This window comes from Hydrogenophaga sp., assembly GCF_030373245.1.
In the GTDB taxonomy this organism is placed as follows: Bacteria; Pseudomonadota; Gammaproteobacteria; order Burkholderiales; family Burkholderiaceae_C; genus Hydrogenophaga.
The window spans coordinates 224,685-282,355 of sequence record NZ_JAUCZF010000001.1 but is presented as its reverse complement, the minus strand read 5'-3'; the positions used below and the strand labels follow the sequence as shown (position 1 = coordinate 282,355).

Below are 57,671 nucleotides of genomic sequence, written 5' to 3'. Positions count from 1 at the left end.
TCGCTGCGCGCGGTGTTCGACCTCAAGGCCTTGGGTGAACGCACGATTTCGCTGGACTGCGACGTGCTGCAAGCCGATGGCGGCACCCGTACCGCCGCCATCACCGGTGCCTTCGTCGCCGCTCACGACGCAGTGACCCATTTGCTCCAGGAAGGCAAGATCGCTGCCTCGCCGATCAAGGGCCATGTGGCTGCCATTTCGGTCGGCATGTTGCGCGGCCTGCCGTTGTTGGACCTGGAATACATTGAAGACTCGACCTGCGACACCGACATGAATGTGGTGATGACGGGAGCGGGTCACTTCGTTGAAGTGCAGGGCACGGCGGAAGGAGAGGCGTTTTCCCGTTCGCAGATGGATGCGTTGTTGGCCCTGGCCGAAAAAGGCATTGGCGAGCTGGTCGAGCTGCAGAAGCAGACGCTGGGCCTGAAGTGAGACTTTCGCGATGAAGCTGGTCCTGGCCTCCAACAATGCCGGCAAGCTGGCCGAGCTTCAAGCCTTGTTTGCGCCACTGGGTGTGGAGTTGGTGCGCCAGTCAGAGCTCGGCATAGCGGAGGCGCCGGAGCCGCACCGGACGTTCGTTGAAAATGCACTCGCCAAGGCTCGCCATGCGGCGCGAGAGAGCGGCTTGCCGGCGCTGGCAGACGACGCGGGTCTCTGCGTCGAGGCCTTTGGCGGCCTGCCTGGCGTGGACACCGCCTACTATGCGACCCAGTTTGGCTACGAAAAGGGCGACGCGAACAATGTGCGCGCGCTGCTGGAGCAGCTGCAAGGCCAGACCGACCGCCGCGCCGCCCTGGTGAGCACGTTGGTGGCACTGCGAAGTGCTGACGACCCCGAGCCGCTGGTGGCCACAGGTCGCGCGCCGGGTCTGATCACCGAGCGGCCCGTCGGCGACGGGGGTTTTGGCTTTGACCCGGTGATGTACTTGCCGCAGTTTGGCAAGACCTTTGCCGAGTTGCCCACCGAGGTGAAGAACGCGAACAGCCACCGCGGCCGCGCAGCGCGGCAGATGCTGGCGCTCATGCGCGAGCGCTGGTTCGGACTGACCGAGAAGATATGAGCGTGCGCGAAGTCCGCGTGGCCTGGCCAGGTCCGCGATCAGGGCCCTCGCCCGAAGCGCCGCACTGGAGTGATGTGGCGCACTGGATGCGGCCTGGCACCCTGCAGTTGCAAGGGCTGCCACCGCTGTCGCTCTACATCCACCTGCCCTGGTGCCTGAAGAAGTGCCCCTATTGCGATTTCAACTCCCACGAGTGGCGCGACCCGGCCGGCACGACCCTGCCCGAGCAGGACTACCTGGATGCGCTGCGCGCCGACCTGGAAGCCTCGCTGCCGCTGATCTGGGGGCGTTCGGTGCACAGCGTATTCATCGGTGGCGGCACACCGAGCCTGTTTTCACCCGAGGCGATCGATCGCCTGCTGGGTGATGTGCGCGCGCGCTTGCGGCTGGATGCCGACGCCGAGATCACGCTCGAAGCCAACCCCGGCACCTTTGAGAAGGACCGTTTCCGCGCCTTTCGCCAGGCCGGGATAACGCGCCTGTCCATCGGCGTACAGAGTTTCAACGACGCGCACTTGGTGGCGCTGGGCCGGGTGCACGACCGAGCGCAGGCCATCGCCGCGGTCGAGGAGGCGGCGATGGCCTTTGATACCTTCAACCTCGACCTGATGTACGCGCTGCCCGGGCAGTCGCTGGCGGACTGCGAGGTCGACGTCCGCACTGCGTTGGCGCTGGCGCCGCCGCACATCTCGATCTATCACCTCACGCTGGAACCAAACACCTACTTCGCCAAGTACCCGCCGGAATTGCCGCCTGAAGACGACGCCTACGCCATGCTCGACCGCATCACCGAGCTCACGGGTGAGGCCGGCCTGGCGCGCTACGAGGTATCGGCCTACGCCCGGACGGGGCATCAGAGTCGTCACAACACGAACTACTGGCGATTTGGCGACTACCTGGGCATTGGCGCCGGTGCCCACAGCAAGCTCACGTTTGCTCACCGCGTGGTGCGCCAGGTGCGCCTGCGCGACCCGCGCCTGTACCTGGAGCGCGCGGCCATCGACCCAGTGGCCAGCGTGAGCGAAGTGACTCGGGCTGACCTGCCGTTCGAGTTCATGCTCAACAGCTTGCGACTGCTCGACGGCTTCCCCCTGCAGGACTTCATGGACCGCACCGGGTTACCGCTGTCGGCGGTGCAGGCCGGCATCGAACAAGGCGTGGCCAAGGGACTGCTGCAGCGCGATGCCGCACGGGTCTGGCCCACCACCCGCGGCATTGATTTTCTGAGCGACCTGCAGTCGATGTTCCTGTTCGACGGATCGGCAAGCGCCTGACCGGCTGATCGGTGCGTTGGACAGCGCGGTCCGAGGGCGCCGCTGCAGGAGACTCTGCCGACTCCGTGCGCCCATTGGGTCAGGGTGTGCGCATGGGGTTCGTTGAGCGCACCTGTTGTGAGGAAGAACTTACGCGCCCTGTGCCTCGGGCACGGTCTCGGTCGGCTGCGCGATCGCGCCAGTGACAGCCAGGCGAAGCGACAGGGTGGCCACGGTGCCCACACCGGGCTGGCTGCTCAGTGCCACCGAGCCACCGTGAATCTCCGCGATCTCCTTGACCAGGTTGAGCCCCAGACCGGTGCCCGGGATATTGCCCGACCCATCGGCGCGGTAAAAGCGCTCGAAGGCGCGCGCCAGTTGCTCAGGCTTCATGCCCATGCCTTGATCGCTCACGCGGATATGGACCATGGGCGGTTGCTGCTGCATGTCCGTCTCCACCGCCAGCCCCACCTGGGCCTGGCCCGGCGAATACTTGAACGCGTTGCTCAGCAGGTTGGTTAGGGCCTGCTGGATCTTGGCCGCATCGGCCATCACGGTCAGCGCGGGCAGTTCACCATAGGCCACGATGCGGCCCAGGTCCTGGTCGGTGATGCCGCTCACTGCGTGGCTCACGATGTCTTGCAACGGGCTGGGCACGATGTGGAAGTCCTTGCCTTGCCGCGCCTCGATGCGCGAGAGGTCGAGCAGCTCCTGGATCAGGTTGGACAGCAGCGTGCCCTGGCGGTGCACGGTCTGCAGCAGGTCCTTCTGCCGCTCTTCGCTGTAGCGGCGGTGGATCATGAGTTCGGTGAAGCCCAGGATGCTGGCCAGCGGCGTGCGCAACTCGTGCGCGGCAGTGGCCAGAAACTCGCTCTTCATGCGATCGACCTCGAACTGGTGCGTGATGTCGCGGAAGTAGAGGAAGGTCTCGCCGCTGCCGCCGAGGTTGCGCCGGATTTCCCGTTCCAGCACCTTGTGGCCGGGCCGGGCCAGCTCCAGCGTGTGTTTGCCGCCGGCATTGAGTGAGGTGCTCACCAGCGGATAGCTCTCGTAGTCATCACACAGGTTGCGGAACCAGATGTCGAAGCGCTGCAGGGTGCACCAGGACGGCACCTCGCCGATCATGGCGCGCAGCGCGGGGTTGGTCGTGACCAGCACGCCCTGGGCGTCGAACACCGCAAATCCCCCCGGGCTGAGGTTGAACGAAGCATTGAGGCGTGCGGTGCGCTCGATCAGCTTGCGTTTGACCTCGATCTGGGTGCTTACGTCCTCGATCACGCTGATGTAGTGCGTGATGGCGCCGGCATCGTCCAGCACGGGCGATACCGACAGCTTGTTGTAAAAGACCGATCCATCCTTGCGGGCGTGGGCCAGCGTGAGCGTGGTCTCCTGACCCTGCTGCATCGCCTGCTCCAGCTGCTCTTGCCCTTGCGCATCGGTTGCCGACCCCACCAGCAGGCTCAGATTGCGACCCAGCACCTCCGATGCCTCGTACCCGGTGATGCGGGTGAAAGCGGGGTTGACGTGCACGATGGGCTGTGGGAACTGCCGCGCGCTGCTGATCGCGATGCCGTTCATGGTGCAGTCGAGCACTCGGCCGTACAGCGTTAGGTAGGCCTCAGCCTGTTTCATGTCGCTGAGGTCGCGCACGATGCAGGTGAAGCTGATCTCGGGATCGTCGCGGGTTTCGCCGATCAGCAGCTCGATCGGAAACAGCGTACCGTCCTGGCGCAGGGCGGTCAGTTCGAGCTGCCCGATGCGCGACTGGGTGCTGTAAATCAAGGTACCCTCCGCCAGCGCGCTTTGCAACCGCTGCGGATTCATGTCGGGCACGAAATTCTCCAGGGGTCGCCCCTGCATGACAGCGGCGTCCAGTCCGAGCATGCGCTCGGCCGCCGGGTTGAGGGTCACGATGCGCCCGTCTGCCGAAACGCCCACGATGGCATCGGCGGCGGTGTCCAGGATGGCGTGCAGGCGCGCGAGCTTTTGCTGGGTGTCCTGCATGCGGCTGGCGAGCTCGCGCGAGGCCCAGTTGATGGCCTGTCCCAGCTCGCGCACTTCGCGGCTGCGCCAGCGGATCTTCAGCGTGTCACCCGGCTGCGTGGCCATGCGATTGGCGAAGCGCGCGAGTTCGCCCACCGGCCGGATCGCCCGCTGCAAAAACAGGTAGAACACCAGCAGGCCCAGCCCCGCCGCAAGCAGCGCGCCCCCCACCCCGATCAGCCAGTTGCGGTTCGACTGCGCCAGGCGCTGTTGGTGGCTGAACGCCACCTCGACCCAGCCTTCGCTGCGGAGGGTCTGCGCGTCCGCTGCTGCGCCACTATGGCCTGCGGCCGAGCTGATCAGGCTGGCGTGCGCAAACACGTCGTCCTGCTGGTTTGCCGGCGCTCCGGTCGGACCAGCGCGCAACGTACCCACCGGGTACTCGACGCCCAGCTTGCCGCTGGCCTGGCGGCGGATGTTCAGCAGCACCAAACCTCCGGGAGCGGCGATCTCGACCGATTGCACGCCGGGCAAGGCGGTTAATTCCTGCAGTGTGAGTTCCAGCGTGCCGTAGTCGCGTTCGATGATTGGGCCGGCGCTGCTCTTGGCCGCTAGCCGTGCCAGCGCCAGGGCCCAGGCCTGGCTTTCGTCGCGCGTCTCTTGCTGCGATCGCAGGTAGGACAGGCCACCGGTGATGGCGACCCCGAAAACGCACACCGAAGTGACCAGGATCAGCAGCTGGGTGTTCAGGGTGCGCCGCCCTATCCAGCGGACAAGCGACATCGGTGGTCGGGTCAATGTGGGCTCCATGGCTCAGGGCTTGGTGTCCATCACCACGTACTGCTCAAGCGCCAGACGCTCCAGCGGCTGGTAGTCGCGCGCGTAGGTGGCCACCACCGGGTGGGACATGTGCACCGCGTCCAGCAGCGTCTGCATCCCGGGCAAGGCCTCGGGGTGCGTGAGGATTCGGGTGATGCAGGCCTGCACGGCCGGCGCTACACGGGGGTGGGCCACGATCGGGTGTGGCGCTGCTGGCGGCGTTTCGTACAGCACGCGCAACTGGCTGGCCAGGGCCGGCGGTTCGCTGGCGAGGGTGGCCTTCACGCCGCCGGCCGCCTCGGCCTGGCCTGCGATCACGTGCCGGTAGGCGTTGCTGTGGGTGCGCACGTAGTCAGCCTGCGTTTTCACCCGGTGCTCGCGTTCGAGCAGGGCGCGCAGGTACAGCGATGCACCGAAGGCGTTGGGCGCCGGGTAGGCGATGCGCTGGCCGGCCAGGTCGCTGACCGAGCGGACCGTGCTGTTGGCCCGCACCACCAGGATGCCCTTGAGTTCGCGCCGGCCTTCGCGCACCAGAGGCAGGTAGCCCTGCGCCTTGTTGGCCATCACCGCGTGGTAAGGGTTCAGGTAGGCCAGGTCGAATTCACCGGCGAGAAACTGGGTCTCGAACTGGGGGATGGAGAGCGACACCTGCAAGATCACTGGCTGTCCACAGGCCTCGGTCAGGGCGCTGGCGATGGGCCCCCACTGGCGCTGCAGTTCCAGTGTGGGGAACTGGGGCACCACACCCAGGCGAAGCGGCTGGGCGTTGCCTGCCTGGGCCAGCGCCCAGGGGCTGGCCAACAGCCAGCAGGCGGTGACCAGCCAGCGGCTCAGCTTGCTCGCCGTCATGCCGTTCGCCCCAGCATGTTGTCCACCAGGTCGAGCAGCTTGAGCGGACTGAATGCTTTCGTGAGGTAGGCGTCGCTGCCGACCTTGCTGCCCTGGGCCAGGTCTTCCTGCTGGGCACGCGCCGTCAGCATGATGACCTTGGTATGGGAGCCCAGCACCGGGTCTTTCTTGACCTTCTCGCAGACCTGGTAGCCATCGAGCTCGCCCGGCATCATCACGTCGAGCAGCATCAGGTCGGGGCGCAGATTCTGCGCCAGCCGCCATCCCTCGCTGCCGTCGCTGGCCTCGTGGACGTCGGCATCCTCCAGATGCTGCAGCGTGAGCTTGATGAGCTTTCGGATGTCCGGTTGGTCATCGACGATCAGGATCCTGGCGGTCATGTTGTGCTCCGGGCGCGGGTGCGCGCCATGAGGGTGGAGAGGTCTTCGGCGTATATCTGTGCCTGCAGCAGATCAAGCTGGCGGGTATTGCGCAACGGGGCGCCGGTGGGCAGCTCCAGCATCACGGCCAGCCCCTCGCCGCGGTCATCCTCGATCCGCAGGGCGCCACCATGCAATTGCAAGATGCGGTGGGCCAGGGGAAGGCCGATCTGCAGCACGGGCGCCTCGCCCGCCTTGCGCGAGCCCGTTGCTGGCTCGACGCGGAACAAGGTGGCTGCGTGGCGCTGCAGCGCAGCGGTCGACAGCGCGCCCATGTTGCTGATGCCGATCAGCAAGTGGTGGCCGGCCGCGCGGAACGCGACTTCCACGCCCACATGCTGGTTGGCCTGGATCTGGGCGCGCGAGTGCGCCACTGCGTTGTGCAGGCATTCGTGCAGCGCGCGCCGCAGCAGGCGCTCGCTGCCATAGACAGGGGGAAGATCGGCCTTTTCGCCCTTGAAAACCACCGAGACACCGCTCGCCTGCATCAGGGGAGCCAGGGCCTGGCAGGTCGCGCGCACCAGGTCGGGAACAACCATGCGCTCATCGCTGATCAAGACGTCGTCGCCGAACACGTCCACCAGGTCTACCAGGCGGTCCAGACGTTCGCGCAGGTGCTCGACCGCAGCGCCGTGGGCGGGCAGGGTGGTGTCGCGCTGGGCCAATACCTCCTGCATCGGTGGCAGCAGATCGCCACGCAGCACCTCGACAACTTGCTGCAGGCTCAAGCGTTCGTCGCTGGCCACCGGGCGTTCGCCGGCCGGGCTGGCCGCCGCAGTGGTGGACCTGGCGGTGGCGGCGATCAGTCCGGCGACCGGCTTGGGTGCAAAGCGGACCGTCAGTCCCACCGCCCCGGCGTCGGACAGGGCGTCGAGCCGCAGGTCGGTCACCGGTATGCTCGTGCCAGCGGCGATGCCCTGGACGATGGCGCGAACCTGAGGGTCGCTGCCCAGTACCAGCGACGGCCTGCTGGGGTCGGCGCGCGCAGCCTGGTTGGAAAACACCACCCGACCGTCGGGCTGGAACAGCAGCAACGGTGTCTCGACCAGGTCGAGAAGCGTCAACAAAGGGTTGCTGCCAGGGGCAGCAGGTGTGATCTGCATGTTGAACAACCCGTCAACCGATCCTGGACCATCCAGGAAGCAGGGGTTTCGGGTTGTATCGGCAGATCGGCTGCCAGCTTGAGGCTGGCGGAGACTGTGTCCGCTTTCCTAGAGCTTTCTAAGATTTCCAGTCATCTCCTATCGCTCAAGCAAGTCATTGATATAGAACGAAAAAAATCAGAAATATCTCTTCAGATGTGTTCAGGTATCTACACTCTAGCGTAAAATTTTGGGCGGGTGTTTGGGCGGGTAAGCTCTTGCTCCTATGCAATCAATTGCAGTCGGCTCAAAGGACACAGGAGGGGTAGATATGCCCAAGGTAGCAAAGGAGCTGAGCGCTCTGGAGGTCAAGCATCTTCCTCCTGGTGCTCATGCCGTAGGTGGGGTGGCAGGTTTGATCCTGGACGTGTCCGCTAAGGGTGGTAAGACTTGGCTGCTTAGGGTCAGGATGGGCAGCAAGCGCCGGGAAATCGGACTGGGGGGGTACCCCTCGACGTCTCTTGCTGACGCTCGCAACAAAGCCAGAGAGGCACGAGGGGCGATCGAGAAGGGGGGCGATCCAGTGGCGGCAAGGCAGGCGTCCAAGGCCGCGTTGCTAGCTGAACAAGCCAGCTTGAGGACCTTTGAATGGTGCGCAAGAACCTTCATTTCCGAACGCAAAGAGGAGTGGAAGAACGCCAAACATCAAGCGCAATGGCTGGCTACCCTAGAAACCTACGCCTTTCCAATCGTCGGGAAGCTGCCAGTGCAATCAATTGCACTTGCCCACATCATGACTGTGCTGACCCAGCAGCAGGCCGACAAGAACAACGCTCCGCTGTGGGAGGCAAAAACTGAAACTGCAAGCCGCTTACGCGGGCGGATTGAGTCGGTGCTGAACTGGGCAACGGTTCATGGCTACCGCGATGGGCTCAACCCGGCGCGTTGGAAAGGCTACTTGGACGCGGCTCTGCCGGCCCCGAACAAGATTCAGAAGCCCGCACACCACAAGGCGATTCACTACGTTGCGATGTATTCCTTCATGCAGGCGCTGCGCCAGCAAGAGGGGACGGGAGCACGTGCTCTTGAATTCGCTGTCCTCTGCGCCGCAAGGAGTGGCGAAGTTCGAGGAGCAACGTGGAAGGAACTCGATCTGAAAAAAGGGCTATGGACAGTCCCTGGTCAACGGATGAAGGCGGGTAAGCCGCATACCGTTCCCTTGTCAAAGCAGGCCCTGCAGCTCATTGACACGATTGAACCGATGGCAGGCACCGACCTCGTTTTCCCCTCCCCACGGGGTAAGGTGCTTTCTGACATGACACTCACCGCGGTGATGCGTCGAATGCAGGTTCAGGCGGTTCCCCACGGATTTCGGTCAACCTTCCGAACATGGGGCGGGGAACACACCTCTCACCCTCGGGACATGCTGGAGGCGGCGCTTGCTCACACTCTGGAAAGTAAGGTTGAAGCTGCCTATATGCATGGCACTCAAATTGAAAAACGCCGAAAACTTATGCAGGATTGGGCAGATTTCGTCGATTTACCGCAACCGCAAGAGAATAATTTAATTCAACTGAACTCAAAGAATAAGTGACTGTTGACGATAGTGGATTGCTTGATACAATAAGGCAACCTCATAAGTCAATGGAGTGCAGAGGAAAGCCGCGGGGCTTCTAATGCACTCCATATTTGTGCCAAAGGCCCTGCTTTGTTTTGCATTTGCATAGGGCAGAAAAATGGCACTCACTTATGTCTCGAAAGGCGAAGCACACGCTTCCCAACTCCCCACTGCCTCAGCAGTGGAGGCACCAGCAGCAGCTGGGCAACCCAAAAAACCGCAAGCAAAGCGACTTCCACTTGACGGAGTGCGCATGGATCTGCCAATGCGTCTGCGCACAGGTCATATGCTTGCACTGTTTGCCGTATCAGCGGCCCAATTTTATAAGCTGCGAAAGGCCGGAAGGATTCCTGAACCGGCAGGTCACATCGGTACGGGCAAACGGCCCGCTCCCTACTGGATCACCACGCAGATTTCTCCCTTTATTTGAGGGACTCACAAAGCATGCGCGATCCTTACTCGATCTACGATGCAAGCGATGACGAGTGTCTTCCGGTTGCAATGTCTTCGAGGCGGTCTTCCGATTGGTCGTTGAACACATATGAACCCGTTACTAGTAAGCGGGTTTGATGAACTGCAAAGGAGTGCATGTAGTGTCTGTGTCTCTACCTTTGGTAATAGATCGGATCCACGTCACAGTGGCTGTTCCTAGCAAAACACTTTTTGGCCTCCTCATTTCTCAGTTGTATGAAATACTAAGTCTTCAAGAGGACATATTTCCTACAGGAAAGATCAAACTAATTAAGAAGGATTACTATACGCAGTTGGATTTTTCGCAGTCGCCGGATAGAAAAACTGCAGAAATAATTGCAGGAAGCACGAAATCCAAGCACTTGTATTTCAAGTTAGTCCTGTATCTCACCAAATTCAAGCAAGAAGAGTTCGAAAACTTTAAACATATATTGAATGTTTTACTCTCGGAATGGGCCTATGAGAAGCTCCTTTTTCAATCTCGAGTGAGCTATTTGGAGATTGCCAAGGATTTCGTTAACAAAGCCTACCCTGAATTCTTTCCGTACCATCCCAATGTAAAACTTTCTAAAATTTATTTTGGTAAAAAGGATGGCGAAAAAGGATCAACCAACCTTGGTTCTGTCGCAAGTGTGAGAAGGTTTTGTGTGTACGACAAGGCTAAGCAGTTGGTCGAAGAGCAAAGTGGATCAAACTTTGAGAAGCTAATAAGAGTAGAGGTCAGACTCCGAAAAACCGGCATGAGCCCCTATGAGCTCTTAGAGGGATTGGAAAATCCCTTCCATGGTTTGAGGATACTCTCGGTTCAAAAGCTACTGAGTACCTCACAAGAGGAGGCTTGGCTTGCTTTTGTCGAGCAGTGCCGCTGTGTCGGTACCGCACAGGCTCTAGGTGCGTGTAGCAAACAGAACAGAAAGCTCTACAAGACTCGGCTTGACGATGCCAGCGTGGATTGGTGGGACTCCTCAAAGACCTGGGCTGGGTGGCCTGCTGCGTTTGCAGCTATCGTTCCGTGATCCAATCTGCAATCAGTTGCAGACGGGCGGGGGTCTCCTTATCCTAGGTCCTAGTGACAAACTTGTGCTGAACTCTAGTGCAATCGATTGCATCTTTCAGTGCCAGAGCTTGAGCTGCTTTTGCCCAAATACATATCCTGGATCAAAGATCTAGTGAGAGGCGAAATATTCGAGTTTTATTGATAAAACGCCTGCTATTAGGTATAATAGTCAATGAAAACGACCACGCCGCAAACCACAAAAACAAGCGATGATTCGTTGGCTTTTGACGAGCACAGATTAAAGTCTTTCAAGAAGTCGCCGAATGCAGGTTTCATAGATCGAGTTGCAAAGACTCGTCTGTCTAAAAACTTCATTTTGCGTGATTTTCTGTTTTGTGCCTCATCAGCGGCGCAGGGTTTAAGTAATTTTCCTGATGATCTTGCGGAAGCCATCAAGGCAGGTCAAGTGTTATGTGATCGCTTGTTAGAGCCTATTCTGGCTGAGTTCGGACGGTTCGCTGTCACCTACGGCTACCAATCGCGTGAATCCATGGACTTGGATTTAGCGAAAGTCTCCAAATCTTTCCGTTGCAATTCCAGCAGTCCTCACCATTGGGACCGAGGAACGTTTGGCAATGAGGTATATGCCCGGGTGGACATCCTGCCCTTCTGCGTGGAAGACGGCTACGTTGGCAAACGGGCGTTTGGTCATTGGGTCATGCACCATTTGGATGTAGATCTGTGCATGACCTGGAAGCGCAGCAACGTGTTTTGCCTGACCATCGGTCCGAAGCCAAGACGGTGTTGGATAGAGTGGGGTCGCCCTGCAATGGGCGAGAGAAAGCAGGAGGTCGTGATGGGGGCCGACTACTGGCAAAACGTGTACCCAACTCTGCCGATGGCATCACGTCCTAAATTCGGTCCCTCGGCCACTAACGGCTCGCTGCGATGGGGGTCGCATCATGGATAGACCTTTGCCCAAGGTAAGTAGCGGTAATACCCAGTTATCGGTAGTTGAGCCTTCCCTGAACGCACTGCCGTCTGGCATGTGTGGGACGCAATCGATTGCAGTGGCCGCAGTGCAATCAATTGCAGCCGGAGCGTCGCCCACCCCTCCGTCGGTGAGTCAGTACCTGACCGCCGCCATTGCGGACAACACGAGGCGTGCCTACCAGCAGGACTTGCGGGATTTTCTGGCTTGGGGTGGTGTCATTCCGTGCGGTCCGGAAACCTTGGCCGCGTACATCGCAGACCGAGCCGACACGGCATCGGCTCACACCATCACTCGGCGCGTGGTGGGCATCGGCCGTGCCCATGTCAGCCAAGGCCATGCCGACCCAGCCAAGACAGATTTGGTCAGAACGGTGATGCGGGGCGTGCGTCGCGTCAAAGGCACCAGCCAGCGTCAGGTGAGCCCATTGCTCAAAGCGGACATTTTGGCCATGACCGAAAAGACGGAAGGCTTAAGGGGTGTGCGGGATCGCGCGTTGATCCTGGTGGGCTTTGCCGCGGCACTCCGGAGGTCTGAGCTTGCCACATTGGATTTCGGGGATGTTGAGTTTGTTCGAGAGGGCTTGGTGATCCATTTGCGCACAAGCAAGACCGACCAAGAGGGAGCCGGCCGAAAGATCGGCGTGCCGTGGGGCAGGACAAGCGCCTGCCCGGTGAAAGCGCTAGAAAACTGGCTGAGTTTGGCCTGCATTGTTGAGGGGCCAGTTTTCCGCTCGGTGACGCGGCACCGGAGAATCAGAAGCAGTGCGTTAAGTGCGCAATCAATTGCACTGATCTTGAAGTCCCGTGCGAGCGCGGTGGGCTTGAGCGCTAACAACATCTCGGGGCACAGCCTGCGATCTGGGCTGGTGACGAGCGCGATCCAGGCAGGTGTGGCGGTACACAAGATTCAACAGCAGACAGGACACAAGTCGCTGGCCATGTTGAACCGATACATCAGAGACGCGAGTCTGTTTGACAGCAATGCTGCAGGGGGTGTGCTTTGATAAGCACGCATGCAGGTCAGGTGCACAAGGCGGCGACTATGCACGGCTAGATCCTCTCGCATGGCGAGGCTAGGGCCAAAGCAACTTGCAGCGGTTCAATCGGCGCGCATCTTTCAGACGATCAAACAATGGGAAAGTGTCCCAAAGCGCGGAAAAACAAGTGGCAACGAACGCCGGGCGTGTACTGATATCCGTCATTCATAATCGCGCTCAAAGCGCGCGAGAAGGCCGCCACGTTCGCAAAATAGCACCCACTCAATGACCGCCAACGCTCTACAAAACATCGCGAAAATAGAAACCAGTCTTTGGGAAGCCGCTGACCAGCTCCGTGCCAATTCCAACCTCACCGCTACTGAGTATTCGATGCCGGTGCTGGGTGTCATCTTCCTGCGTCACGCCACCAACCGCTACCAGTCCGCCCTGCAAGCTATTGAAGCGGATCAGGCCGCAGGCACCATGCCCAAGCGCCCTTTGAGCAAGGCCGATTTCATCAAGCGCCGCGCGCTGTTGTTGCCTGAGGCAGCGCGATACGACACGCTGCTCAACCTTCCCTCTGGCGCCAGCTTGGGCGGCGCGCTGGTCGCAGCCATGAACGCCATCGAAGCCGACTTTCCGCCGCTGCAGGGAAGCCTGCCCAAGGACTACGACCGATTCGACAACAAGCTTCTCGAAAACCTGCTGCGCTGCTTTGACTCCCAGGCCCTGCGCACCGCTACCGGCGATGTTTTTGGCCGCATCTACGAGTACTTCCTGATGAAGTTCGCCATGCAGGGCGCCCAGGACAATGGCGAGTTCTTTACGCCGCCCTCGCTGGTGCAAACGCTGGTCAATGTGATCGAGCCTGACCATGGTGTGGTGGCCGATCTGGCTTGCGGTTCGGGCGGCATGTTCGTGCAGAGCAGCCACTTCATTGAGCACGAAGGCTTCGAGACCATGAAGCGGGCCACCTTCTATGGCCAGGAAAAGACCCCTACCACCATCCGCCTGGCCAAGATGAACCTGGCCGTGCATGGCCTGGAAGGCGACATTCAGGAAGCCAACACCTTCTACGAAGACAAGCACCGTCTTCAAGACGGCCGCCCGCTGTGGGGCAACGTCGATTTCATGATGGCCAACCCGCCGTTCAACGTGGACAAGGTTGACGCCGAATCCATCAAGACCGATCGCCGCCTGCCGTTTGGCCTGCCCGGCGTCAACAAAGACAAACAGGTCTCCAACGGCAACTACCTCTGGATCTCCTACTTTCACAGCTACCTGTCCCCCAAGGGCCGCGCCGGCTTTGTGATGTCTTCCCAGGCCAGCAGCGCCGGCCATGGCGAAAAAGAGGTGCGCCGCAAGCTGGTGGAAACCGGCGATGTGGACGTGATGGTCGCCATCCGCTCCAACTTTTTCTACACCCGTACCGTGCCCTGTGAGCTGTGGCACTTTGACCGCTCAAAGCCTGACTCACGGAAAGACCAGGTGCTGATGCTGGACGCCCGCAACGTTTACCGCAAAGTCACCCGCAAGATCTACGACTTTTCGCCAGAGCACCAAGCGAACCTGGCCGCCATCGTGTGGCTGTACCGAGGCGAACAAGACCGCTTCCTGGGGTTGGTGCAAAGCTATATCGAGCGGCTGAGCGCAGATGCCTCCACCGTTGCCTCGGCTCTTACTGCCTTTGAGACCACGCTGACCGCTAGTCAATTGCCCTTTCCGCCCTTCCTGGACAGCGTGAAGGGTCTCGATGCCCTGCCACAGGACAAGCGCCAGGGGCTGGCCGATGCCTTGGCCGAATGGACCAGCGCTGCCACCGCCTATGTGGCCGACCGCGCCGCCTTGGTGATAGGGCTGGCGACTTTCTGCAAGAGCAACGCTAAGCCACCCCAAACCAACAAAGCCCAACACGCCACCCGCCAAACCTTCGACCCCTTGGCCGAATCGGCACGCGGCTTGATCAAGCAGGTGGACCTGCTCTACAAGCTCGCTGCCCGCGCTGCGCAACTGGCGCAAGAGCTGGCGGGCCATGAAAAGGCCGCTGAGTATTACGACCGCCGCGCCATCAGCAAGCTCATCAAGCAGCTTGACGAAGAACGCAAGGCCGCCGTCGAACAGCTCAAGGCCTGCGGCTATGTGCACCGCCAGATCGCCTGGCTACAAGATCGCTTCCCTAAAGCTGAAATGCAAGACGTGCTGGGCCTGTGCAAAGTGGTTAGCCGCGCAGAGATTGAAGCTGCCGACTGGAGTCTGACTCCCGGCCGTTTTGTTGGCGTTGCCCCGGCTGAAGTAGATGACGACTTCGACTTTGAGCAAACCCTGCTCGACATTCACTCGGAGCTTACCGACCTGAACCGCGAGTCGATCGATTTGGCCCAAAAAATTCAGACTAGCTTTGAGGCGCTGGGGGTATGACCCGGTGGGCCAAGTCGCGCCTAGGCGATGTTGCCGACCTATGCCTCGGCAAGATGCTGGATGAGCAGAAGAACAAGGGCGATCTGCTTCCATACCTAGCGAATGTCAATGTGCGTTGGGGTGAGTTTGATTTGGAGAACTTGCGGGAAATGCGATTCGCCCACAACGAAATGGATCGCTATGGGTTGAAGTTCGGCGATATTGTGATGTGTGAAGGAGGCGAGCCTGGTCGATGTGCAATATGGAAAGAATCTGTACCAGGAACAATGATTCAGAAGGCACTGCATCGAATTCGGCCGCACAAGTGCCTTGATTACCGCTATCTCTTTTATTTCTTTCTCCACACTGGTCGCACTGGCGGCTTCGCGCCCCTTTTCACTGGTGCAACAATTAAGCATCTCCCAAAGCAAAGCCTTTCCAAGTTGGAGATTGAGTACCCGCCACTGGGCATGCAAGAGCGGATCGCAGAGCTCCTTTCCACATACGACGACCTGATCGAAAACAACCGCCGCCGCATGTCCCTGCTCGAAGAGTCGGCCCGGCTGCTCTACCGCGAATGGTTCGTCCGCTTGCGCTTCCCCGGCTATGAACACACTCCAATAGTGGATAGCGTGCCGCAAGGGTGGGAGCGCCGAACTGCGTTCGATTCGATGCATGTGCTGAGCGGTGGAACACCAAAGACGAGCATGCCTGACTACTGGGACGGTGAGACTCCATTTTTCACCCCAAAAGACGCAACAGACGGAATTTGGGTGTCCACCTGTGAACGCTCAGTGACCGAACTTGGAATCCAGAACTGCAATAGCAAACTGTATCCACGAGATACTGTTTTTATTACGGCTCGAGGCACCGTAGGCAAGCTAAATATGGCGCAAGTCCCCATGGCCATGAGCCAGTCTTGCTATGCACTTGTTGGTAAGGATCACCTGTCGCAGCGCTTTGTTTATTCAGCGATGGAGGCCGGTGTAGACGCACTGCGCCAACAAGCTGTGGGTGCAGTGTTTGACGCCATCGTTGTAGACACGTTCAAACGTATCAATTTGATGGTTCCACCAGTGCCGCTTCTTCATCTGTTCGATGAAGCGACTGCACCGATATTTGATCAGGTCGAGAGCCTGACACAACAGAATGAAAAGCTCCGCGCAGCCCGCGACCTCCTGTTGCCACGCTTGATGAGTGGCGAACTTGCCGTCTAGATCAACTCAGGGAAAACAATGAACGACACGACACAAACCGCGCCTGCCGCAGCCCAAGAAAAACCGGTGCTGCTGCAGCCAGACAACCACAACAAGAAATATGAAGCTCTCTTTGTTGAAATCGACAGCGGGCAGATCAAGCTGCCCATGTTTCAGCGCGAGTTCGTTTGGGAAAAAGAACAGTCGGCCAAGCTGATCGACTCCATCCTCAAAGGCTTTCCCATCGGGACCTTTATATTCTGGAAAACCAAGGAGGAGCTGCGCAGCTACAAAGAGGTGGGTAACCACAAGTTGCCCGACACTCCGAAAGGCGACTACGCGCAGTACATCCTGGACGGGCAGCAGCGCATCACATCCTTGTACGCCATCCGCAAGGGCATCCGCATCACCAAAGACGGGAAAGAAGTTGACTACCGCGATATCTTCATCAACATGGACTACGACCCAGACACAGACGAGCAGATCGTGGTCACAGAAAAGGTGGACGGCAAAGGTTACGTCTCGGTGCACGACGTCCTGAGCAAGTCGATGGGCACGTTTTACAAGACGCTCAGCTCTTCCCAGGCCGATCAAGTCGACGCATACAAGAACAAGCTCACGACTTACGATTTCTCCACCATCACGATCAAGGACTATCCGATTGAGGTGGCGTGCGAGGTGTTTTCCCGCATCAATACCGGCGGCAAAGCACTCACGGTGTTCGAGATCATGGTCGCCAAGACCTATGACGAGACAAGGCAGTTTGATCTGGCCGAGAAATTCGAGCTGCTGCGCGACGGATCGGATGAAGACAAGGAGTGCCTCACTGCGGCCAAGTTCGAAACGGTCCCCGAGTCGATCATCATGCAATGCGTGGCGGCCATCATCCTGAAGGCTGTACGAAGCCGGGATATTCTCAAAATCCGTCGAGACTTGTTCATCGATAACTGGGAGCCCATGAAGGCATCCCTGTTCACCGCCATCGATTTCATCCGATCAGAGCTGTGCGTACCGGTTTCGCAGTTGGTCCCCTATCCAGCCTTGCTCGTCCCGCTGACCTACTTCTTCAACAAGACGGGCAACAAGAAGCCGACCAACGAGCAGGTGCGCCTTCTGGAGCAGTTCTTTTACTGGGTTGGTCTCAACCTGCGATACAGCTCGTCCACCGAGTCCAAGCTCGCGGAAGACTTCAACAAGATGGACAGCATCGTCAAGGGCGACATGCCAAGCTACTCCCGGGCGGAGCTCAAGGTTGCCTCGGGAACGATTGCGGAAACATGGTTCTCCGCCGGCAACGCTTACTGCAAAGCGATCCTCTGCCTGCTGGCGTACCAGCAGCCCAAGTCGTTCGATACCAGCGGCCTGGTCATCCTGGACAACAGCAACTTGAAGATTGCCTCCAGCCGCAACTACCATCACTTTTTCCCGAAGGCCTACCTGGCGGGGAAGGATACAGATCACGAACCGAATCTGATCGCGAACATCACCTTGATCGACGGCTATTCGAACAAGCACCGCATCGGCAAGAAAGCCCCGAGCAAGTACATCAAGGCCTTCGCGAAAGACAACAAGTCCATCTCCAAAGCCTTGAAGACGCACCTGATTGATGACATCGAGGAATTTGGCGTCTCCACGGATGACTACAGCACCTTCATCGATCAACGAGCGCGGGCCATCGCCATAGCGCTCAATGTAAAGCTGAGGTCCATAACGCCCGAGCAAGCTGCGGAGCAAACAACCACCGAATAGGTTCAGCGACGCCAATCAGGGAGAACAAGAAACAATGGCCTACACCGACATCAACAGCGAAGACCGCCTGGTGCAGGCCACCTTTGCCGAGCACCTCGAAGCGGTTCTGGGCTGGGACAGCGTCTACGCGTGGAACCAAGAGAAGTTTGGTCCCGGCGGCACGCTTGGGCGCACCGATGAACGCGATGCTGTCTTGGTGAGGGATCTGCGCGCCGCGCTGGTCAGGCTCAACCCTGATCTACCTGCGCCGGCCATTGAAGAGGCGATCACCAAGCTAACGCACCACGAGTTCTCCCGTTCGCTGCTGCAGCACAACCAGGCGTTTCACAAACTGATGCGTGACGGCGTGCCGGTGAGCTACAGAAATGCACGGGGCGTGCTGAGCCACGCGCAGGCCGCAGTGATTGATTTTCGAGACCCCGCCAACAACCGCTTTCTGGTGGTGCGTGAACTCAAGCTGACTGGCCTGCGAACTCCTAACTACAACCGCCGTGCGGATCTGGTGTGTTTCGTGAATGGCCTGCCACTGGTCTTCATTGAGCTAAAGGCGGTGTACAAAAATATCCGGGCTGGCTTCGACGGAAACCTGAAGGACTACATGGACGAAGACGTGATGGCCCATGCCTTCCACCACAACGCTTTCCTGATCGTAAGCAATGGGCACAACGCCAAGTTTGGTTCCATCACCAGCACCTGGGAACACTTTGGCGAATGGAAGCGCCTGGATGAAAGTGATACAGGTAACCTGGCAGCTGAAGTTCTGCTCAACGGTATGTTGGCCAAGGACCGGTTCTTGGACATCCTGGAAAACTTCATTCTGTTTGACGCCAGCAAGGCGGGCGACGTGCGTAAGGTGGTAGCGCGCAACCACCAGTTGCTGGGCGTGAACCAGGCTGTGGCGTCCGTGGTGCGCCAAGAGGCTTTGAAGCTGGAATTCCCATCCGACAAGCGCCTGACCCATCGCACCATTGAAATCCCGTACGTCGCAAACGAAGCCGCAGGCAGCGATCTGAAGCTCGAATATCCCCTGGCGGCGGAGCCAACACCGAAGTACCTGGAAATCGTTGAGCGTGTCCACCCGGACCTGGGACGCTTGGGCGTCGTGTGGCACACGCAAGGAAGCGGCAAGTCCTATTCCATGGCCTTCTTTGCCGAAAAGGTGCGGCGCACGGTGCCGGGTAACTTCACTTTCGTATTGATGACAGACCGAGATGATTTGGACAGCCAGATCTACAAGACCTTTATTGGCTGTGGTGTGGCTGACGAGCAGACGCCTCGGGCCACGTCGGGAGCTGCTTTGAAGCAGTTGCTATCTGAAAATCACCGCTATGTGTTCAGCCTGATTCATAAGTTCAACCAGGAAGTAAATGCCACCGAGCCCTACAGTGATCGAGACGACATCATCGTGGTGTCCGACGAGGCGCACCGCACGCAGTCGGGCAAGCTGGCCCGCAACATGCGCATGGCACTGCCCAATGCGGCCTTCATCGGATTTACCGGCACGCCGCTGTTCAAGCACGACCACCTGACCAAGCGGATCTTTGGCGACTATGTGTCGCGCTACGACTTCAAGCGAAGCGAAGAGGACGGAGCAACCGTAAAGCTGGTTTACGAAAACCGAGGTGAAAAGCTTGGCCTGGCCAAGCTGGATCTGAACGAACGCATTGCAGCCGCTGTGGATGCCGCCGACCTGGACCCTGACCAGACCGCCTTGCTGGAAAAGCTGCTGGGCAAGGACTACGAGGTGATCACCGCCGATGAGCGTCTGGAACGCATCGCGACCGATTTTGTAGAGCACTGCAGCACCCGCTGGGAAGCCGGCAAGGCCATGATGGTGTGCATCGACAAGATCACTTGCGCAAGGATGCTCAAGCTGATCGGGCCGAAGTGGAAGAGCAAGGCAGCAGCTATGCACGCGGAGGCGCAAGCCAAGCTGGCCGCAGTTGCCGCTGCAAGTGATGAAGAGGCCCGCCAGGTACTTCATGCGCAGCGAGACCGTCTGCTCGCCAAGGCGGAGTGGATGGATGGGACCATCATCGAGCTGATCATCAGCGAGGCACAAAACGAAGTCGCTGATTTCAAGGCGTGGGGCTTTGACATCATTCCTCACCGCTCAGTGATGAAGCTCGGGTTTGAAACAGCCGACGGTCAGCGTGTGGACGCCGAAACGGCTTTCAAGAATCCCAGGCACCCGTTCCGCGTTGCGGTGGTATGCGCCATGTGGCTCACTGGCTTTGATGTGGAATGCCTGTCCACCCTCTACATCGACAAACCCATGCGGGCGCACACGCTGATGCAGGCCATTGCCCGTGCCAACCGGGTGTACCCCGGTAAGGACTTCGGGTTGATCGTGGACTACAACGGCATGCTCAAGAGCCTGCGTGAGGCTTTGGCCCAATACGCTTTGGGTGATGGTGGAGGTGAGGCTGAGATCGTGGCACCGATCGAAGAACGTGTAGCCGCCCTCGCGGATGCCATTGGGGTCACTGAGGCGTATCTGCTCAGTTTGGGATTTGATGCAAGCAGCCTGGCAGGGGCAAGAGGCTTCACTCGCATTGAGTTGTTGGCCGACGGGGTAGAAGCGGTCTACACCAGCGATGAGACCAAACGCCGCTATGAGATCTTGTCACGTGTAGTGTTCAATCGTTTCAAGGCGCTCTTGATGGAACCCTCCGCACTGGCTTATGCCGAGCGCCACGACAACATCGAGGCGATCTACAAGAAACTGACCGAGCGACGTGACACCGCCGATGTAAGCGAGCTGCTCAAGGTGCTCCACCGCATCGTCAATCAGGCCATCGCATCGCATAGCGCAGGTGGTGATCAGGCCAGTGGTTTGACCGTGGATCTGTCGAAAATCAACATGGAGCGGCTGCGCGACGAATTCGCTCGCAAGGTCAAGCGCAAGGCCACGGTAATTGAAGACATCCGGCAGATCGTGGAAGAGAAACTGGCGCAGATGCTGGCCCGTAATCCGCTGCGGATGAACTATGAGAAGAAGTACCAGGAAATCATTGCAGCCTACAACCAAGACAAGGACCGTGCGACGGTGGAGGACACATTCGCTAGGTTGATCGACCTCGTGAGTGGTCTAGACGCTGAACAAATGCGGGCATTGGAAGAGGGGCTCAGCGAAGAGCAACTGGCCCTGTTCGATCTCGTGCAGCGCGGCGACTTGTCAAAGACAGATCGTGAGCGCATAAAGCAGGCAAGCTGCGATTTGCTGGCCGGCGTGATGGCCGTGATTGCACCACTCGACCACTGGACCGAGAAGGAACAGACACAGGCAGAGGTGGAGACCTTCATTCTCGACCAAGTTTATCTCTCGCTCCCTGAGCCACCGTACACGGCAGACGAGAAGTCTCGCGTGGCCCAACTGGTGTATCGACACATCTGGCAGCAGAGCTTGAAAGCGCCAATCGCTATGCAGGCGGCTTAGCCGTTCACATTGAGAACTACCTCCAACTGGATAGTCTGCCTTGCTTCGTTAACTCTTGAGCTTTCTCATGACGCCGAACATAAAAACGATCGCGAATCCTGTCCTTATGGCCCTTACTGAGCCAGTTCGGAAAGGCGTTCTTCGGAGAATCGAAGCGATGGAGCGCGAACTGGCGTTCCTCGCTGCCAAAGAAGATAGGCGTGTTTTTGCTCTCCGTCGTAATGGTTGGAGCGAAGAGCGGCTTCAGCTGCTATTTGTGTTGAACAGCATCTACCAGCAGGTACTCGGGCCACTGCAGGGCGCAAGTCGTGGCGGCCCCGAAGGTCTCGGCAAGTCTGTTGCCATTCGTCACGGTAGTGCGTCATTCAGTAGCAAGACCTCGGGTGCCACACTAAACGCTTTGAAGGACTTCAATGAGATGATGTCAAGCCTCGGTTTCGAGCGCGAACATCTGAATCTCAACACATGTGAAGACATCGTCTTCCGGCTGTACGGCGCCACCAACGAGCCGAGCGAGCGCGGCGAATGACCATATTTGCGAAAAGAAAGGCGGCACCGAAACGTGCTGCGACTCCTCCCGTCGACCCAGCGTGGCTGACCACTGCGAAAGACTTGATGGCGAAGTTCGCAAAGGATCACACGCTTGTCCTAAGCGCGACCGAGCGGCAACTATCGGCCGCGTTTGAGATAGCTTGCTTCCAAGCGCTCCTGTACTTTTATAAGAAGCAAGGCTACACGCCGACGCTTGAACACCTCCACGAGGGGGAGTATCGATACCTGACCAGTCCATCTGGAAATCCTGCAAACTTTTCGTTCGTGCGCTTGACTGGATCTGATGGCGAGTTCGAGGTCAGGCAGCAAGTGCGGATCGAGTCTCACGTTGACCCAGACATCCGCTTCACGCCTGATCTAGTTGTCCTAGTCAAAGATGCGACGATCAATGCGGAGATTCTGAAGGATTTCGCCCAAGGCAAAAGGAAGTTGTTCTCGGTCAAGAGCAGCCAAGTCGTTGCCGCGCACGAGTGCAAGTCCATGAATCCGTTTCCAGAGCTCATGGTCAACTTCATCGGTATGTTGGTGACTGCTCACGCTTGGTACCCTAACGGGCCTCAGGTGGCTGATGCAGCCATGGGGCACCTTGCGCCAACTCTGTTCGTGGGCGGAACGGCCAGAGCGCTTCACTTGAAAATGATCAAGGCATTGGAGACAGCCTACCGGCTGAACATCGTGGTGGGCATGCACTCAGGGACATGGGAGTTGAAGAGCGCACAGCGCAGGCTTTCCTGGAGGGCAGCGGCACTAGGCCCTGCGTTGCCGACGGCACAAGCGGTCGCCGCGCCAGTTCCTCAATGACAACACGCAAGCACCTACTCATTTCACTGGAAAAGGCACTAACGGCTGAGGACATTCGGCGGTTCTACCGGCTCTCTAAAGTTGCAGGTAACGTCACCAACATCGTGACGGCTCAGCAGCGTTGCGGTCCTTGGCCCGAACGGGCACAACTCACGCTATCCGCCAGCAATCAGTCGCTCGACCTAGTGCGCCGCGAGCGGCACGAAAATCAACTGCAGGGGTGCAGTTTCACCATGCCTTGCAGGTGGTCTAACTAAGTCGGTACATGCTACTCTGCAGCTTGCGCAACAGAGTCGCTACCTCATCACCCTCATCACTCGGATCTCGATCAAGCAAGAAATCATTCATACGATCGTGAAGGCTGGCCATCTCGGCGTTCATGCTGTCAATTAGAGTGACCCTTTCGATCTCCGAAAACCTGAGACGCGTCCAGGTTTCCTTGCCGAGGGGGTGCTGTGGCATGTATTTAACGAGGCTCAGAGACTCGGTGGCAATGTGGACGTACTTCAAGAACTGACCATAGCGAAAGTTCTCTTTCGTTGGGTCGATGATGCCAAGTTGCCCTTCCACGGATGTCTTATCTACCGAGGTGGCCTTCCACTTATTGCAGTCGACGCAACCGATCGTCAAATTCGACAGCATGAACGTCTTGGAAGGAAAGCGCGACTTTGCGTACACGTGTTCTAGGTGCCACCCAAAGCCATAGCGTCCGACCGGTCGCTTGCAATATGCGCATGCGCCTTTTCCCCTTTTAACCAAGAGCGCCACGAGCCGCTTTTTGATCGCCTTCAAAGACTTCTGTTCGTCGGAGGAAAAGACAACTGGGGGGACGATGGGCTCGCCGAACTGATGCGATGCTAGGGGTTTGGAGAAGCACGTCCATGCATTTGTTCCGGACAGGGTGCCATCCTCGATGAGGTCAGTGAGCCGTTTAAGAACCCCGGTCTCGGCGGGAGATTCGCACAGCTCGTTCATTCGACTCGCACCGAGTTTGCACTGGTCAACGACTGATTCTGAATAAGTCGAATCGCTTCCCTGATGTGCGTTAAATCGTCTCTGGTCAGACCTTCTTTGCCTTCAAGCGCTTCAAGGCGCTTCAGGACTTGCTCTAGCAGTTGAGGATGATCGACCGCTTCCAAGATGGCGTCGGTGATCTCGAAATCCACGGCTGGGGTCCTGTAGGTCGCTGTGTCGAACAGGTCAAGCACCAGTCGCTCATGGCTGGAAATTTCACTGAAGGGGTGCTCACGTATATCCACGTCGGAGGAGGCACCCAGGTCATCATTCGCCTCTAGCACTACGACCGCAGCTTTCGATGCGTCGGGGCCCTTGGCTCCCTCAGAAATGATGATAGGCGAGTGCGTTGCAACGACGACGTGAAACCTTTTGAAGTTACGCAGCAGGTCGACGATTGCAGAGTGGAACCCCATCTGCCAGTGTAGGTGCAGACTGATCTCGGGTTCGTCGATGAGGATCAGACTGCTCTCGCCAGCAACAGACAGGACCTTTGCGTACGTCAGAACACGGTTCTGCTCTCCCGTGCTTAGTTGATTGAAGTCAATCCGCTGTTCGCTGGCGTTCTTCACGACGGATAGTTGCACGTCGGGATTAAGGTCGAGGAATTCAGCCAAAACGGCGATTTTTTGCCTGGTCAATTTTGTGAAGGACAGCGGCTGACCCATAAGTGTGGCGAGGGTCTTTCTCGATTCAACCGGCAAGACCGACGAAATCTTCGCGTTCTTCAGCTTGCGCCGGTCTATGAGCTTGGCTAAATCGCCGCCGACCTTCCCGAAGGAAAATTCGAATCGAAGCTCCAGCGCCTCTTCTAGACGATCAACTGACTTCTTGTCTCTCGCCATACCCTTCAGAATGATCTTGGCCAGTTGTCGACTGATCGCGCTGTGGAACACCGCGTTGCCCGACGTCCGGGCCCCAAGATATTGGATCCGGGCGTGCAAACGCAGCTTAAAACGATCGTAGACAGCGTTCGAGATGCACCCTACGACCTTTGGTGCATGACTCGCCTCGCTCTCCCCAAAATGCTCGGCAAGTCGTGCAAGTTGTCGGCTCTTTCCCGTTCCGTTGTTTCCGATCAAGTACGTGAAGGAGGGGCCGCGCTTTCCGGCCAGCGATCGATCGATGCTTGCGCACAGACGATTGAATAGCACTCCCTGAGCTGACATCCCGCCTCGATCCGAACCATCATCTGCTTCCTTTTTAGCCATCGCACTGTGCCTCCCTGATGTTGAATTGTGTCCATTTCGAGTACATCGCAGGCCACGCGCTCGGTGGACGCGGTGCTAACCCAGTTCTTCCATTCAAGTGGGAAATGATTTAGTCAAAGACCGGCCGGCGGAATCCCGCCCTACATCCGGACTGGCGTAAGCCCGCGGCGACTAGCGAGAAGACTGACGTCCTTCGGGTTAGCCCCTCGGCTCAGGCGCTGCAGAACGGCTTGCTGAGTCTCAGGCGTCCAAAAGATCCGTAGACGCTCACGCGCTCGCGTTATTGCTGTGTAGAAGATGCTGTGCGAGATGTTGTCTTCGTTAGCATCGGTGATCACGACCTTGACGGAGTCGTACTCAAGGCCTTGTGCCTTGTGAATCGAAACCGCATACGCAACCTGGAACGGTACGCTTGTGTTCAATTGGTCGTCGTCATCGTCACTACTTCCCGAGTCATACACGGAAAATCGAACAGTCGATCCCCCCATCCACTCGAGTTCTTCGTTGTTGACGTCAAATTCGCTGAGCGGGCGATCCAGCTCGACATCAAACTGGATTCGCTCTTTCGTACGCTCGATACCGACAATCCAACCCTTGAGGTTGTTGTAGATCACTGGTCGAAACCGCTCGGTTTCGTTGAAAAGAACAGGATCGCCGATCTTGTAAGTGGAGACGCGCCAAGTCGTCGCCTTGCCAGGGTTGCTGCTCTGCAGGAATCGATTGATATTGTTGATCCCATAGAGGCCGTCGTAGTTCAGGCACAGAATGATCTCGTCCTGGCCTAGGGCTTCGAACAGCGTTTTGTCCAGCACCGTCGAGTACCCGTTGTGAGCCATGAGTTCCGCGATGTCGTTGTCGATAGATCGCACTCCGTCCCACAAGGCCAAGAGTGCGTTGTTCTTGGTTCGGAATGGCGTCGTCAACTCAAATACCGACGTTCTTGGGATGAAAGAGCGGATGATCTCGAACCAGTTGCCGAACTGGATGGACTCAATCTGGTAGACGTCGCCTACTATTACTAGCAACTTGAAGGAGGTTCTGTTCAGCACCTCGAGAAAGTCGGAGTTGCTGACGGTGCTGCACTCATCGATGAGGAGGATGTCGTATTCCTGGTTGGACGACTTCTTTCTGATCTGACTGTTGATTGTTCGGAACTCGGAGTTCTGAGCTGTAACTTTGCGCTTGAGATTGTCGATTGCTGGGTTGGTGTGCGCAAGGAAGAGCTTTTGCTTGTCGTTGAAGTAGTGAGCGATGTGGTCGACCATCGTTGACTTCCCGGTGCCTGCAGCTCCGTAGAGGAGGGCCACGCGCGACTGACTGAATAGCAGCTTGAGTGCGGCGACTTTCGCTGGGTCGTCGATGCTACGAGGGGCTTCTGCGAACCAACGCTCGACGGCTTGGGTGTATCCGTCTATGCGAGCCGAAGCGTGCTTCTGGAGTGCCTCAACAATGGCTACCGTTTCGTCTTCATACCCTTTGATGAACACATGCTTCTTGTCGAGAACTAGGTGTCGTGACACATGTTTGTAGTACAGCAGCTGGTTGTAGGTGGCGATCAGTTTCTCGACTTCCCCGAACTCCTCTAGGTCCGCCGCCGTCGTATATAGAGTTCCATGCTGCTCCACGTTGTGTCTCACACGTCGAGCAAGCAGTTCGTGCTTGCGCTCGGTCACGTCGAGGCACTCCACCAGATCCAGGTACCGAGGGTTATGTCCGAGAAGAGAGGTACAGAAGGGCATCGTGTCGAACGGTATGCAGCCGTAGTGAAGGTTCAGTCCGGAGAGGAGCTTGCATTCGTCCCTCGAGTGCTGAGATTTGAGAACCAGGTTGTGCATCCTCAGCATGAGATATCGAAGAATATTTGACCCGGGGGCTCCCGATCTGGCGACCTGTCTTGCCTTGTCTAAGCAAGGAAATATTTGCAGTTTGAAGCCTTCACCAGAACCTGCTGCTCTCATTGCCGCATAGTTGGCTTCGCTCATGTCGATCAACTCGACCAGACTTCTCGACCCAACGGTCAGCCAGCGCATCAAATACAGGTACTCCTGAGAGTTCGTTCGAATTGAAGTTTTGATGCCCAGCAGTCGTGCGAAGTTGTCGAATTCACACGGCCGAATCGAGACCTCCCACTCACGGATGATCATGATTGGCATCGTTTGGCCAAGCACTTCAATCGAGTCCCTCTGCAGTGTCAACATTGCTGAGTACTCGACCGACATGTCTATAGGTGTGAAGGCGATGATGCGATCGAACTTACTGACCTTATTGGCGGCCCGGAAAAATGTCACTTCGTAATAGATGCGACCACCGACGAAGAATGGGCGCGTCTTATGGATGTAATACCGATCGCGCACCTCAGTGTCGCTTCGAGAGAAACGCGGTGACTTGATTTTGGCCGCGATCTTCTCGTGGTACTCGCGCAGTGAAGGGTCGAGATCTACCGGGAAGTCTTCCAGGTTTGCCAAAACTCGAATCCCGCATTCGTTCTCTAGCACGTCACGTATGCGATGGAGGTACTCGTAGTACTTCAGCATCAGGCGCTCGGAGGTGTCGCCGTCGAGCGTGTAGTGCGACGAGCTCTTCTGGATCAGCTTGTGAAATTTTCCAAGGAAGCTCAGCTGTGCCCTGCTCTTGACAAAAGCTAGCGCCGGCTCGATTGCAGCGAAGCGAAGTTCGGCATCGGGGTTACCGAGGTGGAGTCGGACGGCAACCCCCTCAACCAAGTTTCTGAGCTGCGAGAGTACGTTTTGCGAGAGCAGTTTGCGCTCTTCAGCAAGTAACTTGATGTTCTGGCAGATCGCATGGTCCGCGCTAGAGATCTGTTGGCCAACAGTAGTCATTCTTGTTGTTCGGTCCGAGCTGCAAGGTATTCCTGCGACTAGCAATTGAGCGGCTGTTGTTTACCGTCTCCCTTGAGGCGAATGCCGTATCTGCCGCGCCCTATGTACGGACTGATGATAAATCTTGAGCTAGCGCTGAATCTGACCTGCCTCCTGTTGGGGCAGCTCGGCTGTGATGTGTTCTCCAGGCGTTTAAGCAGCGGTTCAACGTTCGCTCCGAGCCTTCAGCTGTCCTCGGTCGCAGTGAAGTAAATGACAGGTCGCGACCAAAATCTGAAATCTAGCCTTGGAGCCTGCAAGCTGCTAAGCCATCATGATGGGATCGCCAGCCGCTTCCCGACAGTGCAATCAATTGCAAGTCATATCGGCTCAGATTTGGGCGGGTCTTTGGGCGGGTTTGTACTTATGACAATAAAAAACCCTAAGTATATCAATAGCTTAGGGTTTTTTTTGGCGGAGACTGTGAGATTCGAACTCACGGACCCTTGCGGGTCGGCAGTTTTCAAGACTGCTGGTTTAAACCACTCACCCAAGTCTCCGGGTATGCATTGCAGACCGGATTTTAGCGGTTGGCCCGGCCCAGGGTCTGGATGGGTCTGGATCAGGCCGCGGCCGTGCCGGTGCCGAGCACGCTGAAGCCCACCCGGGTGCGGCCTTCGGCCGACTCTGCCAGCGCAAACCCGTCGTGCATGCGCGCGATGGCCGCCACGATGGACAGGCCCAGTCCGTGGTGGGGCTTGGCCATTTCACAGCGGGAGGCATCGGCGCGGAAAAAGCGGTCGAACAGGCGGGGCAGGTGTTCGGCTTCGATCGACGGACCCACGTTTTCAACCAACAGCCGCGCGCTGCCATCGGGTTGCTGGCCAATGCGCACATGGAGCTGGCTGCCAGGCTCGGCATAGCGGATGGCATTGCCCAGCAGGTTGGACAAGGCGCGCTTGATCAGGGCTTCGTCCACCGGCAGGTGGATATCGCCGTCGATGGCGATCGACAGACGGGCGTCTTCCATCGGCGCCTCGTGGAATTCCACCACCTGGCGCACCAGTTCTGCCAGGCTCACCGGTTCGCCCCGACGGGCCTTGACGCCGCGATCGGCCTGAGCAAGGAACAGCATGTCGTTGATGATGCCGGCCATGCGCTGCAGTTCTTCCAGGTTTGAGGTCAAGGTGTCTTCCAGATCAGCGTTGCTGCGCTCGCGGCTGAGCGCCAGCTCGGTCTGGCCGATCAGGTTGGCCAGTGGCGTGCGCAGTTCGTGCGCCACGTCGGCATTGAAGCCTTCGAGCTGGGCGTAGGTGCGGTCCACGCGCCCCATCAGGCTGTTGAACTGCTCGATCAACGGCTGCAATTCCTCGGCCGGCTCTTCGAGCGTGAGGCGTTGCTTCGCTCGCCCGACGTCGATGCTGCGGGTCTGGTCGGCCAGGTCGAGCAGCGGTCGCAGGCTGCAGCGCACGCGCCAGAACGTGGCCCAGGCCACAAAAATCCCACCCGCAAGCGTGGCCACCACCAGCAAGATGGCCATGCGCTGGCCGGTCTTCGCGTCTTGCGAGCAGTCCAGCACCAGTCTGCCGGTGTAGACATCGCCCGTGGACTTGTCGGTCACCAGAAAGGTGCTGGCCTGGGCGGTCTTGGCCTCGGTGTCGAAGCTCGCTGGCGGGTCGCGGTAAAACTCGCTGCCGTCTGGCCGGCTCACCACCAGGAAGGTGCCGGGCCTGCGCTCGGCTGACCACGCCAGCTTGTCGAGCATTTCAAAAGTGCCCGCGCGTTCGCTGGCGCTTTGCATCATGTCTTTGAGCACGCGTGTGTGGCCCAGCAATTGCTCGTCGTGCTTGGCCTGAAACAGCATGGCGGTGATGCCGTAGATGGTGGCCAGCAGCAGGCCCAGCCCAATCACTGTCTGGGTAGCAAGCAGCAGCGAGAGGCGCCGCCCAATGGAATAGGTGCACGGCGTTTTGGTGGCAGTTGCAGCAGTCATGCGCGCTCCTCCAGCACATAACCCATGCCGCGCACGTTGTGCAGCAGCTTGGGTTTGAAGGGATCATCCATCTTGGCGCGCAGGCGTCGGATCGCCACCTCGACCACGTTGGTGTCGGAATCGAAGTTCATGTCCCAGACCTGTTCGGCCAGCGTGGTGCGCGACAGGATCTGGCCCTTGCGCCGTGCCAGCAACGCCAGCAGCGAAAACTCTTTGGCGGTCAGCTCCAGCCGCTGGCCCTCGCGCCAGGCTTTGCGGCTGAGCAGGTCCATTTCGAGGTTGCTGACGGTCATGCGCCCGTTATGGCTGGTATCCGCGGGCGCAGGCCCGCGACGCAGCAGCGCGGCAACCCGCGCGAGCAGTTCCGAGAAGGCAAACGGCTTCACCAGGTAGTCGTCCGCTCCAGCCTCCAGCCCTTGCACCCGGTCTTCCACCCGGTCTCGTGCAGTGAGCATGAGCACGGGCGTATTGAGCTTCTCGCGCAGGGCGGACAACACGCCAAAACCATCTACACCTGGCAGCATGATGTCGAGAACCACCAGCTGGTAGTCGCCTCCGGTGGCCAGGTAGCGGCCTTCGATACCGTCGCGCGCCACGTCCACGGTGTACCCGGACTCGGTCAGACCACGTTTGACGTAGTCGGCAAGCTTGGCTTCGTCTTCAATGACCAGGATGCGCATGGGAGTGGGTGAGCAACACGATTTGGGGATCGACAAATTGTCGCGGATCGGTACTGGGCGTTGGATTACGAATCTGTCATTCAGATGTTCGTTGAACGACAAGTGCGACTTCTACAGTTCATCCCATGCCGAAACGAAACGGCATCAAGCAAGTCGCTTCTTCAACCTGTCTTATTTAGGAACCGTCATGAAACTCTCTACCCGCATCGTCCTTCCCGTGGTCCTGTCGTTTGCTGCCGCTGGTGCCATCGCCTCCGAATTCACGCCCGAGGCACCCTTTGTCTCTACTCTGAGCCGCGCCGCGGTGCAGGCCGATGCCATTGCCGCGAGCGATGCAGGTCTGATCGCCAGCGGTGAGTTCACCCCCGTGATCGTGGCTGATGGCATGAGCACCGTGACCCGCAACCAGGTTCGCGCCGAAGCTATTGCAGCCGAGCGCCTGGGCGTGATCGCCCGCGGCGAGGTGACCGTGTTGCCCACCGCCCAGCAGTTGGAGCAAGTCCGCCTGGCCGGCCAGCGCGCCAACCAGGGCGACAACCTGGCGCAGGGTCAGGCTATGCCCGTGCGCAACTGATCGAACGCCTCGCTGGCAAGAAAGAACGGCCCTTCGGGGCCGTTTTTTTGTGGTCTAGGTCCACCTGACGCACCTCGATGGACAAAAGGCAAGCCCCAGCTGCCGCGTCAGTTGCTCGCCGTGATGCGTTGGCAGTAGTCCAGTATCTTCTGACGCAGAGGTCCCATGTGTTCGTCCGACCAGTAGCCAAAGCGGCCTCTGGCGTCTGAAATGCGTTCTCCTGGCCTGAGCTTGAGCAGTTCGTCGGGTTTGTAACGTGTTCCGTTGAATGTGATGGCCACCACATTGCTGCGGTGTTTCTGGCGAAACGGTGAATGTTTGCGAAACCAGAGGATGACCGAGGACCTGGCGAGAAACTCCCGCCGGAACATGACCGCCATCGATCGCGGCACCCCACGAGCCACGGGTTGCCCCGCCCAGGATATGAACTCGTCGTCGATGTTCATGTAAGGCCCCTTGTCACCACCAATGAATCGCTGCTCGAACAGATCAGCCATGCTCGGTTCAGCAGCCGAGTGGTAGGCCATGACGGATGAGTTGCCAGTCGCAAAGCGCTTGCCTTTGGTCAAGCCGAACAGCTTGCGGCGGATGGGCCCGAATCCAATCAAGTTGCCTGGTGGCAGCATGAACAGGTCGCAAGGGCGCTCGACCAGATCGGCGATCTTGCCTAGGTCACCCGTCACCATGGTGTCCAGGTCAAGGTACACGCAAGGCGTTTTGGGCGGCAGTGAGGCACGGGAGAACACGGCCAGCTTGACCCGGTAGCCCAGGCCGAAAAATTCTGGGCGATCGAAGAAAGGTGGAAACGGCACCTGCTTCACGTCCGTGGCGATCTGGGGCCGCTGTCGATCGGTGAACAAGACGACGTGCTTGAGCCTGGGCGACGACTTTTTCGCCGCATCCACCAGCACATTGACGCTCGCGTCGGGGTAGGCGGAACCCCAAATGGCAAGTACGAGGCAGAAGTCAGTGCTCACCGTGACAATCCCGGTATCGGTTCGCTCGTTCCCATGTCGGGCCAACTTGCGACTATCGACGCTGGTTCCCCTTTGCAGGGCCACGCGCGGGTTCGGCTGAACAAAATCCACATTTGAAAGGTCTTCGACTCATGCCCAACGATCGAGACATCCTCCAGGGCATGCTGCCAATGTACTTGGCCGCGACAGCTTATCGCGTTTCCAGTGTCGCAGAAGGTGCAAGCATGCCCCGCGCCTCGATGAAGCGCACCACCTCATCGACACCCGCCAGTGTCTTGAGGTTGGTCATGACCCAGGGCCGGCGCTGCGCGTCGGGCCTCATGCGGACGGTGTCGGCTTTCATGACTTCCAGGTCGGCCCCCACGTGCGGTGCCAGGTCGGTCTTGTTGATGACGAACAGGTCGCTCTTGGTGATGCCGGGGCCGCCCTTGCGCGGGATTTTCTCGCCTGCAGCCACGTCGATCACGTAAATGGTGAGGTCGCTGAGCTCCGGGCTGAATGTGGCGGCGAGGTTGTCGCCACCGCTTTCGATGAATACCACGTCGGCGTCCGGAAACTTCTCCAGCATGCGGTCGATCGCCTCCAGGTTGATGGAGGCATCTTCACGGATCGCCGTGTGTGGGCAGCCACCGGTCTCAACGCCCATGATGCGCTCAGCTGGGAGCGCGCCACTCACGGTGAGGATGCGCTGGTCTTCCTTGGTGTAGATGTCGTTGGTGATCGCGATCAGATCGTGGCGCTCGCGCATGGCTTTGCACAGCATCTCCAACAAGGTGGTTTTGCCGGAGCCGACTGGCCCACCAATGCCCACGCGAAGTGGAGGCAGGGTCTTGGTGCGCAGTGGAATGTGGTGGAGTGCGGTCATGGCAAAGACGGAGTTGGACGGGTTGAAGGGCAGCTTCAGCACACACCTTGGAGCCGGCTTGGCCGGACCGTCGGTGTGGATCCTCTTGGGGTTGGAAGTCGCGAAACGGCGCGGGGGTTGATCTAGGAACGGAACAGACGGGAATACTGGGTTTCGTGCTGGGCCGAAAGAATGGCGAGCAGTGGCGTGAAGGCTTGCCGGGAGTCGTCGGTGAGCGACTGGGCCTGGGCCACCGCCTCGGGAATGGCCTGGGCGAGCCTGGCCAGCATGCGCTGACCGGCGCTCTGGCCCAGCGGCACCGACTTGATGGCGGCCTGCACCATGTTTTCGGACCAGCCGAAGGCAAAGCCGGTCAGGCTGTCGTGGGCTTGTGCGCCGCTGAGTGCAGCGGCGCAGGCCATGGCCACCGGGTAGCTCGGCGGATCCAGGCGGGCAGACGCCAGCGCCTCGGCCACACCCCGCCCGAGTTCTCCCAGTGATTGCGCCCAGGTGAGCAGTGAGCGGCCCATTTGCTCGGTCTGCTGCCGCAGTTCGGCGGATTCGCGGGTCTGCAGCACCCAGTCGTTGAGTGCGGTGATGCGAGCCAGGTCGTGGCTGCGCCAGGCGGGAATCGCTTGCGCGACCACCGCCAGATCGCTGCGCGCCAGGCTCAGGTGCAGTTGGTCCAGCAGCCAGCTGGCGGCGCTGGCCTCGTCGTGCACCAGGCCGGCCTCCACGGCAGACTCCAGGCCTTCGGAGTACGAGAAGCCACCCACCGGCAGGGCGGGCGAGGCCAGCCAGAGCAGTTGCAGCAGGCCAGAGGTTCGTGCCGCGCTGTTGCCTGCGGGTTCAGCCATGCTCATGCGAGCCAGCGGCGTGATGATCGTGGTGTGCGTGGGCACTGGGAGCGTGGGCGTGCCCCGCGTGCTGGCTGTAGGCTCCGGCCTCGGGCTCGAACGCTTCGTTGACCTCGCTCACGCTCAGGTGCATGGCGCGCAGCAGATCGGCCAGCACATGGTCGGGCTCGATCTTGAGGTGGTCGGGCTTGAGTTCGATCGGAACGTGGCGGTTGCCCAGGTGGTAGGCCGCGCGCATGAGTTCAAAAGCCCCGTCGTGGTGGTGACCGTGCTCGTTGCACGCGGTGATGCGCAGCACCGGCTGAGGTGCCGCCACCACGCGCACCAGCGTGCCGGACTCGGTCACCAGCACGTCTCCGCCGCGCACCACGCTGCCGCGCGGCAGGAACACGCCGATATGCTGGCCATCGGACGTGGTGGCATCGAAGCGGCTTTTTTGGCGCAAGTCCCAGTCCAGCTCAACCTGTGGCGCACGTTTGAGCAGGGTCGGCGCGAGACCGCGACCCTGGGGAATGAGTTTGGAGGCTTGTTGCATGCGCGCGGAGTCGACAGTTGTCAGAAGAGAAAGTACCGCTGCGCCATCGGCAGCTCGGTGGCAGGTTCGCAAGTGAGCAGTTTGCCATCGGCCCGAACCGTGTAGCGCTGCGGGTCGATCTCCATCGTGGGCAGGTAACTGTTGTGCACCATGTGCGCTTTGGTCACGCTGCGGCAGGCTTGCACCGCAATGGTCTGCTTCTGCAGACCGTAGCGCTCGCGCACACCGGCTTGCTGAGCAGCCTGCGACACAAAGGTCAGGCTGCCGTGCGCCAGCGCAGAGCCGAAGGCGCCGAACTGAGGTCGATAGTGCACCGGCTGTGGTGTGGGGATGGACGCGTTGGGGTCACCCATCGCAGCCAGTGCGATGCTGCCGCCCTTCAAGACCAGCGCGGGCTTGACGCCGAAGAAAGCCGGTTTCCAGACCACCAGATCGGCCCACTTGCCGACTTCGAGCGAGCCCACGATGTGCGACATGCCGTGGGTAATCGCCGGGTTGATGGTGTATTTGGCGACGTAGCGCTTGACGCGGAAGTTGTCGTTGCGCGAGCTGTCTTCGGGCAGCGTGCCGCGCTGACTTTTCATCTTGTCGGCCGTCTGCCAGGTGCGGATGATGACCTCGCCCACGCGGCCCATGGCCTGGCTGTCGCTGCTCATGATGCTGATGGCGCCCATGTCGTGCAGGATGTCTTCGGCCGCGATGGTCTCGCGGCGGATCCGGCTCTCGGCAAAGGCCAGGTCTTCGGGGATGGAAGCGTCCAGGTGGTGGCAGACCATCAGCATGTCCACATGCTCGTCGAGCGTGTTGACGGTGTAGGGCATGGTCGGGTTGGTGGACGACGGCAGGAAGTTGGCCTCACCCACCACGCGGATGATGTCCGGCGCATGGCCGCCGCCTGCGCCTTCGGTGTGGAAGGCGCAGAGCGTGCGGCCCTTGGTGGCGGCAATGGTGTCTTCCACGAAGCCGGACTCGTTGAGCGTGTCGCTGTGCAGCGCCACTTGGGTGTCGGTTTCTTCTGCCACGTCCAGGCAGTTGCTGATGGCGCTGGGCGTGGAGCCCCAGTCCTCGTGCAGCTTGAGGCCGATCACGCCGGCGTCGATCTGCTCGCGCAGCGGCGCCGGTTGGCTGGCGTTGCCTTTGCCCAGAAAACCGATGTTCATGGCAAAGCCGTCGGCGGCCTGCAGCATGCGTTCGATGTGCCAGGGGCCGGGCGTGCAGGTGGTGGCAAAGGTGCCGGTGGCCGGGCCGGTGCCGCCGCCGAGCATGGTGGTCACGCCCGAGGCCAGGGCTTCGTCGATCTGCTGCGGGCAGATGAAATGGATGTGGCTGTCGATGCCGCCGGCGGTGACGATGTTGCCCTCGCAGCTGATGATCTCGGTGCCCGCGCCGATGACGATGTCCACACCCGGCATGGTGTCCGGGTTGCCAGCCTTGCCGATGGCGACGATGCGGCCGTCCTTCAAGCCGATATCGGCCTTGACGATGCCCCAGTGGTCCACGATGAGTGCGTTGGTCATCACCGTGTCGACCGCGCCTTCTGCGCGCGTTCTTTGCGACTGCGCCATGCCGTCGCGGATGGTCTTGCCGCCGCCGAACTTGACTTCTTCCCCGTAGCCGCCCGCGGCCAGGGTGAAGTCTTTTTCAACCTCGATCAGCAGGCCGGTGTCGGCCAGGCGCACGCGGTCGCCGACGGTGGGGCCGAACATGTCGGCATAAGTGCTGCGGGGGATGGTGGCCATGGGGGTCTTCGTCCTGGGGTACTTTCGGTGCTGCTAAAGCTGGTCGTGTGTAACACGCACACACAACTTCCTACACGGCAGCGTTGCCTAAATGGTCCTTTGGTGCTCAGATGAGCAGTCGGCTTGCGATCCAGAGATTTCAGCACAGATCGTGCCAGCATTCGATCTCAATCAGCCGCGCAACATGTCCCGGCATTCCATTTATTCAGCGACCGATCGACCCATGTTTTGTCCCGAGTTTCGCCTGCCGTTTTCTTTGCGAGCAGGTTTTCTGTGTGTTGCACTGACAGGCTTGGCGGCCTGTGGTGGAGGCGGTTCCCCAGGGCCGGAAGAGTCCGGCAGTGGGGGCGGGACTCTTTCCGGTGTGGGGGGATGGCCATCGGATGTCGGGGCTCAAAGTGGCCAGGTGCCCGTGCCGGCAGCAGGTCTCACGGTGGACACCAGTCAGCCTGATCGGGTGGTGGGTACTGGCTCGCCAGCCAGCTGCACTGGCCAGGCCGTGGTGAATGCCGTGGCTCTGGGCGGGAAGATCCGCTTCAACTGCGGCGCCAGCCCAGTGACCATCAACATGACGAGCACAGCCAAGGTGTTCAACAACCGGCCTGATGTGACCTTGGATGGTCAAGGTTTGATCACCCTGAATGGCGGTGGCAATGTCCGGATCTTGTACCAAAACACCTGCGATGCCGCCCAGGTATGGACCACAGCGTCTTGCGATAACCAGGAAACCCCGCGCCTCACAGTGCAGAACATTCGGTTTGTGAACGGCAATTCGACTGGCCAATTAGCCGATGGCGGTGGCGGTGGTGCCATCTTCGTGCGGGGCGGTCAGTTCAAGATCGTCAACAGCGTGTTCACCAACAACCGCTGCGAGGCCACTGGTCCCGACATGGGCGGTGGCGCGGTGCGCGTGCTGGATATGTTCCAGGGTAGGCCGGTGTATGTGGTGCAAAGCACGTTTGGCGGCGGAGCGGGCCTGGGCAACAGCTGCTCGAATGGTGGCGCACTCAGCAGCATCGGGGTGTCGTACAGCATCTACAACAGCATTCTTTCGCACAACTCGGCCTTGGGCAATGGCGCCAATCCCCAGCGACCCGGCACCCCAGGCGGTGGCAGCGGCGGCGCGATCTACAACGACGGGAACACCTTCACCTTGTCGATCTATGGCAGTCAAGTGACCGACAACACAGCGTCTGAAGGCGGTAGTGCTGTCATTTATGTGAGCAACAACCTAACAGGTAGCATGACGCTGAGCGATTCGGTGTTTGCGCGCAATTCCGCCACCCGTTTTGGTACCAGCGGCTTGCCTGGCTTTTTCGTGCTGGCTGCGCCCGGGCAACCGGTGGTGACGCGCACAACCATCACGAACTGAGCGATTGGCACCGAACAACGATCGGTTTGACCGGGGCAATGGGTGCGCTCGTCAGTCCAGAGCGCCTTGGGTCAGTCCACGAAATCCATGCACGATGCGCGCACCCGCGTAGTCAATCAGCTCCACCGTGCGTTGCTGGCCGGGCTCGAAGCGCACGGCGGTGCCGCTGGGGATGTTCAGGCGTTTGCCCCGCGCGGCCGCGCGGTCGAACGACAAGGCGGCGTTGGTTTCGGCAAAGTGGTAGTGCGAGCCTACCTGCACCGGGCGATTGGCGGTGTTTTGCACCACCAGCGTGAGCGCCGTGCGGCCGGGGTTCAGGGCGTGATCGCCCGCTTCAACAAAGAGTTCGCCGGGGATCATGGTCAGGTCCTCAGAGCTGGGCGAACAGGTACAGGCCGGCGCCACCGAGTGCGGTTCCCAGGCCGCTCAGGGCCGGGCCGCGACGCTCGCTGAACAGCTGTTTGATGGCCAGCCCCAAGCCCACGCCGCCCAGGTGCAAGGCTGCCGTGGTGAACAGGAAGCCGACGGCGTAGCCGGCGAAGCCGGTCTCGGGCGTTTCAGACCCGTGGGCCAGGCCGTGCAGTGCCGAAGCGGCGGCGATCAAGCCCAGGCCCACAGCCGGTGGCAGGGGGCGGGTGGCGGCGATCAGCATCCCGCCAAACAGCACCACCGAGAGCGCGACGCCGTGCTCGAGATAGGGCAGGGTCAGGCCCAGCATGCCCAGGGTGGCGCTGGCGATCAAGGCCAGCAGGAAAACCGCCGGGCCTTGCCAGGCCTTGTCACGGGGCAGTGCGGCAACCGACCACACGCCCACCGCCACCATGGCCAGCAGGTGGTCCAGGCCAAAGGGGTGGGCCAGGCCTTCCATTAGGCTCCTGGTGCCGTGGCCGGAGTGGGCCTGGGCAGCGAGCGCGGCGGATGCCAATGCGGCGGAGAAAAGGGTCTTGGCGATGCGTTTCATATGGACCTCTGCAACGGCGGTAGAACGAAGTGTCTGAATCAAGGGCGCCGAGGAACCGGCTTTGCCGGGCTGCCAGCGCCGCCCCTGGGGGTGACGCGCGCAGCGAGGCGCGGGGGGGGGGGTCAAAGTATGGGCTGGTGCACGGTCACCAGCTTCGTGCCATCGGGAAACGTGGCCTCGACCTGGATGTCGGGAATCATCTCGGCGATGCCATCCATGACATCGGCGCGGGTCAGCACGTTGCGGCCTTCGCTCATGAGCTGGGCCACGGTCTTGCCATCGCGCGCGCCTTCCATCACCGCCGCACTGATCAGGGCCACGGCTTCGGGGTAGTTCAGCTGGAGTCCGCGTGCCTTGCGCCGCTCGGCGAGCAGGGCGGCGGTGAAGATCAGCAGCTTGTCTTTTTCGCGAGGGGTGAGTTCCATGGTCGTTCGGTCCGGTTGAGCTGACGTTCGCAAATTGTGCGCCAGGTCGGTGCGCAGGTCGGATCCTCCTCGATGCCCGGCATTGGTGCGAACCCCCGATTTTTGGTGCGCGAGTGACCGCTTGTGCACCCGGATGGGGTGCACTGTGCCGTCGCGACGGGCGCCGCGCCAAGGCGGTGTGCCACTGTACAGACTGGGTGAAATGCCCCTTCGTTTGCTGCGGTGCAAAAAAGTTGGCACAGGGTTTGCAAAGGAAGGTCAGCAGCCCGTGTTGGGCCGCTTACCTTCCACCTTCCTGGAGTGCCACCCATGCTGAACCGTCGAGCCACCCTGAAAACACTCACCGCTTCGATGGCGCTGGGTTTTGCCACACTGCATTCGGCCCATGCCGCAGACACCATCAAGGTCGGCATCCTGCACTCCCTCTCGGGCACCATGGCGATCTCTGAGACCGTGCTCAAGGACGTGGCGCTGATGACCATCGACGAAATCAACGCCAAGGGCGGCGTCATGGGCAAGAAGCTCGAAGCCGTGGTGGTTGACCCGGCTTCCAACTGGCCGCTGTTCGCCGAAAAGGCCAAGCAGCTGATCGACAACGACAAGGTGGCGGTGGTCTTCGGTTGCTGGACCAGCGTGTCGCGCAAGTCGGTGTTGCCCGTATTCGAGGAAAAGAACGCACTGCTCTTCTACCCGGTTCAGTACGAGGGTGAAGAGCTGAGCAAGAACGTGTTCTACACGGGTGCGGCGCCCAACCAGCAGGCCATTCCCGCGGTTGAGTACCTGATGAGCAAGGACGGCGGCTCGGCCAAGCGCTTCGTGCTGCTGGGCACCGACTACGTGTACCCGCGCACCACCAACAAGATCCTGCGCGCGTTCCTCAAGAGCAAAGGTGTGGCCGACGCCGACATCATGGAGGAATACACCCCGTTCGGTCACTCCGACTACCAGACCATCATCGCCAACATCAAGAAGTTTGCGGCTGCCGGCAAGAAGACGGCGGTGGTCTCCACCATCAACGGCGACTCCAACGTGCCGTTTTACAAGGAGCTGGGCAACGCGGGTCTGAGCGCCAAAGATGTGCCGGTGGTGGCCTTCTCCGTCGGTGAAGAAGAGCTGCGCGGTGTGGACACCAAGCCGCTGGTCGGCCACTTGGCGGCCTGGAATTACTTCATGTCGATCAAGAACCCCACCAACGCCGCCTTCATCAAGCAGTGGAGTGATTACGCCAAGGCCAAGAACATCCCCGGCCACAAGGACAAGCCACTGACCAACGACCCGATGGAGGCCACCTACATTGGCATGCACATGTGGGCGCAGGCGGCCAACAAGGCCAAGAGCACCGACGTGGACAAGGTGCGCCAGGCCATGTACGGCCAGACGTTCAAGGCACCGGGTGGCTTTACCTCGACCATGGACAAAGAAAATCACCACCTTCACAAGCCGGTGTTCATCGGTGAGGTGCGCGCCGATGGTCAGTTCAACGTCGTCTGGAAAACGCCTGGCCCAGTGGTGGCCGACCCATGGAGCGACTTCATCCCCGAGAACAAGGGCAAGAAGAACGTGCCCGACATGAAGAAGTGATGGTCTGAGCCTGGCCGCCATCTGCCCATGCCTTGCTTGGGCGGGGTCGGCCTGGCTCAACTCTGCGCCCACTGTGTCGGTCGCATGCGGCGCGCCTGACGCCCGCCCGCCTGCCCCTCTGAAAGACGGATCCATGCGTCTCTTCCTGTCCTCCTGGCGATCGGTCTGGCTGTGCGCACTCTGGTTGCTGGCCAGTTCGATGGCGCACGCGCTCACCACCGAGCAGGCCCTTGCGCTGGCTCGCGGCGACAGCGACGAGCGCATTGCCACCATCGGCGCTCTGGCCGCGAGTCCCGATGCGCGTGGCACGGCCTTGTTGACGGCGCTGGCTGAAGGCCGTGTGCGTGTGCAGGACGAGCAGGTGCTCATCGTGGGCGACGCCGATGCGAGCGATGCCGTGACAGGCGCCGCCGCCACGCTCGGCGACAGCGCCGAAGAGGTGATCGTGAACAACCGGATTCGCTCCGCGCTGGCCACCGCGCTGGCCGGCATGGAGCTGGTGGGCGGCACGCCCCAGCGCCAGCGCGCCGCCGCGCTCACGCTGCAACGCAGCAGCTTTGACGAACCCGATGCCGACCAGCTGCCTGTGATCGAGCGCGCCCTCGCGGCGAATCTGGATGATGACGCGCGCCAGACGCTGGAGCTGGCGCAGGCAGCGGTGCTGCTCGCCAGCGAAGACGCAGCGCAGCGTCTGGCTGCGGCGCAGAAGCTGGGTGAGGCGCGCAAGGCGATCGTGCGGCCGCTGCTGCTGCAGCGCATCGAGAGCGAATCCGATCCCGAGGTCAAGGCGGCCCTGCAGTCTGCACTGGCCTCGCTGGACCGTTCTCTGGCCATCTCCAGCGCACTCGGTCAAGCCTTCACCGGCATCAGCCTGGGCAGCATCCTGCTGCTGGCGGCACTGGGTCTGGCCATCACCTATGGCCTCATGGGCGTGATCAACATGGCGCATGGCGAGCTGATCATGATCGGCGCCTACGCCACCTGGCTGGTGCAGCGCCTGTTCCAGGAAATGCTGCCCGGCGCCTTCGACTGGTATCTGCTGGCCGCGCTGCCAGTGGCCTTTGCCGCCTCCGCTGCGGTGGGCGCGCTGATGGAGCGCAGCGTGATCCGATTCCTCTACGGTCGGCCCCTTGAGACGCTGCTCGCCACCTGGGGCATCAGCCTGCTGCTGATGCAGGCGGTGCGCAGCCTGTTTGGCGCGCAGAACGTGGGCGTAGAAAACCCGGTCTGGATGAGCGGCAGTGTGGTGCTGTTCGGCAACCTCACGCTGCCGTGGAACCGCATTCTCATCATCGTGTTTGCGGCGCTGGTGCTGGGCGGTGTGGCCTTGATGATCGCGCGCACGCGGCTGGGCCTGTTTGTGCGTGGCGTCACCCAGAACCGGCCGATTGCCGCCTGCATGGGTGTGAACACCGCGCGCATCGATACCTACGCCTTTGCGCTGGGTTCGGGCGTGGCGGGTCTGGCGGGTTGTGCGCTGAGCCAGATCGGCAACGTCGGTCCTGATCTCGGGCAAAACTACATCGTGGACTCGTTCATGGTGGTGGTGCTGGGCGGTGTAGGCCAGCTGGCCGGCACCGTCTACGCCGCGCTGGGCCTGGGCGTGCTCAACAAGTTCATCGAAGGCCAGGCGGGCGCTGTGCTGGCCAAGATCGCGGTGCTGGTGTTCATCATCGTGTTCATCCAGAAGCGGCCGCAAGGCATTTTTGCTCTCAAGGGGCGCGAGGCATGACGCGCCCAGCGGTATCGCTTCCGGTGCCTGGCCCGCTGCTCACCCGCGGTGGCTGGAGCACCTTCATCGTGGCGCTGCTCGTGGTCTGCGCGCTGGCACCGGCGCTCAATCTGATGGTGCCCGAAAGCAGTCCTTTTCATCTCAGCGGCTACATGGTCGGCCTGCTGGGCAAGATCATGTGCTATGCCATCGCGGCGCTGGCCATCGACCTGATCTGGGGCTACACCGGCATCCTCAGCCTGGGTCACGGGCTGTTCTTTGCACTCGGCGGTTATGTGATGGGCATGTACCTCATGCGCCAGATCGGGCTGGACGGCAACTACAAGAGCGAGTTGCCCGACTTCATGGTGTTCCTGGACTGGAAGGAGCTGCCCTGGCACTGGGCGCTGTCGGACAGCTTCCTCGCCACGCTGTTGCTGATTGTTCTGGTGCCGGGCGGGGTGGCGTTTGTGTTTGGCTACTTTGCTTTCCGTTCGCGCATCAAGGGCGTGTACTTCTCCATCATCACGCAGGCGCTGACGTTTGCCGCGCTGCTGCTGTTCTTCCGAAATGAAACCGGCTTTGGTGGCAACAACGGCTTCACCGATTTCAAGCGCATCCTCGACATGCCGATCGCCACACCCGGCATGCGCATGTCGCTGTTCGTGATCACCGGTCTGACCTTGCTCGGTTTCTTCCTGTGGGCGCGCTGGCTGGTCAACAGCAAATTTGGTCGCGTTCTGCAGGCGGTGCGCGATGCGGAGAGCCGTGTCATGTTCTGCGGCTACAACCCGCTGCCCTACAAGCTCACCATCTGGACCATCTCGGCGGTGATGTGCGGCGTGGCTGGCGCGCTGTACGTGCCACAGGTCGGCATCATCAACCCGAGCGAGATGAGTCCGGCCGCGAGCATCGAGATGGCGATATGGGCTGCGGTGGGCGGTCGCGCCACGCTGATTGGCCCAATCATCGGCGCCTTCATCGTCAATGGTGCCAAGAGCTGGCTCACGGTGGCCTTTCCCGAGTTCTGGCTGTACTTCCTGGGTGGCCTGTTCATCGTGGTGACGCTGTTTCTGCCGCAGGGGGTGGTCGGGCTGGTGAAGAAGCTCCGAGGAAGGCAGGATCTTTCATGACGCCGGACCTCATGGAAGATGGCGCCTTGCGGCGCGAACGTCATCTAGGCGCTGTGGCGAACGGGCAGACCGAGTCAGGCGGCCGCGCTGCCGGCTACGGCCGGGTGCACACGCCGGGCCAGGTCGACACCACCCACGGGCGCATCCTGTACCTGGAGGATGTGCATGTGAGCTTCGACGGCTTCAAGGCCATCAACGGCCTGTCGCTGGACATCGCACCGGGGGAGCTGCGCTGCGTGATCGGCCCCAACGGCGCCGGCAAGACCACGATGATGGACATCATCACCGGCAAGACCCGGCCCGACAGCGGTCAGGTGTTCTTCGGTAGCACCATCGACCTTCTGCGGTACCGCGAACCGGAGATCGCCGCGCTGGGCATCGGCCGCAAGTTTCAGAAACCCACGGTGTTCGAGCAGCTCACCGTATTTGAAAACCTGGAGCTGGCGCTGGCGACCGACAAACGCGTGCGCCACAGCATGGTGTTTCGGCCCACAGACGAGGAGCAGGACCGCCTGGCCGAAGTGCTCACCACTATCCACCTGGCAGACAGTGCGGCGCGCCAGGCCGGCCTGCTGAGCCACGGGCAGAAGCAGTGGCTGGAAATCGGCATGCTGCTGATGCAAGACCCCAAGCTACTGCTGCTGGATGAACCTGTTGCGGGCATGACCGACGAGGAGACAGAGCGCACTGCGCAGCTGTTTCTCACGCTCAAAGGCCAGCACTCTCTGATGGTGGTTGAGCACGACATGAGCTTCATCCGAACCATCTCGGAAAAGGTGACGGTCCTGTGCGATGGCTCGGTGTTGGCGGAGGGCACGCTGGATGAAGTGCAGGCGGATGAGCGGGTGATTGAGGTTTATCTTGGACGCTGAGTCTGTGTTCTCCGGTGGCTTGGCTTGGCCGGGTCTCGGCCCGGCGGCCGAGGCACTTTTCTTTGCTTCGCCAAAGAAAAGTACCCAAAAGAAAGGCGAGCCGACGACCGGGCCGCTGCGCGGTTCCTTGCGCTGCTCGGTTCGCCCGGGGTGCGCGCAAACTCGCTTCGCTCAAACATGCGCGCCCCTTTTCCCGGGCGCCCCTGCGCTGTTCAGCCCGGTCGGACGGCAAGGCGGGAGCGGGTTCGGGCTTCCCTTCTCGCAAGCATGGTGCCCTGAGGGGGAGTCTGTATCCGAACTCTGCCGTCATGCGCTGGCTAGTAGCGCAGGGCCGGGCGGGAACAGGACTGCGCATGTCCGAAGGCCGCGCAGCGGACAAGTTTGCGCAGACCTCGCCCGGTCCGAGCAACGCAGCGTGCCCGCAGCGAAGCGGAGGGACAGCGCATCCGGCTCGCCTTTTCTTTGCTCACTTTCTTTTGGCGAAGCAAAAGAAAGTGAGGCGCCCGCCGGGGCGAGACCCGGCCAAACCCGCCAGCCGGAGAAAACAAGATGAGTCTGCTTGAAGTCAAAGACGTCAACCAGTACTACGGCGGCAGCCACATCCTGCGCAACGTCAATCTGCAAGCCGAGCTGGGCCAGGTGACGGTGGTGCTGGGGCGCAATGGCGTGGGCAAGACCACACTGCTCAAGTCGCTCATGGGCCTGGTGCCGATCAAGAGCGGCAGCATCGTGCTCAATGGCCAGGCAATTGATCAGAAGCCGCCCTATGAGCGTGCCCGCCTGGGCGTCGGATTTGTGCCGCAGGGGCGGGAGATTTTTGGGCGACTGACGGTGCTGGAAAACCTGCTCATGGGACTGGCGACCCGTCCGGGCAACACGAAGGTGCCCGAGGAGCTTTATAGACTGTTTCCGGTGCTGCGGCAAATGCTGCATCGGCGCGGTGGTGATTTGTCAGGCGGACAGCAGCAGCAGCTGGCGATTGCGCGCGCGCTGGCCGCGGGGCCAAAGCTGCTGATCCTGGATGAGCCCACCGAAGGCATCCAGCCCAGCATCATCAAGGACATCGGTCGCGTGATCCGCATGCTGGCCGACCGGGGCGACATGGCCATCGTGCTAGTAGAGCAGTATTACGACTTTGCCGAGGAATTGGCCGACCGCTACCTGGTGATGGAGCGCGGCGAGGTGATTGCCAGCGGGCCGGGTAGCGAGATGAAGACGCGCGGGGTGCGCCAGCTGGTGGCGATCTAGCCGGACTTGTCCTGCAGCGCAGGCAAATCCACGATGTGGATCACCCCGCGGCCGAGGCGGATGTGGCCCTCCCGTTCGAGCTGCTTCATCGCCGTGGACGCCTTGGGCCGGCTGACGCCCGCCCGGTTGGCGATCTGGTCGTGCGTCACCGCAAGCGTCCATATGCCATCGACCGGGGCTCGGTCGCTGGCGATGCGCACCAGGGCTGCGGCCACCCTGACTGGGACACTGCGCTCCAGCCAGGAGCGTTCACGACCCTGAACCTCGCGCAACCGCCTGCTCAGAAACCGGATCAGCAGGACGGCCAGATCGGGTTGCGACAGGATCAGCGATTCGATGTCGTCAGAACCGATCCACTGCAGCACCGTGGGTGAGATGGCCACCATGTCCACCGTGCTCGGCTGTTCGCTGAAGAGGTAGGACAGCATCACCGTTTCGCCCGGGCCGAACTGGATCGGCACCGTCTGCAGGCCCCGGCCCGGGGCACCGTGCATCACAGCGTCGATGGTGCCTTGCACGATCACGGGTAGGCGAGTGACCCTCTGTCCTGCCGCGATGACGATCTGTCCGGGGGCACAGTGCCACAGGGGTCGTTCGTTCAGGGACAGCCGCTCCTGCAGTGCACGGGTGAGTGTGCGATTGGTCGCCTGACTGGTCGTTGCCGTGCTCGGGACTTCAGGGGTGGAAGGGGGTTCCATGGGCAGGTGCTACGGGTATCCACGGGGTTACTGTGTTCCCACGGGAACTGAAAGGCGGGATGCCCGCCGCCAACACTTAGCAGCGTTGAAACCGACCAAACATGGAGACGATTATGAATCTGCCGCGCCGAACCTTGCTGCTTTCCCTGGCCCTGACCTTTGGGGTCGTGGCCCTGCCGACGACGGCCATGGCCAACGGAAAACCGCTGAAGATACTGGTCGGCTACCCGGCGGGTGGCGCGGTGGATGTGGTGGCGCGTCAGTTGGGCGAGGAACTGCGCAGCGCTGGCTACAACGTGGTGGTCGACAACAAGACCGGTGCGGGTGGGCAACTCGCTGTGGCCGCCCTGCTGCAGGCGCCCGCCGACGGTGCCACCGTGGTGGTGATGCCAGGTGACAACGTCTCGCTGTACCCGCACGTATACCCCAACCTCAAGTACAGCCTGGCCGACCTGGCGCCCCTGGCGACGCTGAGTTCCTTCCACTTTGGTCTCGCACTGGGGCCGGGCACGCCGGCCAAGACCTGGCCCGAATTTGTGAACTGGGCCAAGGCCAATCCGGGCAAGGCCAGCTATGGCACGCCCGGGGCGGGCACCGGCATGCATTTCTTGGGGGTGATGTTGGGTCGCCAGGCCAACATCGATTTCCTGCATGTGCCCTACAGGGGCGGAGCGGCGGCCATGGTCGATGTGCTCGGCGGCAGCCTGCCAGCGCTGGCGACCACCTTGCCCAACCTGGTGAAGCATCACCAGAGTGGCAGGCTGCGCATCGTCGGCTTCACAGGAGAGCAGCGGATGCCCAAGCTCCCGGAGGTACCGACCTTCAAGGAGCAGGGTCACCCGGATGCGGTGCTGAGTGAGGTGTTCGCGGTGTTCGCCAGCGCGGCCACCCCCGCAGCCGTGCAGGCCGAGCTGGAGGCGGCGCTCATGAAGGCCGCACGCCAGCCCCGCATGATCGAGGCGCTGGACAAGCTGGAGTTCGACTCCCTGGTGCTGGACGCCAAGACCACCCGCAGCAGGCTGGAAGCCGACATCCGCCGCTGGGGTCCGGTGGTGAAAGAGTCCGGCTACACGGCCAAGGAATGAGCGCTGCACGGCCGTTCCGAAAGCGCTCAGCCCCGCAGTGCGGAGCACGGAGGGTAGTCACATGAGCGCGACCGCATCGTCCGTGAGACGACCGAACATCCTGCTGGTCATGAGCGACCAGCACCGCGGTGACGCCTACGGCTTCGAGGGGCGCAAGGTGCACACGCCCCACCTCGACCTCATGGCGCAGCAGGGCACGCGCTTCTCGGCCTGCATCACCCCGAACGTGGTGTGCATGCCGGCGCGCTGCTCGGTGCTCACTGGCCTGCTGCCCCTGACGCATGGTGTTCACGACAACGGCATCGATCTGGACGAAGACCTTGCGGAACGGGGTTTTGCCGGCAGCCTCGGGCGCGGTGGCTACCGCACCCGCTTCGTGGGCAAGGCCCATTTCTCCAGCAACCATTCGTACGGTAACCGCCCGACAGGGCGCTGCGAGAACATCCCGAGTGCGCCGCAGTTCGGCCCGGACTGGCAAGGTCCCTACATGGGCTTCGAGCGGGTGGAGCTGATGCAGCTGGGGCACAACTACTGGCTGCCCGACCCGCCGCCGGGCGGCCTGCACTACGAACGCTGGTACCACGCCGACGGCCTGGGGCCGCTCAAGGACGCGCTGTACCGCCAGCACCACGGGGCGCCGGTGAGCGCCGCACAGACCCATGCCAGCGCGCTGCCCACCGCCTGGCACAACAGCAGCTGGGTCGGTGACCGAACGGTGGAACTGCTGCGCGAGCAGGGACGGAGCGAACGGGCCGGCGACGCGGCCCCGCTGTGCGCCTGGGTGTCCTTTGCCGATCCGCACCATCCCTTTGACGCACCGCTGCCATGGAACCTGCTGCACCGTCCGGAAGACGTGGACCTGCCACCGCACCGTAGGCGTGACCTGGAGCGTCGCCCCTGGTGGCACCGCGCCGCGCTGGAGAACACGCCGGGCGGCACTCCGGAGACGCGCAGGATCCGTGAAGCGTATTCGCGCATCGGCCCGCAGACCGACACCCAGTTGCGGGAGATCATCGCCAACTACTACGGCATGATTTCGCTTATCGACCACCAGCTCGGCCGCATCCGGAACGCGCTGCGCGAAGAAGGGCTGCTGGACCACACCCTGCTGGTGTTCACCTCGGACCATGGCGAGTGGCTCGGTGATCACGGCCTGATGCTCAAAGGACCCATGCACTACGAAGGCCTGATGCGCGTGGGGCTGCTCGCACAGGGCCCCGGCGTGCCCGCGGGGCGGGTGGTGAGCGATCCGGTGTCCACGCTCGACCTGGCCGCCACCTTCGGCGACTACGCCGGCACGCCGGTGGCCTCGGCCGCCCACAGCCGCAGCCTGCGACCGCTGATCGAAGGCCAGCCCGGCGCAGCGCGCGACCACGCGCTGAACGAGTGGCGCCTGGGCGAATCGCGCTGCGGCGTGGCCCTGGACCTGCGCACGGTGCGCACTCGCGACGCCAAGCTGACGCTGGAACTGGGCAGCCGCGCCGGCGAGTTGTACGACCTGGCCAACGACCCCTTCGAATGCGAGAACCGCTTCGACGACCCCGCCTGCCGTGGCCTGCGCCAGGAACTGACAGACCGACTCATGGCGCGTCCGTCCGACATCCGCTCCGAGCCGGACGCACCGGTCGGACCCGCCTGATGGAAGAACCCGTGAATTTTGCGCCATGCAACAACCTGGTCGTCATGACCGACGAGCAGGACGGTCTGGCCATGGGCTGCGCTGGCCACCCCTTTGTGCGTTCACCGCACATGGATGCCCTGGCCGCCCGTGGCACACGCTTCGCGCAGGCGTTCACCCCGTCTCCGATCTGTGTGCCCGCGCGCGCCGCCTTTGCCACCGGCCGCTGGGTGCACCAGATCGGCTACTGGGACAACGCCATGGGTTACGACGGTCGCATTCCAGGATGGGGGCATGCCCTGCAGGCGGCCGGGCAGCGGGTGGAATCCATCGGCAAGCTGCACTACGCCAACGCCGAGGCGCCGACCGGGTTCGACCGCCAGCACAGTCCGCTCCACCTGGCCGGTGGCATCGGTCAGGTCTGGGGTTCGGTGCGGGACCCGATGCCGGATGAACCTCGGCCTTCGCAGCTGTTCGGGGAGCTCGGACAGGGCCAGAGCCGCTACAACGACTACGACATTGCCAGCGCCGACCAGGCGGTCCGGTGGCTGCAGGGCCGCGCTGCCCGCCCGGACGACCGGCCGTGGACGCTGTACGTCGGCCTGGTGGCGCCCCACTTCCCGCTGGTCGTGCCCCAGCGCTTTCTCGACCACATCGACATGGCGGCCCTGCCGCCGCCGAGGCTGCATCCGCAGGACGGCCATGCGCGCCATCCCTGGGTGCAGCGCCACGCGGACTTCTACGACTGCGATGCCGAGCTAGGCACGCCCGAACGGCGGCGCCTCGCGCTGGCCTGCTACTTCGCGCTGATCGGGTTCATCGACGAGCAGCTGGGGCGCATCCTGGGCGCCCTGCACGAGACCGGACTGGAGGCCTCCACCCGCGTGGTGTTCACCAGCGACCATGGCGACAACCAGGGTGCCCGCGGGCTGTGGAACAAGTCGACGCTCTACCGGGAGGCTGTCCAGGTGCCGCTGGTGATGGCAGGTCCCCAGGTGCCGCAGGGGCGTGTCTGCCAGACCGCGGTGAACCTGATCGACATCGCTCCGACCCTGGTCCAGGGGGCGGGTCTGGCGGTTCCCGAAGGGTTCTCCGGCCACTCGCTGCTGGACATGGCCTGCGAGCCCGATGACCCCGAGCGCGTGGCCTTCAGCGAGTACCACGCGGTCGGGTCACCCGCCGGAGCCTACATGTTGCGACAGGGGCGATGGGCGTACCACCACTACGTCGGTTTCGAACCTGAGCTCTTTGACCTTGCCCGCGATCCACTGCAGGCGCAGAACCTCGCGGGGCAGGCGGCGCACCGGGAGGTGCAAGTCTATTTGGAGGCCTTGTTGCGCGAATGGCTCGATCCGGAGGCCGTTGATCGCCAGGCCAAGGAGGACCAGAACCGGCTGGTCGAGCGCATGGGAGGACGCGAGGTGGCACTGCGCATGGGCCCGCAAGGAGCCAGTCCGGCGCCTGTATTCTAGGCGCCGACGGCGCCCATCTTGGCCAGCAGGCCTTCGGAGTTCTGCGGCGGCCGATAGCCGGAGGGCAGCGAAACACCGCCGGCGGCGTGCCCAGTGTGGGCCTGCTCGCCCAGTCCGGCGTGAATCTCGGTCGTGCGGTAGGTTTCGCGAAGTGCCTGGGCGCGCGCTTTCAGGACCGCTTCGTCTGGAACGCGGCCGGCGTAGCGGTGCAGCACCAGGTGGGCCGATTCGATCAGCTTGGCGTTCAAGGTCGTGGCGCCATGCTCGAGCAGCGCTTCCACCGCACGTTGCGGCTCGCCCTTGAGGCTCAGCGTCATGGCCTGCTCGGTGAACTTCAGGATGTCGCTGTGGGCAGCGCGAATGCGGTTGATGAAATCGGGGCGCCCGGTAGCGGCGCAGGCCAGCAGTTCGGTGAGCGCACGGCTGGTGCAGAAGCGCTGGCCCATGGTGTCGACTGCTGCGTCGACCTCGTAGAGCTGGATGCTGCGCATGGCCAGGCGGGTCATGAGGGCCAGCAGGTTGCTCGCCGACTCGAAGTCGAACGCCGGATCCTGAATGGTTTTGGCCAGGCGCCGCATATCGTCGAGGGCGCGAGCGGTCTGGTATTCGTGGATGGAGATCAGGCAGTTGGCCACGTCGATCAGTCGCTGCAGCCGTGCGCTGTCCGGCTTTTTGCCCGCCAGGTGGTGCAGTTGCTCGATGGCGCGCATCAGGCCGCGCTGGTCGCTGTTGTCCAGTCGCGCGAATGCCAGCAATACCAGCGCCTGGGCGTCAAAGAGTTTGGAGTCCAGGCCAATGCGGGTGGCGCGATCCAGCAGTTCCAGCCCTTCGGCCCGGTCACCCGCGTAGTAGGCCATCATGCCGTGCTTGAGCAGGCGATTGACCGAACCGGGTGTGAGCTTGGTGGACATCTTGAAGGTGGCCAGCGCATTCTGAAAATTGCCCAGCTCGAACTGGGCGCGGCCCATGACGTCGTAGGCATCGGAGTAACCCGGCTCGGTTTCGATCAGGCTCTGCAAGGTGGTGGTGGCGCGCGCCGGGTACCCTTGCTCCAGCTGGGCACGGGCCACACCCAGTTTGGCCCAGGGCAGGGTGTTGGCCTGGACCACCGCCTCGTACAGCTGCTGGGCTTCAGTCAGTTGCCCGATGCGCAGCATGAGTTCGGCGCCGATGCGTGCCGCATACAGCCAGTACTCGCCGCGCTCGTTGAAGCGCTGCTGGCACAGGGCCGCTGCCTCGGCATATTGTTCACACTCGATGCTGCTGAAAATGGCTTTGAGCGACTCCTTGCGCTCTCTTGCCTGCAGAATGCGCGCCGACAGCGTTTGGGCGGTGTGGGGCTTGAGCACGTAGGCGTCCAGCGCCGATTCCGCCGCTTCGGCCACTTTGGCGTAGGTAGCTTCGGACGTGACCATCACGAACACGGTGAAGTAGGGCAGCAGGTGGTTGCGCCGAAGGTCATCCAGCAGCTCCTGGCCGGTGGTGTCCTCGCGCTCGAAATACTGCTCGCAGATCACGATATCGAAATTGGCCATCTCCAGCCGCTGCCTTGCATCCGCCAGTTTGGGGCATTGCACGATGGTGCCCACGCCAAACTCCTTGAGCTGCGACACCAGGATGGAGCGGGAGCGGGGATTGCCATCGACCACCAGCGCACGGGTGCTCTGCAAATCGGAAACGGTCGCGGACATGGGCGTGGGGGAGGGCGGTCTCGGTACTGTGCGGTCGGAGCAACCATTCTGCCCAGCTCGCCGCTCGCTGAAGCCCAGAACTGGACCCGAAACACCGGCCAGTCTGTGCCCTGTCAGACGCGCCAGATGCGCGGTGCGGTGGGCACCAGACCCCAGGCGGTGTGGCGCAGCGCGGCCCAGGCGGCTTGCAGCGACGCCATCAGCGGCTCCACCAGCGGGGCCACCGCGCGCACCACGAGCATCTGCGGGTTGACGCAGGTGACGCCCCAGCGCACATCATCCGGTGCAGACCGCAGCGCCAGCCGGGTTGCGTCCAGCAGGCCTTCCCGGCGTTCTCGGCCCATCGCGTGGCCTGTGGCCAGCAGCAGACTGCCCAGGCAGCGCTGACCATCCAGGCCGAGCGGCGAGTTCAGCAGGCGGTGGTCGGTGGCGTCCAGACGGGCTTGTTCCATCCACAGGCCTGGCATCTCCAGTCGTTGCTGAAACCGACCGTGGGAAAACGCCTGATGGGCGCTGGGCAGACCCAGGGCGGTCACGTCCCATGCCAACAGTTCGGCGCCGGGCGCCAGCGTGAAGCGCAGTTCGTTCAGCGCCTGGCAGCCCGGGTAGGCCAGCGTCTCGAGCGGCAGCCATTCCAGCCGGGCGTTTGCGGCCAGGTCGATGCTCACGCGCTGGCTGGCCTGCAGCGCATCGCTGGCGTAGAAGCGGGTGGCGCCGGGGGTGCTCACCAGCGCGTGAGCCCCTTCGTCGACCCTCACCCGGATGTCCAGCTCATCGCCCCCGACCAGACCGCCTGGCGGGTGCACGATCACGTTGTGGCAGATCGCCTCGCCTTCGGGATACAGGCTTTTGAGGATGCGCAGTGGGCCAGTGTGCGAATGCTTCAAGGCGGTCCGACCGCCGGCTTGTGGCTGGTAGTCGAGTTGGAGTTGAGCGTGCCACGACATGCAGCGAGTTTAAGCGGCGCTTGGACAGCTGTTCAGGCGCTCGCTGCCTGGGCGGCTGCCGCCACGCTGGCGCTCGCGCGGTTTTCCCGTTCGCCCCAGCTGCGCAGCTTGCCCGGATTGAGCAAGCCTTGTGGATCAAAGCGCTCCTTGATGCGCACGACCTCTGGATCGAGGTTGTTTTGCTTCCCATCCTCAACGATGTATACATGCGGGTTGTTAATCTGCACGCCGTGGTTGCGGTAGATCTGCATGATCTCGTTCAGCCTGGACTCGGTGGTGTAGCGCACCAGCTGCAGGCCGCTGCAATTGTGGGCACCCTCCTTGGTGCGCAGAAACTCCAGGTGCATCATCACCTCGCCGGCCAGCTCTGCCTCCAGGGCGCGCACCTGAGCCAGATGGCGACTGGGGTCAAAGCCGCTCTGGATGTAGGTCAGGTTCTTGTCGGTCTTCAGGGCTGCCAGTGTGGTGTGGTTCCAGGTGTATTCGATCAAGGTTTTGTTGGAGGCAGCCACTTCGTCGGCGGTCTTGCGGTAGCTCACGGTGCCGCCATGCTGAGCGGCCAGCGCGTGCAGGCCGTCTTCCGAATGCGGCGCCACCAGCACCATCACCGCGTGGCAGCCGGTGGGCAGGTGTTCGGCCAGCGCGGTGAAGTGGTCGGGAATCGGCGCCCCCAGAAAACACACCTCCTTTTTCTCCAGCCCGGGCGCGGTCGCCATGCGGCTGGCGAAATTCAGTGCAGCATCGAAATGCTCGAACACGACGATGCACTCGGTCCAGTCCACGGTGGGCGTGAGCGCCACTTCGAGTTCCAGAACGATGCCGTTGGTGCCATAGGTGTGGTGCATGAGCATGGCCTCGGCGCCGCGCAACTCGACCACTTGAGGGTCGGGCTCCACCGACATGGCTCGCACCCCCAGCACGTTGCCGGGTGCCGCCAATGGCCCATGGTTGATCGAGCCAACGCCACCAAAGCCACCACCGAACAGTCCACCCAGCGTCGCGCTGCGGAAGGTAGAAGGCAGCCAGCGCAGTTCATGGCCCAGTGGTTTGGCGTGGGCATCGAACTCGGACAGGCGAATGCCCGCCTGCGCACGGCCCACCCCGGCGCGCACCCAGCCAAAGGCGTTGTAGGCGCTCATGTCCAGAATCACGCCGCCGTGCAGGGGCACGCACTGGCCATAGTTGCCGGTCCCTGTGCCGCGAAGGGTGATGGGGATGGCGTGTTCGGCGCAGACGGCCACCACTTGGCGTATTTCGTCTTCGGTGCGTGGGCGCACCGCGATCTCGCCGCGTTTGCCCGCCAGCGCCTGCTTGAGGACGGGGCTGAACCAGGCGAAGTCCTGCGAAAGGCGGGCCAGACGCAGGGGTTCGGTGATCCAGTCGAGTTCGGGCAGCCGCGTGGTCAACTGTTGAATGGTGTCGGTCGAGGTGCTCATGGTCAGGTTCGGTCGTGGGAAAGCTCGCTGGCGTGCCAGCCGCCCAGCGCAAGTTTGGACAGCCAGGCCATGGCCACAAAAAGGGCCACGCCAGTCAGCGAGATCAGCAGCAGCGCGGCAAACATCTGGGGAATGTCGAGCTGGAAGCCAGCTTGAAGTATCTGGTAGGCCAGGCCTGCGCCGGCACCGCCAGTGCCGGCCACGAACTCGGCCACCACGGCGCCGATCAGAGCGAGGCCGCTGGAGATTCGCAGGCCCCCGAAGAAGTAGGGCAGCGCGCTCGGGACGCGCAGTCGCCACAGGGTCTGCAGGCGGCTGGCGCGGTTGAGCTGGAAATAGCTTTGCAGATCGGGTTCCACGCTGCGCAAGCCCAGCGTGGTGTTGCTGATGATGGGGAACAGGGCCACCAGCGATGCGCAGATCACCATTGAAGCGGTGGGGTCGCGCACCCAGATGATGATGAGCGGTGCCACCGCCACGATGGGTGTCACCTGCAGCAGCACAGCGTAGGGAAACAGCGCCGTTTCCACCGCTTTGCTCTGCACGAACAGAAAGGCGATCAGCACGCCCAGCACGGTGGCTGAGACGAATGCCAGCAGCGTGATCTTGACCGTGACCCAGAGTGAGGCGCTGAGCGGGCCCCATTCGGTGATCAGGGTCTGAAACATCAGCACGGGCGAGGGAACGAGATAAGGCGGCAATTCCATGGCCGTGACCATGCCCTGCCACAGCCCGAGTAGCACCACGCCCACCAGCACCGGATAGACCACGCGCTGAACGCGCGGCTGCATCAGCAGCGGTGTGCGTCGATCGGGCCTGGCAGGCGCTTGCTTGGTGACCTGCGGTTTGGGGTTGGCGATGGCGATCGTGTTGACGTCTGCGCGGGGTTCTGGCGCGCTGCCGATGTCCTGGGGCCGGTGCGGTGCCACGGGGTTGGTCAGAGCGCTCATACGTCCGCCTCTTGAGTGGACTCGCTGGCACGCAGCAGGCTGTCTTGCAAGCGCTTGGCGTAAACCGAAAACTGGGGTGACACCAGAAAGTCCGGCGTGCGCGGGTGGGGCTCGTCGATCTCGAAGGTTTCGACCACCCGGCCCGGGCGAGCGGCCATCATCACCACCCGCGAAGAAAGAAACACCGCCTCGTGGATCGAGTGGGTCACGAAGAGGATGGTGAGCCCTTTTTTGCGCCACAGGTCCAGCAGTTCGGCATCGAGCTTGTGGCGGGTGATCTCGTCCAGCGCGCCGAAAGGCTCGTCCATGAGCAGCAGGTCGGGCTCGGTCACCAGACCGCGCGCAATCGACACCCGCATCTGCATGCCGCCCGAAAGGGCACGTGGCAGCGCCGCGGCGAACTTCGCCAGTCCCACCAGCGTCAGCGCGTCGCTCACGCGGGCATCGGCTTCTGCGCGAGGCACGCCGGCCAGATCCAATGGCAGGCGCACGTTGGTCTGCACGCTGGCCCAGGGCATGAGGGTGGGTGACTGAAACACGAAAGCCACCTTTTTGCCGCTGGTCTCAAGCTGCGCGACCGGTTTTCGCCAGAGGAGCAAGCGACCCTCGGATGGCTCCAGCAGGCCTGCCACCATTTTCAGCAAGGTGCTCTTGCCACAACCCGAAGGTCCGAGCAGGGTCACGAACTCGCCCTGCTGGATGGTCAGATCCACCGGCAGCAGGGCCTGTGTGCCGTCGGGGTAGGTCTTCTCGACCGACAGGACATCCACCGCCGGCACAGGCGAGCTTGCACCGGTGTTGTTCGGAGGCATCGGGTCGTGAGCCATGGGCGAATCCTCTTGAAGGGCGGACACCCCAGGGGTGTCCGCCGCTGCCTCAGACATCAGGGCAGCACCTTGGCATCCTGGAGGAAGCTCAGGTTGTAGGCCTCGTTCTGGTTGACCTTGGCGGGATCGATCAGCTTGGTCTCTACCAGAAAGTCGAAGCTTGCCTTGGCGCGGGCCGGCGTGATCACGCCAATGCCCTGGGTGGCAGCGTCACCGCCGGTGACCATGCCCAGTTCCTTGAGTTTGGCCACGCTGTAGGCCAGTTGCTCGTCGCTCATCTTGGGGTTGTCCTGCTTGATCAACACATTGCCGGGAGCGGGGTTGGCCAGGTAGCTTTTCCAGCCTTCCATGGTGGCTTTGACAAAGGCCGCAACCGCAGCACTGCGCTCCTTCACCGTCTTGTCCATGCAGGAGATGGTGGTGGCATAGGCGGGGTAGCCATGGTCACTGAACATCAGCGTGTTGGCCTTCACACCTGCCCTGGCAATCGCGAATGGCTCGGAAGTCAGGTAGCCCTGCTGGGCCACGTTCTTGTCGGCCACAAAGGGCTGGATGTTGAAGGTGTAGGGGCGGGTCTGGGCGTCGTTGAAGCCGTACCGGGCCTTGAGCCAGGGCCAGTAACCGCGATGGGCGGAAGACGCGATCAGGATGGTTTTGTCCTTGAGGTCTTCAAACTTGGTCACATCGGCGTGCGCGATCAGCACCTGCGGGTCTTTCTGGAAAACCGCGGCCAGGGTGGTCACGGGCACGCCGCCGGCGCGCGTCTGGATCATCTGCAGATCGCTTGAGCCCATGACGCAGTCGGACTGGCCCGCGGCCATCATTTGCACGATGTTGACCTGCGGCCCGCCCATCTTGATGGTCACGTCGAGCCCAGCTTTTTTGTACAGGCCGGTGGCCACCGCCTGATAGAAACCGCCATGCTCGGCCTGGGCGTACCAGTTGGTCATGTAGGTGAACTTCTCTTGTGCCTGGGCGGTGGTCATCGCACCCAGGCCCACCAGCAAGCTGGCAGCGATGCGGTGGAGGGGTCTGATCGTCTGGGTCATGGCGTTACTCCATTGGTGGTGGTTGAGGGTCAGGGTGATCTCTGGGGTTCAGTCGAGTGACTGCTGCACATGGCCGCTGTGCTGGCTGCGGCCCCAGGTGGGTTCGGCGCGCGGCGCCCAGTGCAGCTGGTGCAGTTCGGTGATGGCGCTGGCCCAGCTCTCGGCCAGCGAATCGAGAATGGCCAGGCCTTGCTCGCGCGTGGCGGGCAGGGGGTCGCCGATGATGCCGCTCGGGCCGAAATCGCGCGCACTCCAGGCACAGGCCGGGCGGCCGTCGGGCGAAAGCAGGCGGGAGGGAAATTCCGGCGGGTAGTTGCTCACCGCCTGGTCCATGCGCACGGTGTCGGGTGCCAGCGCCAGCATGATGGCGGTCTCGGCATGACCGGCGTGCATGGCCAGCTTTTTTTCCTTGTCCGACAGGTACTGACCTGCCACGTTGGGCACGCGCCAGGTGAAGCTGGGCACCACGATGAAGTCGCCGTGTCGCAACCGCAGTTCGCGTGCACACATCTCCATCACCTGCGGCTGGCCGCCGTGCCCGTTGACGATGAGCAATTTCTTGAACCCCGCGCGGTACACCGACTCCCCGACCTCGTTCATGGTGGCCAGAAGGGTTTCGCCGCTGAGCGTGACGGTGCCCGGAAAGTGCAGGTGTTCTTCGGACTTGCCGTAGGTGATGGGTGCCATGGCAAAGGCC

The 57,671-nt window shown here is 61.5% G+C and carries 49 protein-coding genes and 1 tRNA gene (2 of these 50 cut by a window edge); 24 read left to right on the top strand and 26 right to left on the bottom strand.

Annotated features, from left to right (window positions below; genetic code table 11):
• From rph to hemW, 3 genes are all read left to right on the top strand, one after another.
• A protein-coding gene (gene rph, locus QUV25_RS01390) for a ribonuclease PH (RefSeq protein ID WP_300860747.1) crosses the window boundary here: on the top strand, positions 1 to 432 show its 3' portion. It extends 300 nt beyond the left edge of the window; the window shows 432 of its 732 coding nt (coding positions 301-732); the start codon falls outside the window, past its left edge; it ends in the stop codon at positions 430 to 432.
• 10 nt (positions 433 to 442) lie between these two features.
• Complete coding sequence (gene rdgB / locus QUV25_RS01385) at positions 443 to 1,060, top strand: RdgB/HAM1 family non-canonical purine NTP pyrophosphatase (RefSeq protein WP_300860746.1); 618 nt, start codon at positions 443 to 445, stop codon at positions 1,058 to 1,060.
• Positions 1,061 to 1,146: 86 nt separating this feature from the next.
• The gene (hemW, locus tag QUV25_RS01380) at positions 1,147 to 2,334 is read left to right on the top strand and encodes a radical SAM family heme chaperone HemW (protein ID WP_300861975.1); all 1,188 of its coding nucleotides are present in this window, start codon (positions 1,147 to 1,149) and stop codon (positions 2,332 to 2,334) included.
• Positions 2,335 to 2,463: 129 nt separating this feature from the next.
• Here hemW and QUV25_RS01375 read toward each other — a convergent pair whose 3' ends face one another.
• Genes QUV25_RS01375 through QUV25_RS01360 form a run of 4 tightly spaced genes read right to left on the bottom strand, consistent with a single transcriptional unit; the run spans position 2,464 to position 7,447 of the window.
• Positions 2,464 to 5,079 (bottom strand): PAS domain S-box protein, encoded by a 2,616-nt coding sequence (locus QUV25_RS01375; protein WP_300860745.1) that lies wholly within the window; start codon positions 5,077 to 5,079, stop codon positions 2,464 to 2,466.
• Between the two features lie 30 nt (positions 5,080 to 5,109).
• Positions 5,110 to 5,964: a phosphate/phosphite/phosphonate ABC transporter substrate-binding protein gene (locus tag QUV25_RS01370; RefSeq protein ID WP_300860744.1), complete on the bottom strand. Its 855-nt coding sequence runs from the start codon at positions 5,962 to 5,964 to the stop codon at positions 5,110 to 5,112.
• A complete protein-coding gene (locus tag QUV25_RS01365; RefSeq protein ID WP_300860743.1) occupies positions 5,961 to 6,344 on the bottom strand; it encodes a response regulator in 384 nt (127 codons plus the stop codon). Before QUV25_RS01365 ends, QUV25_RS01370 begins: the two co-directional genes overlap by 4 nt.
• The gene (locus QUV25_RS01360; protein ID WP_300860742.1) at positions 6,341 to 7,447 is read right to left on the bottom strand and encodes an ATP-binding protein; all 1,107 of its coding nucleotides are present in this window, start codon (positions 7,445 to 7,447) and stop codon (positions 6,341 to 6,343) included. Before QUV25_RS01360 ends, QUV25_RS01365 begins: the two co-directional genes overlap by 4 nt.
• A 349-nt stretch (positions 7,448 to 7,796) precedes the next feature.
• Between QUV25_RS01360 and QUV25_RS01355 the strand changes: the two genes are divergently transcribed.
• The 11 genes from QUV25_RS01355 (at position 7,797) to QUV25_RS01305 (ending at position 22,655) form a co-directional block, all read left to right on the top strand.
• Complete coding sequence (locus QUV25_RS01355; RefSeq protein ID WP_300860741.1) at positions 7,797 to 9,059, top strand: site-specific integrase; 1,263 nt, start codon at positions 7,797 to 7,799, stop codon at positions 9,057 to 9,059.
• Between the two features lie 277 nt (positions 9,060 to 9,336).
• On the top strand, positions 9,337 to 9,513 hold the full coding sequence (locus QUV25_RS01350) for a hypothetical protein (protein ID WP_300860740.1): 177 nt from the start codon (positions 9,337 to 9,339) through the stop codon (positions 9,511 to 9,513).
• 163 nt (positions 9,514 to 9,676) lie between these two features.
• Positions 9,677 to 10,570 carry a hypothetical protein gene (locus QUV25_RS01345; RefSeq protein WP_300860739.1) on the top strand — a complete coding sequence of 298 codons (894 nt, stop codon included), beginning with the start codon at positions 9,677 to 9,679 and terminating at the stop codon, positions 10,568 to 10,570.
• Positions 10,571 to 10,783: 213 nt separating this feature from the next.
• Positions 10,784 to 11,521: a hypothetical protein gene (locus QUV25_RS01340; protein ID WP_300860738.1), complete on the top strand. Its 738-nt coding sequence runs from the start codon at positions 10,784 to 10,786 to the stop codon at positions 11,519 to 11,521.
• A gap of 151 nt (positions 11,522 to 11,672) precedes the next feature.
• Positions 11,673 to 12,548 (top strand): site-specific integrase, encoded by an 876-nt coding sequence (locus QUV25_RS01335; RefSeq protein WP_300860737.1) that lies wholly within the window; start codon positions 11,673 to 11,675, stop codon positions 12,546 to 12,548.
• 258 nt (positions 12,549 to 12,806) lie between these two features.
• Complete coding sequence (locus QUV25_RS01330) at positions 12,807 to 14,939, top strand: class I SAM-dependent DNA methyltransferase (RefSeq protein WP_300860736.1); 2,133 nt, start codon at positions 12,807 to 12,809, stop codon at positions 14,937 to 14,939.
• Complete coding sequence (locus QUV25_RS01325) at positions 14,936 to 16,135, top strand: restriction endonuclease subunit S (protein ID WP_300860735.1); 1,200 nt, start codon at positions 14,936 to 14,938, stop codon at positions 16,133 to 16,135. Before QUV25_RS01330 ends, QUV25_RS01325 begins: the two co-directional genes overlap by 4 nt.
• Positions 16,136 to 16,153: 18 nt before the next feature.
• Positions 16,154 to 17,863, top strand: a complete 1,710-nt coding sequence (locus QUV25_RS01320) for a DUF262 domain-containing protein (RefSeq protein WP_300860734.1) — start codon at positions 16,154 to 16,156, stop codon at positions 17,861 to 17,863.
• Between the two features lie 34 nt (positions 17,864 to 17,897).
• Entirely contained in the window at positions 17,898 to 21,302 is a 3,405-nt protein-coding gene (locus tag QUV25_RS01315; RefSeq protein ID WP_300860733.1) for a type I restriction endonuclease subunit R, read from the top strand.
• Between the two features lie 67 nt (positions 21,303 to 21,369).
• Positions 21,370 to 21,831 (top strand): hypothetical protein, encoded by a 462-nt coding sequence (locus tag QUV25_RS01310; RefSeq protein ID WP_300860732.1) that lies wholly within the window; start codon positions 21,370 to 21,372, stop codon positions 21,829 to 21,831.
• Complete coding sequence (locus tag QUV25_RS01305; protein ID WP_300860731.1) at positions 21,828 to 22,655, top strand: hypothetical protein; 828 nt, start codon at positions 21,828 to 21,830, stop codon at positions 22,653 to 22,655. The genes QUV25_RS01310 and QUV25_RS01305 overlap by 4 nt, the downstream gene beginning before the upstream one ends.
• Before the next feature lie 249 nt (positions 22,656 to 22,904).
• Here QUV25_RS01305 and QUV25_RS01300 read toward each other — a convergent pair whose 3' ends face one another.
• The 6 genes from QUV25_RS01300 to QUV25_RS01275 form a co-directional block, all read right to left on the bottom strand.
• Positions 22,905 to 23,630 carry a hypothetical protein gene (locus QUV25_RS01300; RefSeq protein ID WP_300860730.1) on the bottom strand — a complete coding sequence of 242 codons (726 nt, stop codon included), beginning with the start codon at positions 23,628 to 23,630 and terminating at the stop codon, positions 22,905 to 22,907.
• The gene (locus QUV25_RS01295; protein ID WP_300860729.1) at positions 23,627 to 24,880 is read right to left on the bottom strand and encodes an AAA family ATPase; all 1,254 of its coding nucleotides are present in this window, start codon (positions 24,878 to 24,880) and stop codon (positions 23,627 to 23,629) included. Before QUV25_RS01295 ends, QUV25_RS01300 begins: the two co-directional genes overlap by 4 nt.
• 140 nt (positions 24,881 to 25,020) lie before the next feature.
• Positions 25,021 to 27,720, bottom strand: a complete 2,700-nt coding sequence (locus tag QUV25_RS01290; RefSeq protein ID WP_300860728.1) for an ATP-dependent RecD-like DNA helicase — start codon at positions 27,718 to 27,720, stop codon at positions 25,021 to 25,023.
• 451 nt (positions 27,721 to 28,171) lie between these two features.
• Positions 28,172 to 28,259: transfer RNA gene (locus tag QUV25_RS01285), tRNA-Ser, on the bottom strand.
• A gap of 62 nt (positions 28,260 to 28,321) precedes the next feature.
• Positions 28,322 to 29,692: a heavy metal sensor histidine kinase gene (locus QUV25_RS01280; protein ID WP_300860727.1), complete on the bottom strand. Its 1,371-nt coding sequence runs from the start codon at positions 29,690 to 29,692 to the stop codon at positions 28,322 to 28,324.
• Entirely contained in the window at positions 29,689 to 30,372 is a 684-nt protein-coding gene (locus QUV25_RS01275) for a heavy metal response regulator transcription factor (RefSeq protein ID WP_300860726.1), read from the bottom strand. Before QUV25_RS01275 ends, QUV25_RS01280 begins: the two co-directional genes overlap by 4 nt.
• 187 nt (positions 30,373 to 30,559) lie before the next feature.
• Between QUV25_RS01275 and QUV25_RS01270 the strand changes: the two genes are divergently transcribed.
• The gene (locus QUV25_RS01270; RefSeq protein WP_300860725.1) at positions 30,560 to 30,946 is read left to right on the top strand and encodes a DUF4148 domain-containing protein; all 387 of its coding nucleotides are present in this window, start codon (positions 30,560 to 30,562) and stop codon (positions 30,944 to 30,946) included.
• 107 nt (positions 30,947 to 31,053) lie between these two features.
• Here QUV25_RS01270 and QUV25_RS01265 read toward each other — a convergent pair whose 3' ends face one another.
• The 5 genes from QUV25_RS01265 to ureC form a co-directional block, all read right to left on the bottom strand.
• Positions 31,054 to 31,923, bottom strand: coding sequence for a hypothetical protein (locus QUV25_RS01265; RefSeq protein WP_300860724.1), 870 nt, complete (start codon positions 31,921 to 31,923; stop codon positions 31,054 to 31,056).
• Positions 31,924 to 32,113: 190 nt separating this feature from the next.
• Positions 32,114 to 32,788 (bottom strand): urease accessory protein UreG, encoded by a 675-nt coding sequence (ureG, locus tag QUV25_RS01260; RefSeq protein WP_300860723.1) that lies wholly within the window; start codon positions 32,786 to 32,788, stop codon positions 32,114 to 32,116.
• A 122-nt stretch (positions 32,789 to 32,910) separates the two neighbouring features.
• A complete protein-coding gene (locus QUV25_RS01255) occupies positions 32,911 to 33,624 on the bottom strand; it encodes an urease accessory protein UreF (protein WP_300860722.1) in 714 nt (237 codons plus the stop codon).
• A complete protein-coding gene (gene ureE, locus QUV25_RS01250; RefSeq protein ID WP_300860721.1) occupies positions 33,617 to 34,159 on the bottom strand; it encodes an urease accessory protein UreE in 543 nt (180 codons plus the stop codon). Before ureE ends, QUV25_RS01255 begins: the two co-directional genes overlap by 8 nt.
• A 20-nt stretch (positions 34,160 to 34,179) precedes the next feature.
• Positions 34,180 to 35,898 (bottom strand): urease subunit alpha, encoded by a 1,719-nt coding sequence (ureC, locus tag QUV25_RS01245; protein ID WP_300860720.1) that lies wholly within the window; start codon positions 35,896 to 35,898, stop codon positions 34,180 to 34,182.
• A 406-nt stretch (positions 35,899 to 36,304) separates the two neighbouring features.
• Here ureC and QUV25_RS01240 point away from each other — a divergent pair, with 406 nt between their 5' ends.
• Positions 36,305 to 37,270 carry a hypothetical protein gene (locus QUV25_RS01240; protein ID WP_300860719.1) on the top strand — a complete coding sequence of 322 codons (966 nt, stop codon included), beginning with the start codon at positions 36,305 to 36,307 and terminating at the stop codon, positions 37,268 to 37,270.
• 51 nt (positions 37,271 to 37,321) lie between these two features.
• On the opposite strand, the gene QUV25_RS01235 is transcribed toward QUV25_RS01240, so the two are convergent.
• The 3 genes from QUV25_RS01235 to QUV25_RS01225 all read right to left on the bottom strand — a co-directional run bounded on the left by QUV25_RS01235 (position 37,322) and on the right by QUV25_RS01225 (position 38,656).
• Positions 37,322 to 37,630 carry an urease subunit beta gene (locus QUV25_RS01235; protein WP_300860718.1) on the bottom strand — a complete coding sequence of 103 codons (309 nt, stop codon included), beginning with the start codon at positions 37,628 to 37,630 and terminating at the stop codon, positions 37,322 to 37,324.
• Between the two features lie 10 nt (positions 37,631 to 37,640).
• Positions 37,641 to 38,231, bottom strand: coding sequence for a HupE/UreJ family protein (locus QUV25_RS01230; protein WP_300860717.1), 591 nt, complete (start codon positions 38,229 to 38,231; stop codon positions 37,641 to 37,643).
• Positions 38,232 to 38,353: 122 nt separating this feature from the next.
• Entirely contained in the window at positions 38,354 to 38,656 is a 303-nt protein-coding gene (locus QUV25_RS01225; RefSeq protein ID WP_300860716.1) for an urease subunit gamma, read from the bottom strand.
• A gap of 351 nt (positions 38,657 to 39,007) precedes the next feature.
• Here QUV25_RS01225 and urtA point away from each other — a divergent pair, with 351 nt between their 5' ends.
• The 5 genes from urtA to urtE all read left to right on the top strand — a co-directional run bounded on the left by urtA (position 39,008) and on the right by urtE (position 45,201).
• Positions 39,008 to 40,237: an urea ABC transporter substrate-binding protein gene (gene urtA, locus QUV25_RS01220; RefSeq protein ID WP_300861973.1), complete on the top strand. Its 1,230-nt coding sequence runs from the start codon at positions 39,008 to 39,010 to the stop codon at positions 40,235 to 40,237.
• Positions 40,238 to 40,370: 133 nt separating this feature from the next.
• Positions 40,371 to 41,969, top strand: a complete 1,599-nt coding sequence (gene urtB / locus QUV25_RS01215; RefSeq protein WP_300860715.1) for an urea ABC transporter permease subunit UrtB — start codon at positions 40,371 to 40,373, stop codon at positions 41,967 to 41,969.
• The gene (gene urtC / locus QUV25_RS01210) at positions 41,966 to 43,081 is read left to right on the top strand and encodes an urea ABC transporter permease subunit UrtC (RefSeq protein ID WP_300860714.1); all 1,116 of its coding nucleotides are present in this window, start codon (positions 41,966 to 41,968) and stop codon (positions 43,079 to 43,081) included. Before urtB ends, urtC begins: the two co-directional genes overlap by 4 nt.
• Entirely contained in the window at positions 43,078 to 43,953 is an 876-nt protein-coding gene (gene urtD / locus QUV25_RS01205; protein ID WP_300860713.1) for an urea ABC transporter ATP-binding protein UrtD, read from the top strand. The genes urtC and urtD overlap by 4 nt, the downstream gene beginning before the upstream one ends.
• Before the next feature lie 555 nt (positions 43,954 to 44,508).
• On the top strand, positions 44,509 to 45,201 hold the full coding sequence (gene urtE / locus QUV25_RS01200) for an urea ABC transporter ATP-binding subunit UrtE (protein ID WP_300861970.1): 693 nt from the start codon (positions 44,509 to 44,511) through the stop codon (positions 45,199 to 45,201).
• On the opposite strand, the gene QUV25_RS01195 is transcribed toward urtE, so the two are convergent.
• A complete protein-coding gene (locus QUV25_RS01195; RefSeq protein WP_300860712.1) occupies positions 45,198 to 45,899 on the bottom strand; it encodes a Crp/Fnr family transcriptional regulator in 702 nt (233 codons plus the stop codon). The two genes, urtE and QUV25_RS01195, sit on opposite strands and share 4 nt — an antisense overlap.
• A 113-nt stretch (positions 45,900 to 46,012) precedes the next feature.
• On the opposite strand from QUV25_RS01195, the gene QUV25_RS01190 reads away from it, so the two are divergent.
• From QUV25_RS01190 to QUV25_RS01180, 3 genes are all read left to right on the top strand, one after another.
• Positions 46,013 to 46,984 (top strand): tripartite tricarboxylate transporter substrate-binding protein, encoded by a 972-nt coding sequence (locus QUV25_RS01190; protein ID WP_300860711.1) that lies wholly within the window; start codon positions 46,013 to 46,015, stop codon positions 46,982 to 46,984.
• A 61-nt stretch (positions 46,985 to 47,045) separates the two neighbouring features.
• Positions 47,046 to 48,623, top strand: a complete 1,578-nt coding sequence (locus QUV25_RS01185; protein ID WP_300860710.1) for a sulfatase-like hydrolase/transferase — start codon at positions 47,046 to 47,048, stop codon at positions 48,621 to 48,623.
• 11 nt (positions 48,624 to 48,634) lie between these two features.
• On the top strand, positions 48,635 to 50,074 hold the full coding sequence (locus tag QUV25_RS01180) for a sulfatase-like hydrolase/transferase (protein WP_300860709.1): 1,440 nt from the start codon (positions 48,635 to 48,637) through the stop codon (positions 50,072 to 50,074).
• Here QUV25_RS01180 and QUV25_RS01175 read toward each other — a convergent pair.
• From QUV25_RS01175 to QUV25_RS01145, 7 genes are all read right to left on the bottom strand, one after another.
• On the bottom strand, positions 50,071 to 51,765 hold the full coding sequence (locus tag QUV25_RS01175) for a response regulator (RefSeq protein WP_300860708.1): 1,695 nt from the start codon (positions 51,763 to 51,765) through the stop codon (positions 50,071 to 50,073). The genes QUV25_RS01180 and QUV25_RS01175 overlap by 4 nt on opposite strands.
• Positions 51,766 to 51,878: 113 nt before the next feature.
• Complete coding sequence (locus QUV25_RS01170; RefSeq protein WP_300860707.1) at positions 51,879 to 52,712, bottom strand: urease accessory protein UreD; 834 nt, start codon at positions 52,710 to 52,712, stop codon at positions 51,879 to 51,881.
• A 32-nt stretch (positions 52,713 to 52,744) separates the two neighbouring features.
• A complete protein-coding gene (locus QUV25_RS01165; protein ID WP_300860706.1) occupies positions 52,745 to 54,148 on the bottom strand; it encodes an FAD-binding oxidoreductase in 1,404 nt (467 codons plus the stop codon).
• 2 nt (positions 54,149 to 54,150) lie between these two features.
• Positions 54,151 to 54,939, bottom strand: a complete 789-nt coding sequence (locus QUV25_RS01160) for an ABC transporter permease (protein WP_300861968.1) — start codon at positions 54,937 to 54,939, stop codon at positions 54,151 to 54,153.
• Between the two features lie 155 nt (positions 54,940 to 55,094).
• Positions 55,095 to 55,925 (bottom strand): ABC transporter ATP-binding protein, encoded by an 831-nt coding sequence (locus QUV25_RS01155; RefSeq protein ID WP_300860705.1) that lies wholly within the window; start codon positions 55,923 to 55,925, stop codon positions 55,095 to 55,097.
• Positions 55,926 to 55,981: 56 nt separating this feature from the next.
• On the bottom strand, positions 55,982 to 56,911 hold the full coding sequence (locus QUV25_RS01150) for an ABC transporter substrate-binding protein (RefSeq protein WP_300861966.1): 930 nt from the start codon (positions 56,909 to 56,911) through the stop codon (positions 55,982 to 55,984).
• Between the two features lie 111 nt (positions 56,912 to 57,022).
• A protein-coding gene (locus tag QUV25_RS01145) for a creatininase family protein (RefSeq protein WP_300860704.1) crosses the window boundary here: on the bottom strand, positions 57,023 to 57,671 show its 3' portion. Its footprint extends 209 nt past the window's final position; 649 of the gene's 858 nt are visible here — the last part of the coding sequence; its start codon lies off the right edge, out of view; its stop codon occupies positions 57,023 to 57,025.

Coding starts and splice junctions, on each gene's coding strand:
- QUV25_RS01275 (WP_300860726.1), bottom strand. CDS start 30,372: ATGCGCATCCTGGTCATTGAAGACGAAGCCAAGCTTGCCGACTACGTC.
- QUV25_RS01370 (WP_300860744.1), bottom strand. CDS start 5,964: ATGACGGCGAGCAAGCTGAGCCGCTGGCTGGTCACCGCCTGCTGGCTG.
- QUV25_RS01325 (WP_300860735.1), top strand. CDS start 14,936: ATGACCCGGTGGGCCAAGTCGCGCCTAGGCGATGTTGCCGACCTATGC.
- QUV25_RS01170 (WP_300860707.1), bottom strand. CDS start 52,712: ATGTCGTGGCACGCTCAACTCCAACTCGACTACCAGCCACAAGCCGGC.
- QUV25_RS01300 (WP_300860730.1), bottom strand. CDS start 23,630: ATGAACGAGCTGTGCGAATCTCCCGCCGAGACCGGGGTTCTTAAACGG.
- QUV25_RS01365 (WP_300860743.1), bottom strand. CDS start 6,344: ATGACCGCCAGGATCCTGATCGTCGATGACCAACCGGACATCCGAAAG.
- QUV25_RS01320 (WP_300860734.1), top strand. CDS start 16,154: ATGAACGACACGACACAAACCGCGCCTGCCGCAGCCCAAGAAAAACCG.
- QUV25_RS01375 (WP_300860745.1), bottom strand. CDS start 5,079: ATGTCGCTTGTCCGCTGGATAGGGCGGCGCACCCTGAACACCCAGCTG.
- urtC (WP_300860714.1), top strand. CDS start 41,966: ATGACGCGCCCAGCGGTATCGCTTCCGGTGCCTGGCCCGCTGCTCACC.
- QUV25_RS01255 (WP_300860722.1), bottom strand. CDS start 33,624: ATGGCTGAACCCGCAGGCAACAGCGCGGCACGAACCTCTGGCCTGCTG.
- QUV25_RS01290 (WP_300860728.1), bottom strand. CDS start 27,720: ATGACTACTGTTGGCCAACAGATCTCTAGCGCGGACCATGCGATCTGC.
- urtA (WP_300861973.1), top strand. CDS start 39,008: ATGGCGCTGGGTTTTGCCACACTGCATTCGGCCCATGCCGCAGACACC.
- QUV25_RS01270 (WP_300860725.1), top strand. CDS start 30,560: ATGAAACTCTCTACCCGCATCGTCCTTCCCGTGGTCCTGTCGTTTGCT.
- QUV25_RS01310 (WP_300860732.1), top strand. CDS start 21,370: ATGACGCCGAACATAAAAACGATCGCGAATCCTGTCCTTATGGCCCTT.
- QUV25_RS01315 (WP_300860733.1), top strand. CDS start 17,898: ATGGCCTACACCGACATCAACAGCGAAGACCGCCTGGTGCAGGCCACC.
- QUV25_RS01330 (WP_300860736.1), top strand. CDS start 12,807: ATGACCGCCAACGCTCTACAAAACATCGCGAAAATAGAAACCAGTCTT.
- ureE (WP_300860721.1), bottom strand. CDS start 34,159: ATGCAACAAGCCTCCAAACTCATTCCCCAGGGTCGCGGTCTCGCGCCG.
- ureG (WP_300860723.1), bottom strand. CDS start 32,788: ATGACCGCACTCCACCACATTCCACTGCGCACCAAGACCCTGCCTCCA.
- hemW (WP_300861975.1), top strand. CDS start 1,147: ATGCGGCCTGGCACCCTGCAGTTGCAAGGGCTGCCACCGCTGTCGCTC.
- QUV25_RS01340 (WP_300860738.1), top strand. CDS start 10,784: ATGAAAACGACCACGCCGCAAACCACAAAAACAAGCGATGATTCGTTG.
- QUV25_RS01150 (WP_300861966.1), bottom strand. CDS start 56,911: ATGACCACCGCCCAGGCACAAGAGAAGTTCACCTACATGACCAACTGG.
- QUV25_RS01185 (WP_300860710.1), top strand. CDS start 47,046: ATGAGCGCGACCGCATCGTCCGTGAGACGACCGAACATCCTGCTGGTC.
- QUV25_RS01175 (WP_300860708.1), bottom strand. CDS start 51,765: ATGTCCGCGACCGTTTCCGATTTGCAGAGCACCCGTGCGCTGGTGGTC.
- QUV25_RS01155 (WP_300860705.1), bottom strand. CDS start 55,925: ATGGCTCACGACCCGATGCCTCCGAACAACACCGGTGCAAGCTCGCCT.
- QUV25_RS01230 (WP_300860717.1), bottom strand. CDS start 38,231: ATGAAACGCATCGCCAAGACCCTTTTCTCCGCCGCATTGGCATCCGCC.
- QUV25_RS01225 (WP_300860716.1), bottom strand. CDS start 38,656: ATGGAACTCACCCCTCGCGAAAAAGACAAGCTGCTGATCTTCACCGCC.
- QUV25_RS01190 (WP_300860711.1), top strand. CDS start 46,013: ATGAATCTGCCGCGCCGAACCTTGCTGCTTTCCCTGGCCCTGACCTTT.
- urtD (WP_300860713.1), top strand. CDS start 43,078: ATGACGCCGGACCTCATGGAAGATGGCGCCTTGCGGCGCGAACGTCAT.
- QUV25_RS01350 (WP_300860740.1), top strand. CDS start 9,337: ATGGATCTGCCAATGCGTCTGCGCACAGGTCATATGCTTGCACTGTTT.
- urtB (WP_300860715.1), top strand. CDS start 40,371: ATGCGTCTCTTCCTGTCCTCCTGGCGATCGGTCTGGCTGTGCGCACTC.
- QUV25_RS01160 (WP_300861968.1), bottom strand. CDS start 54,939: ATGCAGCCGCGCGTTCAGCGCGTGGTCTATCCGGTGCTGGTGGGCGTG.
- QUV25_RS01305 (WP_300860731.1), top strand. CDS start 21,828: ATGACCATATTTGCGAAAAGAAAGGCGGCACCGAAACGTGCTGCGACT.
- QUV25_RS01195 (WP_300860712.1), bottom strand. CDS start 45,899: ATGGAACCCCCTTCCACCCCTGAAGTCCCGAGCACGGCAACGACCAGT.
- ureC (WP_300860720.1), bottom strand. CDS start 35,898: ATGGCCACCATCCCCCGCAGCACTTATGCCGACATGTTCGGCCCCACC.
- rdgB (WP_300860746.1), top strand. CDS start 443: ATGAAGCTGGTCCTGGCCTCCAACAATGCCGGCAAGCTGGCCGAGCTT.
- QUV25_RS01355 (WP_300860741.1), top strand. CDS start 7,797: ATGCCCAAGGTAGCAAAGGAGCTGAGCGCTCTGGAGGTCAAGCATCTT.
- QUV25_RS01165 (WP_300860706.1), bottom strand. CDS start 54,148: ATGAGCACCTCGACCGACACCATTCAACAGTTGACCACGCGGCTGCCC.
- QUV25_RS01280 (WP_300860727.1), bottom strand. CDS start 29,692: ATGACTGCTGCAACTGCCACCAAAACGCCGTGCACCTATTCCATTGGG.
- QUV25_RS01295 (WP_300860729.1), bottom strand. CDS start 24,880: ATGGCTAAAAAGGAAGCAGATGATGGTTCGGATCGAGGCGGGATGTCA.
- QUV25_RS01235 (WP_300860718.1), bottom strand. CDS start 37,630: ATGATCCCCGGCGAACTCTTTGTTGAAGCGGGCGATCACGCCCTGAAC.